This window comes from Lactobacillus hamsteri DSM 5661 = JCM 6256, assembly GCF_000615445.1.
Lineage (GTDB): Bacteria > Bacillota > Bacilli > Lactobacillales > Lactobacillaceae > Lactobacillus > Lactobacillus hamsteri.
Genome location: NZ_BALY01000006.1, coordinates 1 through 57,671, shown reverse-complemented (window position 1 = coordinate 57,671; position 57,671 = coordinate 1). Strand labels below are relative to the sequence as shown.

The following is a 57,671-nucleotide window of genomic DNA, read 5'->3' as shown; positions in this document are numbered from 1 at the left end:
TCTTTGTTCATCATAAAGTGAACGACCACCAAGAAGGTCAAGAATGTAATAAGCGATAAAAGTCGTTAGAATCATTGGTAATACTTGCTCAACGGTTCCCACCATTTCTGTTAACAGAATAACAGCTGTGAATGGAGCTTTAGCGATAGCCCCAAAATAAGCAGCCATTGAAATGATAATAATGTGGGGATAGTAAGTTGTGCTGATAACATCGTTGTGAACTAACACGTTAGCAAAAATTACGCCAAGTAAAGCTCCCAAAACCAAGATTGGCATGAATGTACCACCGGGTACGGATGCTCCGTATGAAAGCATTGAATAAATAAAGCGAATGAAAAATATGCCGATCGCAATTAATATTAAAGTAGTCGAACCTTTAGACAGATCAGTAAGAACTTCGTGCTTAAATAAACTTGAAATTAAGAGATGAGAACCGCCTAATAATTTCGCATTCCAAAGACCAACCGGGATAATTAATATCAATGGAATAATACTATGATATTGTCTTGGAATAATTGTAATTTTGCTAAAAATTGGTCGTAAGCTTAATAAGCAATATTGATAAATATAAGCAAAAATTCCTAAAATAATGCCGATTAAAGGTAGTGCCCAGTAAGCATGTAAGGGTAGATCATTTTTAACTGGTAAATATAAACAAGGCTTAGTACCAAAGAAAATTACAGTTATTAAGTCAGCTGAGAAGCTGGCAACTAATGCGGAAAGAGCATCAATTGGCTTTAATTCGTGGGTGATTACTTCTATTAAGAAAAATACACTGGCCATTGGTGCACTAAAGGCGGCGGAAAGACCTGCGGCAATTCCACTTTGTTGCAAACGTCGTAATTCTTTTTTATCAGATTTATACAAATCTTCAGCTAAACCTTGTCCAACCATTGTTCCCATTTGAATACATGGACCTTCTCGTGCAAGCATTAATCCAGGCGCGCTGGCTAGGATTCCGCCAACAAATTTGCGCCAAAGGATTTCCCACCAAGGCATATAATTTTCTCCCTCAAATATAGCCTCAACTTGAGAGATGCCAGATCCGGCCAAATTTTTGATATAAGGACTAATGATTTTACCTAGGAGAATACAAATAAGTATCATTAAAATAATGTAGGGAATTAATAAAACATGATGAGTCGCCATTTGCGGATAAATGTGATAAACGCATTTCATTGCTTGATCAAGTATCCAACGAAAGACACTCACAATTAAGCCAGTTATTATTCCAACAGAGATTCCGCGTCCTAAAACAAATGTAACTCTAGGAATAAAAGGACGATTCAAAATTTGATTTGGTTTTTTGATCATAAGTTAATGCTTCCTAAAATTCAATATATTCATATCCTATCATCTTTTAATAAAAAAAAGATGATGGAAGGTATGGTATGTTGACAAAATTTAAAATCAAAACTATAGTTTAAGCAAATAATAGCTCTTTTAAATTAGTCCTGTGAGGCTAGTAAAGTAACTCAATTAAAGTTAGAATAACTTTTTTAGATTGCTCCTGGTCTAGTCAGATCTAGGAGCTTTTTCATGGATAAAATGATGGAGGTACACATAGTGGTAAAGCAAATTTGGGATGAACTCGCAATGAAGCGAGCATTGACCAGAATTACTTATGAAATTATTGAAAGAAATAAGGGGACAGAAAATTTAGTCTTGGTAGGAATTAAGACACGTGGCGTTTATCTTGCTCAAAGAATTCATGATCGAATTAAAGAAATTGAAGGTGTCGATGTTCCCCTTGGTCAGCTGGATATTACTCTTTATCGTGATGATCGCCATGATGCATCTTTAAAGCAAGATCCAGTTGTTAACTCAGAACAAGTAGGCGCTGATATTAGTGATAAACATGTTGTGTTGGTTGATGATGTTATTTACACTGGGAGAACAATTCGTGCAGCAATGGATGCTTTGATGGATCAAGGTCGTCCCAGTTCAATTGCCGTGGCAGTTTTAGTTGATCGTGGTCATCGTGAGCTTCCAATTCGCGCAGATTTTGTTGGCAAGAATATTCCAACATCAAGTGATGAACAAGTATCTGTCAATGTTAAAGAAGTTGATGCTAAGGACGAAGTAAATCTGGAAGCTTTAGTAAAATAGCGAAAAATAGTGTTAGTTGCGACTAACACTATTTTTTTGCATAATCTATACTTGTATGAAAACGTATTCCATTGGTAAAATCTTTAACTATACGATTCATATAGGGAGAGAAACGATGAAATATATATTTCTGTTTATTCCGGCAATCGGTTGGGGATTAATGCCGTTATTTGTTGCTGGCGTAAAAAAGAGTTCGATTTACAATCAAATTGTAGGTTCAGTACTCGGAGCATTTATTTTTGGCGCAATTGTTACTGCAATTTTGCGTCCTGCATTTGATGCAACTACATTTTTGTTTGCAATGCTTGCAGGGGCGCTTTGGACAGTTGGTCAAGTTGGACAATATGTTGGTTATGCTAATATTGGTGTTTCTGAAACAATGCCTATTTCAACTGGGTTGCAGTTAATAGGTGTTCCATTAGTTGGGGTTTTGATTTTTGGCGAATGGTCAAGTAGTCAAGCTAAACTATTTGGCTTCTTGGGAATTATTGCTTTGATTATAGGGGTTGTTTTCACTTCACTTACTGATGAAGGAACAGAAGAAGGCAATAAGAAAAATCAAGTTTCTACATTAATTATTTTGGTTTTCACTACTTTAGGCTACATTTCTTCTAGTTCAATTCCTAAGGCACTTAAGTTCCGGCGTAACAATTTTCTTAGGCGAAACAGTCGGAATGATTATTGCTGTTTTGATTTACCTTATTTGTACCAAGCAAATTAAAGTTTTAAAAGAAAAGCAAAGCTATCAAGTTATTCCGGCAGGATTGGTTTATGCAGTTGCGGCACTTAGTTACATTCTTTCTGTACAAGAAAATGGTGTTAACTTGGCATTTGTTATGTCTCAACTTTGTGTAGTTATTTCAACTATCGGAGGAATGATTTTCTTAGGTGAAAGAAAGACTAAGAAGGGTTATGTTTATACCGCAATTGGTTTAATTTTAATCGTTGCAGGTGCAATTCTTACTTCAATTTTTTAATTAAACTAAAAATACGACAGATGAAATATCTGCCGTATTTTTGTATATTAAATGAAATTATTTTTGATAGAATTTAATTTCAGTATTTGCTAAATCCACTGTGTAAGTTTCATCTTCAAGAGGACGTTTAGTCATGCCTTGATCAGTTGAGTAAATAATCAAAGCAAGCTTAGCACCAATTGGAAGGCGATAGTAGGTTGGTTGAAGTTTAAAGTCGAGATCAACAAATTCTCCAGCTTCGATCTTGCTTGGCTTCATCATATCTTCATAGTTTTGCAAGTTCATGTGGCCCTTAGTAATAAGCTTAGCATGAGTCAATTTGTCTGGAACGAATTCTTGCAAAGTATCAGTACCGAAACGATAGCCAAGTTCTTGACCACCACGCATTAAGAATTTTGGTGTAGCAGTCAAACGTTTTCTATTACCGAGTTCAACTAATGCTACAGAAATCTGGCCTTTTGGAAGAGAGCCACTAACTCTAACTTTTACTTCTGGACGACCAACAATGGTTAGGGGATGAATGAATTCATCAGTGGTAAAGCGAAGACTAGGTTTAGCCCATTTTTCGTCACCACAAATAAATTTGTATTGCCAATCTTCTTCAGAAATTTTGGCTTCTTTAAATTCCTTGCCGCCTACATCGGTAAAACTTTGTTTGTCCTTACCATTGCCATCTTTTTGAAGATCACCATCATTAGTTGGATAGTAAGTAACTTCTTGGCCAATTTCGTTTGACCAATCATCTTCTTTATGCCATTTATCAGCATGAAGATTGTCTTGAATCATAACAGTTGGCCATTGGTCATAAGCGTTGTTTTCAATATCGAGAAGTTCATGTACAAACCAAAGGTTCATCAAATCAGTAAAATCAATAGAAACCAAATTGTTCATATTGTAGTGAGGACCTTGGTGCAAGAATAAGTGGTGTTTAATAGGCAAATTCTTAACTTTTTGCCATACTTTGTAAACATTCTTAGGTTTAACATTCCAATCATTTAAACCGTGGACACTAATCCATGAGCACTTAATACCGTCTGTATGATGACGATAATTTCTTGCTTCCCAGAAATCTGAATATTGACCAGTAGTTCGATCTTCATGAGATAACAAGTGTTTTTGCATTTCATTGTATTTAGGTTTGATCTTAAGGTAAGAGCCGGCATCCCATAAGTTTGATTGACAAGTTTCAGCCAAAAGATCTAAGTCTTCACCTTGGCAAGCTTCAGGGGCAATGACTAAACCGTGTTCACGATAGTAGTCATACCAAGAAGAAATTGCGGCTTCAGAGACAACGGTTTTAAGTCCTTTAACGCCTGTAGTTGCAACTGCAATTTGTAAAGTTCCAAGATAAGAACGACCAGTCATACCGATGTTGCCATTGCACCATGAAGCTTTAGTTTCATGCTTTTTACTTCTATCTGTATAAGCAATGCGATCACCATGAAGCCACTCAATAACTTCTTTTGCTGATTCGGTTTCTTCGGGAGCACCTGTGATTCTTAAGCCATCGCTTCCGCGTGTACCAATACCACCAGCAAAGACACTAGCAAATCCGCGTGCTAAGAGATATTCATTTAATGGGTAAGAAGATTTGTGAACAGCTTCTTCAGTAGCAGGGCGGTTTTCAGTACCGGGCTTTTGAGCCTTTACTTCAGGACTTGCTTCATACTTTGGATCATCCCATTCGGTAGCATCTGAAAGATTTTCGTCAACATTGTGATTGCGTTTTTCATTAGCAATGATTCCGCCAAAGTATGGACTAGCAGTGTATAAAGCTGGAACTTTTAAGTTGTTGTTGGATTCAGCAGGGCGGAATACAGTAACCTGGATTAAATCGCTCTTGCCATCTTTATCAGTGTCTAAATCAGTTTCTACGTAAACAACTTCACGGATAACTTTATCAGTATTGAAAACTGGTAAGGACTTGCCGTTAAAGTATTTAAATTCGTTTTGGCCCCAGAATTGGGTGAAGTAGCCTTTCCCAGCCATTACATCAATTAAAAGTTGACCATTTTTGGCGCGGGTATTAAGTAAACGATAGAAAGCAGAAACTAATTTTTCAATACTATCAATATCTTTTACAACTGGCAAAGCTTGTTTTTGCATAAAGCCTGTAGGGTCATCTAATTGATAATCGTAATGAACATGGTAGCCAAGAAGTTGTAAAGCAACATTATAGAATTGATTAGTGCCGATTTTTTCTGGCTTTTCGGCTATAAATTCAGCTAAAGTTTGCGTATCAGAAACTGCAAATTCAGCTAATTTAGCAGTTTTTGCTTCATCGCTTTTAGCTTCAGCAATTGTCATTTTAACTAATTTGGCTAAAAGGTCACTGAAACTCCAGTCTTTAAAATTTTGTGGCAAAAAGTTGATGTCGCGAAGTTCTTTAACTTGCTTGTCGTAATCCGTGTCGACATAAGCATATTGATTATATTTCATGGAATGCGCTCCTTTATTAATAAAATTTTAATTACATATAGTTTACTAGTTTTTATGATTATAAGAAACAATAATCAACTAGAATAACTAATGAATATTTAAAAAAATGATAACAATGGATAAAATAATGAAAAAGGGAGGGATAAGACATGAAGAAAAGAATCATATTTTCATTTTCACTTATTGTAATTTTATTATTAACAGGATGTTCACGTTTAAATAATGATAAAAATAAGACAATTATTTCTTCAGAAAAAGTAGTTCGTCAAACTAAAATCACTTCAACACCAACTTTGTTTTTTCATGGTGGCGGAAGCTCTTATCATGCTGAGGAACATATGGTACAAGCTGCTGAGAGAGCTGGCGTAACTCATTCGGTTATTCGTGCTGAAGTTGCACCATCTGGGAACGTAACTTTAGTTGGTCGTTGGAAGAAAAATGCCAAAAATCCAATTGTAGAGGTTAATTATCAAAACAATCGTCAGTTAAACTTCCGTGAGCATGGTGTTTATGCGACTAATGTGGTTAGGGCTTTGCAAAGACAATATGGGATTACAAAAATTAATATGGTGGGACATTCTTTAGGAAATATTTCGATTATTTATTACATGCTTTTAAATGGTAGGAATAAGAAAATGCCACAACTTCAAAAGCAGGTAGATATGGCAGGGCATTTTGCTGGGCTTAATTTCGATGTTCCAGCTGATATTCGTCAACCAGATGGACTGAAACTTAATAAAGATGGTAAGCCAAATAAAATTAATGCCACATATCGTCAAATGATGGGTGTGAGAAAAACGTATCCTAAAAATAAAGTCCGTGTTTTGAATATTATTGGTGATATTGGCGGCCACACTGATGGTACAGTTCCTAATGTTTCTTCACTTTCTCTTAAATATTTGGTTGCTAAGCGTGCGAAGTCCTATCGTGTTGTTACTTTCCATGGAAAGCTTGCTCGTCATTCAAAATTGCATAGTAATCCGGCGGTTGATAAAACCTTGATTAAGTTTCTTTGGAATAAATAGTTTATTATATAGAAGAAAAACTCCAGATAATTCTGGAGTTTTTCTATAGCCAAGTTTCTTCATAAATATTTTCTTTAAAGCCGCAAGTAAGTTTGTCACCATCAACAACTAAAGGACGTTTAATGAGTTTACCATCTTTAGACATCATTTCTGCAGCTTCTTCAATTGTCATAGTTGGGACCTTTTCTTTAAGATTTTGTTGACGATAATGTTGTCCGCTAGTATTAAAAAAGTATCTAATTTTGCGATCTTGGTGAGCAGTCATCCAGTTGATTAGATCACTCATAGCTGGAGGTTCTTCAACTAAATCTTGAAATTCATATTTGATGCCATGATCATCTAACCATTTTTGTGCTTTCTTTGAAGTAGAACAACGCTTGTAACCATAAAATTTAATCATGATAAAAATCCTTTCTGTATTCATTCATATTTTAACTGTAAAAAAGAATAAATGATAAAAAATAAATTTTTCCTTGATTTTTTTAAATAAATTCCCTATAATAATTATTGTTCTGTTGAGGACAACAAACATACATGGTCTGGTAGCTCAGCTGGATAGAGCAACAGTCTTCTAAACTGTGGGTCGTGGGTTCGAATCTCACCCGGATCATTAGTAAAGCAACGCCTGAGGGTGTTGCTTTTTTTGTTATATAAATGAAAATTTAGAGGTAGAACATATGCATTACTTTATTACTACTCGTGAAGATTACAATACTTCCGCAATTGAATTAGCTCAAGTTAAAAGAATGCAAATTTTTGATGCATTAAATGTTCCGTGTAAGATTATCGAATTAGAGAAAAACGACTTTAATGTAGAAAGTCAGGATAAACTTGGTACTGCGGGAAGAGTAATTAATATTTTTCGTTATTTTCAAAATCTTCCTAACAAAATAGAAGTTAATACTGTTTCGGCATTAAATCATATTTTAAATAAGGAAGGCTTAATTCGAAAAGAAAATAATGCTTATTATAATGACAGAGCCGTAATCCAAGCACATTTGTATAATAATCGCCTATATTATGTTGATTTTCTTGATCAATATGGATTTACGGTTAAGCGGCAATTTTTCTTTAATAATCATGTTGATTACACTGAATATTTTGATGATCAAGCTCATTTGATGATTCGTGAATTTGCTGATAATGAAAATAATCCAGTTATTCGACAATATTTTTGTCAAAGCAATCAGAAAAAGCCAATGCTCACTTTGACTGAATTAAGAGTCGGTAATGATACACTGCGCTTTAATAAAATATCTGAATTTCAAGGCTATTTCTTGGATGAAATTGCAGAAAATGATCAAGCTGCAGTATTTTACTGTGATCGCTGCACGCAAGTTTTGCCAGCTTTTGAACAAATGAAAAAAATTGTTCCTAGTTATGTGATTTTCCATTCAGCATTGACACCATCGGGATATCTTGATGATCAAGTTTATACAGTATATCAACCTGTTACTCAACTAACTGAAAAGGGCAAACTTCAAGGAGTTATTTCTTCGACTACACGTGAAGCACAAGATGCAAAACAAGCTTTGAATGTGAAAAATTCTTATGCGATTCCAGTTACTTTTATTGATAAGAACATACAAGTAGATTTTGACAGTAGAATTCCTGGCAAGATTATTGCTGTGGCGAGGGTTGATGTGATAAAGCAACTAAGTCATCTTATTCAGGCAATTATTGATTTGCATGATGAACATCCCGAATTAGATTTATCAATTTATGGTAACAATACGGATGAAGCGGAAAATCAAAGATTACAAAAATTGGTTGCAGATAATCAGGCTGAAAATTATATTCATTTTTGCGGTTTTGCGCAAGACTTAGATGAAGTCTATAATTCCGCTCAATTAGAAGTTTTAACTAGTAAGAATGAAGGCTTTGCTATGGCGCTTCTTGAAGCACAGGCACATGGCTGTCCAGCTATCAGTTATGATATAAATTATGGCCCTGCGGATATTATTGCTGATGGAGTAAGCGGAAAATTAATTAAAGCGAATGACCAATCTGCTTTAAGAAATTCAATTGAAGAGTTAATCACCAATTCTAATTTGATGGCAGAATATTCTCAAGGTGCATATCAAAATTCAAAAAAGTTTGATTTTGATCATTTGAAAAGTACCTGGAATAATTTCTTAATAGAAGAAAGACTTGTTTAATTTGAAGTTTTTAGATAAGATTTTACTATCTTTTAATAAGGAATAGGGAGTTATGAGAAAAAAAGAAACTACAAGATTAACGATTACGGCAATCTTTGCAGCAATTTTGATTTTGCAAACTTTTGTCCCCAATATTGGTTATGTCAGAATTTTGCCAACTTTGCCGGCAATTACTACAATCCCCTTAACAATTGCAATCTATGGTTCATTAATGGGACCAAAATCTGGTCTGTTATTTGGACTCTTTTGGGGAATAACGCGATTAATTGTTGCCTATACTCAGCCTGGCGACATGGTTAGTTTAATGCTTTTTCAAAATCCAATAATTTCTTTAGTTCCTAGCATCGTGGCAGGGTGGCTTCCTGGACTAATTGGTAAATATATGCACCAAGAAGAAATTGGCTATATTTTAAGTGGTGCTGTAACGTCTCTTGCCAATACGTTTTTAGTAATTGGCCTGACTAGCTTATTATTTATGAATAATGCAGCAAGTTTAATAAAGTATCTTGGCAATACTACTGGCAGCAATTCATTATTTATCGTTTTAATTGTGGCTTTAGGAATAAATGGTGTTGTTGAGTCCGTTTTTACAGCAGTTTTAACGCCAATTATTGTTTTGCCACTTAAAAAGGTTTTAAAGCGTATAATGATTTAAAAAGGTATTTTGTTTTACTTAAAGGAGAAAAATTATGCCATTTGTACATATTGAATTAATTAAGGGCAGAACCGATGAACAATTAACTAAGTTAATGAAGGATGTTACCGACGCAGTTCATAACGATACTGGTGCTCCTAAGGAACATATCCACGTTATTATTAATGAATTAGGCAAGCATTCATACGGCAATAACGGTGAATGGAGAGCTTAATTAAAAATTCCAAAAGATCTTCAACGATTGATACATTCCCTGTCAAGTAGACAGTAGAATTACATAAAATTTTTAGTCCTCAGTTGATTATTAATCAGCTGAGGATTTTTTTAGCTTCTTTAATTTTCTTTTCGTGTATCTTTTGCCAGTATCTTTCAATTCGATGATTTGGTGCAATAGGACAACTCTTGATATTGTCTTTAAGTGCTTCTCTTCGCATTTCACCAGCTGTTAGCCCATTAAAACGTTTCTGTGGATCCTCATTAATGTAATAGTCAATAGTCTTGCAGATAGAAGCATTAAGCTCATCATAGCTCGCTGGTTGAGAATGAAGAACAACCCGCATTTCTTTAATGATGCCTTGCCAGCCCTCCATTGGACCGTTGTCAATACAGCAGCCAACACGCGACATAGATTGGATCATGCCTTGCTTTTCTAACTGATTTTGGAAAGGCGCACGAGTGAATTGAAAGCCGCGATCGCTATGAAAGAGCGGGTGGGCATTCGGATAAGCTTTAATGGCTTGCTTATAAGCTGATTGAACCAAGGCAGTATCGTTGCGCTTACTGATTGCATAACCTACAGGGTATCGATCATAAAGATCAAAGATCGTGCAAAGATATGCCTTAGGCAAGTTAGGAGCAGTGATCTCGGTGATATCCGTACACCATTTTTCGTTAGGCTTAGAAGCATTAAAGTTTCTCTTTAGTTTGTTTTCGGCTGTCTTCTCAGGCGTTGTATGCTTGAATTTAGGCTTCTGATATCTGGGCTTTTGGGAGCTGATGCCGTTAATGCGCATCAAGCGGTAAACAGTTTTATGATAAACTGGCTTTTCATCAGGCATTTGGCGATTAACAGCCATAGTCATTTTTTCCGTCCCGAACAGACTGTTGTTAGACTGAGCTATTTCGATAATTTTAGCTTCAATCCTTTTATCTCGCTCATCACGCTGACTAGATTGACGTTGAGGATCAAAATATTTGTAATAGGCTGAGCGGGCTATTTTAGCCCACCGGCACATTAGATCAATCTTCCAATTGTATTTTTGATGGCAATCATGAATTAGTTGATATGTTTCTATTTTCCAGCGTTTCTTTATTGCGGCTTGTCTATATTTTGGCTGTCCGGCAAGCACATCCTTTCTAGTTGATCTAATTTTTTTAGGAATTCATTCTTGGCTTGTTCCTCTTTCAGCCTTCGTTCCAGCTCTTTGATTCTGCGGTTGGCTAAATCTAGCTCACTAAGTTCTTCTGGCTGCTTGCGTTTGCCTCGTTTATCTGCTAAGCCAGCCTCACCGTCAGCTAGATATTTTTGTGTCCAGCTATAAACTTGTTGATAAGAGCATTTGAATTTAGCCGCGGTTTGTGAATAGTTCTTGTCGTGATCAAGACAGCACTGAACAATTTTGATTCTTTCTGGCTGGGAAGTTTTTCTTCTTGCTTTAGTCATATGGGCCTCCGGATGGGGATCATAGTCCCGATTTTCTATATGACTATTATACTTGGAAACCCATTTTCTTACTGTTTCTTGACTTCTAATCCCATACTTGTTGGCTAAAGAAAGCAGCGATCCATTGCCGTTTAAGTATTCCTGCACAACTTTTTCTTTGAATTCTTTAGAGTAATGCGCATTATATTTGGCATTGCTTAAGAAAGCATCCTGGCTGCTTTGATATCGGTGAGCCCATGTGGTTACTTGATCTTTTCCGTATTTTCCTGGCATCTTAAGTTGTCTGGATATTTCAACAGCACTCATCTTTCCATTCAAGTACTGTTCAACGGCCCATTTCTTTTGTTTAAATGAATACTTGCTTTTTCTAGACATAAAAAATCCCACCTTCGTGAATAATTGAATACTTTATGTATTTCAATTGTCCACTTTAGTGGGATTGTATCAGATGTTGAAGGTCTTTTTCATTTGGACAACTTATCTGCTTTAATAATGAATCGATATTTTTAATTATTAAAAGTAAGTATATAATAGTGCTATTAAGAACGATTTTTTAAAAAGCTGGTGAAATGATGTTTGATTATAGAAATAATATTAAAAGAATTTTATTAAAAACAGATAGTGATGATAAGAGTTTAGAAAATAGTTTGGCAGCCATTAAGACTATTGTCGCAATGGCAGATAATGATAAAACTGCTACAAGTACTAAGAAGACGAAAAAGCCGGCGAATACGGCAAGTATTGCACAAAATAATGCATATAATAAGGAAATAAAACAATTTTTGCGGGGATTAACTAAATTAATTGAAACTCCCGGTGACCCGGCTGCAAAAAATACATCTTTGTCAGCTCTTCATAAATTAACTTTTATTCCGGGAGTCGGCAAAAAGTTTGGTACTGAGTTGGGGCAGCTTGATCAAGCTATTCAAAAATCAATTGAAACAAAAGATGCAGTGAATTCTAAGATTTTCAAAGAAGCAATGAAATCAGCTCCCAAGCCCAAACGCGATTATCGTAAGGGTGAACGTTATACAATTATTCGATTGGTTTCAGGTGCAGATTTAATTAATGATAATGGTGAGACGGTATATACAGTTAAAGAATCACAAATTCATTCATTAAATTTAAAGAGTGGCGATATTGTTGAAGCGTTGGAAGATAATACTAATCAAAATTATGAAGCCGAAATCTTACGAGTTGTCGGTTTTAGAAAATTGAGAACTCGTGATTATGATCAGATTGAAGACTTTAAATATGCTGTTGTCCAAGGTAAGCAGGGACAATTGGCAATTACTCGCAATATTCGCGGCGAAAAATTACGAATTCGTGGCAAAGCAGTAACTATTCCTGTCGATTCAAGTTATTATCAGGGAGAAAATATTCATTTGGAGGATGGATCAATCGTTGATTTAGCTTGGTATACAGGGGATGTCCGCTTGAAAAAGAACCCTGCTGATGCTGTACAAATTCGTTGGATTTATCAAGTTGATCCGCCTAAGCATAGTAATGCTGCAAAGAAGAAAAAGGATAAAGATAAATCAGAAAATAATGAAGAATTAAGCAAGCTAGATATGGATCTTCATTATCAAAGAGTCGGAATTGCGATTGGCGATAATCAAAATGAAGCTATGCTAGAAGGAATTGTAACTCGCTATAATGGGATTCCAATTCCAATTGATGCTTTTGAAGGCAAAAAGAAGGTTATGGAAAATCAAATTAAAGATTTGGATATCGTAATTTTAGTTACCGCCTTTGCCGCTCATGATTCAACTTGGAACATTCGTGAATTTGCCAGCAAATACGGTGCGAAATTTGCAGTAAGTTCTAGCAAGGGATATCAATCATTTGAAAGAGCACTTTATCGTGCGGAAATGGGACTTCCGGCATATGAAGGCAATCAATCTATTGATTACAAAATACAAAAATAAATAATTTCTTATGTTTCTGTAATTCAGTTGCCATGGATAGCTAAAAATAGTTAGAATATAATTACTAACTAAAAGAAAGGACGCTCATATGACAGAAAACATTAAAAAACGTTCTTGGCTTAGATGGCTAATTTTTTTAATCGCACTTGAAATTGTAGCTATCTCAATTAACTTCTTCTACGGTCCAATTAATATTGCCGCTGGGGGTACAACAGGAATTTCAATTCTAGTTGATGCTGTTTGGGGCATTGACCGACCAATTACGGTATTTGTAGTAAACGTATTGATGCTGATAATTGCATGGATTTTCTTGGGAAAAACTACAACGCGAAATATTGCATTAGGTAGTTTGATTTTGCCATTTTTAATGGAAATTACGCCAAGTTTTAAAGTTGTAGAAAGTGACTTGCTTGCCGTTATTTATGGTGGAGCATTAATGGGATTAGGAGTTTCGCTTCTTTATCGAGTGAATGCTTCAAGTGGTGGTACGACAGTATTTCCAATGATTTTCAAAAAATACTTTTATATCGATCCTGCAATCGGCTTGCTTGGAATTGATATGATTGTTATTTTCTTGAACATTTTTGTTGATGGCTGGAACGCATTCTTCTTAGCTGCTTTTTCACAATTAGTGACTGCAATTACCATGAACTATATTGAAACTGGCTTTGACAAGAAATATCAAGTTAGAATCATGAGTAATGAAAAACTGGAAGAAATTCGTAAAAAGCTTCAAAAAGACTACCAAGGCCTCACAATTTATGACGTAGTTGGTGGTTATAGTGATGACAAGAAACAGCAATTATTAATTGTTGTTGATCGCAATGAATATGGCTTTTTAATTAGTAAAATTCATGAAATCGATCCGGATGCCTTTATTATTTCTTCCAATGTTTCCAAAGTTCACGGCGGACGTTGGGGAATCTAACTTTTTTCGTTGAAAAATTGTAATTATGGTAGTAAACTATAAGAGTTGTATTTGTGGAGACCTCCACATCTGCAACCGCACATTTCGAGGCAAGAAGTTCTTTTAGGAAAAAGACGCCCCGATTGGCGAGTCTAAGTATTTTTTTCGGAGGTGTACAAATGTACGCAATTATTAAGACCGGTGGTAAGCAATACAAAGTTGCCGAAGGCGACAGCGTATTTGTAGAAAAGCTTGATGTAGAAGAAGGTAAGGAAGTTACCTTTGACCAAGTTATTCTTGTTTCAGATGGCAAGGATGTTAAAGTTGGTGCTCCTTTAGTAGATGGCGCTAAGGTTACTGCTAAAGTTGAAAAGCAAGGCAAGGAAAAGAAGGTTGTAACTTTCAAGTACAAGCCAAAGAAGCACTCACACAGTAAGTATGGTCACCGTCAACCTTACACTAAGGTTACAGTTGAAAAGATTGAAGCTTAATTCAGAGGTGAAATGATAATGAATATTTTAGGTTTGAAGTTATTTGCCCACCACAAGGGTGGCGGTTCTACTGCCAACGGTCGTAACTCAGCTGGTCGTCGTTTAGGCGCTAAAGTTGGTGACGGTCAAGAAATCCACGCAGGTTCAATTATCTACCGTCAACGTGGTACTAAGATTCACCCAGGCCAAAACGTAGGTCAAGGTGGAGATGACACTTTGTTTGCATTGGTAAACGGTGTTGTTAAGTTTGAACGTCTTGGTAAGTTCAGAAAGCAAGTTTCTGTTATCCCAGCTGACGAAGCTAAGTAAGACGCAAATTAGGAGACAAGAAGCCACGTGCTTCTTGTCTTTTTTTGTATAATGATATAAAAGCAGAAAGAAGGGATCATAATGGAAAAGGCACAAGAATTATTAGCGCTCCTTAATAATCGCATCAAGAGAGTTGATGATTTGATTAAAAAGCAAAATGCGGATGCAATGATTATTATTAATCAGGCTAATTATCGCTATTTAACCAACTTTACCGGTGAAGAAGCAGAGTTGATTTTAGGCAAAGATGGCGAACGAATTTTGCTTTCAGATTCACGTTTTGCAGATCAAATTAAAGCTCAGGCTCCTGGTGAATTGACAGTTATCATGCAACAGAGTAGTGATGTTGCTGGCGAATTAACAAAGGCTTTGAAAAAGACAAATTATAAAAAGGTGTTAGTTGAAGCCGATGTCATGACTGCAGCTGTTTTTGCTCAACTTAAGAAGGATAATCCAGGTATTGAATTTATTTTTTCTGAACAATTAGTTGAACAAGTTAGAAACGTTAAAGATGAACTTGAAATTTTAGCTTTACGTAAAGCAATTGAGATTTCTATGGAAAGCTTTAAAGCAATTCTGCCAATGATTAAGCCTGGCGTTAGAGAAAGGACAGTTGGTGCGAAACTTGATTATTTATTTAAAGTTAATGGCGGAGATGGCCAGATTTTGATACAATTATAGCATCGGGCGTTAGAAGTGCTTGGGCACATGGAGTTGCCAGTGACAAGAAAATTGAAGATGGCGACATGATTGTGATCGACTTTGGAAGCTTTTATAATGGCTACGCTGCTGATATTACTAGAACAGTAGCTTTGGGTAATGTTGATGCAGAAATGCATAAAATTTATGATATTGTTCATGAAGCTCAACGCCGTGGAATCGAAGCGGCCGTTATCGGTAATACAGGAAAAGATGTAGATAAAGCGGCTCGTGATTATATTACTGAGCAAGGCTATGGTGAATATTTTGGTCATGGCATAGGTCATGGAATTGGACTTGAAATTCATGAATTATGTCAACCTGCTTTGCCTTTTGGAAAAGAAAAATTGGTTAATAATATGGTCCATACGGTTGAACCAGGAATTTATTTACCGAACAAAGGCGGAGTTAGAATTGAAGATGATATTTTGATTCATGATCAAACACCAGAAACTTTATCGAATTTACCAAAAGATGAACTTCTTTCTCTGTAAAAATATAGCCAAATGGCGCTCAAATTGGTAACATATATTATATAGAAATGAGGGACTTATATTATGACAATGATTTCAGTTAACGAATTCAAGAACGGTTTAACCATTCAATACAATAATGACTTGTGGAGAATCGTTGAATTCCAACACGTAAAACCAGGTAAAGGTAGTGCTTTCGTACGTTCAAAGCTTAAGAGTTTGAGAACTGGTGCAGTTCAAGAAAATACTTTCCGTTCAACTGCTAAGGTTGAAACTGCAGATATTCAAACTAAATCAATGCAATACTTGTACAATGATGGTTCAAGTTACGTATTTATGGATACTAACACTTACGATCAATTATCTATTCCTAACGAACAAGTTAAGGAAGAAAGTAAGTACTTGCTTGAAAACATGGAAGTTAACGTAATTATGCACGAAGGTGAAACTTTAGGTATTCAATTGCCTAACACTGTTGACCTTAAGGTTGCTAAGACTGAACCTAACATCAAGGGTGACACTTCTTCAGGTGGTGGTAAGCCAGCTACTATGGAAACCGGCTTAGTAGTTAACGTACCATTCTTCATTAACGAAGGTGACGTATTAACTATTAACACTGCTGACGGTACTTACGTATCACGTGCAAATAAGTAATTTTTTGAGGTACAAAAATGGCAGATAGTTCAAAGATTCTCCTTAGTGGTGAAGAAAACGGCGAACAAATTAAGATTGATCCAAGTGTCCTTGAAGTCATTTTGGGAATTGCTGCCGAAAAAGTTGACGGCGTGGTCAGCATGCGCGGTAATTTAACCTCCGGCATCAAGAGAGTATTAGGACATAGCGACCATGGCAAAGGCGTTAATGTTGCTGTTGACGAAGATGGTCAATTAGTTGCTGATATTTATGTATATGTTGAATCTGGCGTCAATGTTCCGACTATAGCATGGGATTGCAAAAGGTTTTGAAAGCTCAATTGGTTCAAATGACAGATTTGACACTTAAAGCAATCAATATTCACGTTGTTGGCTTAGTATTTCCAGAAGATGAAGATACTGAAGAAAATGAAACAACTGAACTGTTTCCAAAGGACGATCAGGAGTAATTAATGAATCAACACGAAAGTCGTAAAGTTGCTATGCAAGCAATCTTTCTGGCTAATCAAGATCCAGAATTGACTGCCGCAGAGGTTGAAGTTAAGATCGTTGAAACGCTTAATCTTAAGCAGCTTTCTGCCTATTCAAAAACTTTAATTGAAGGCGTAATGTTTAAGCGCGAAGAACTCGATTCTGATCTTTCTGCTCACCTTAAAAAAGGTTGGACATTAGATCGTGTTAGTGCTATTACAGTAGCAATTTTAGAAGTTGCTTTGTATGAAATTAAAAATAGTGCTGAAATTGAGCCAAAAGCAGCGGTAAACGAAGCTTTGAACTTATGCGATGAATTTGCTGATCCAAAGGCAAAACCATTTATTAATGGTGTATTAGCAAACTTTGTTGAACAATAACTAATAGCCGGCAGCATGTTGCCGGCTATTTTTTGATAGTAAAGGAAATGATTTAATGGGAAAAATTCTTGATGGTAAAGCTTTCGCAAATTTAAGAGCAGAAAAACTTAAAGAAAAGGTTAAGGATTTAAAAGCGCAGGGGATAACACCTCTTTTTTGCGTAATTAATGTAGGGGACAATAAAGCCAGCAAAATTTACGTACGTACAAAAAAGCGCCGTGCAGAAAGCGTAGGAATAATTCAAAAAATTTACCAGTTGCCAGAAGATGAAAAAGAAGAAGATTTATTGGCCTTAATTGATAAATTGAATGCTGATCCAAAAGTATATGGCGTAATGGTACAATTACCAGCCCCTAAGCAAATTAATGTTGATCGCGTACTTGAAAGAATTGATCCCGAAAAAGATGTTGATGGTTTAACTCCAAGCAACATTGGTCGTTTGTGGCAAGGAAATCATTTTGTTGAACCAGCAACTGCTGACGGCATTCTTGCTCTTTTAGATCATTATAATATTGATTTAAAGGGTAAAGATGTTGTAGTCATCGGACGTAGCAACATTGTAGGCAAGCCAGTTGCTGCGCTTATGCTTGAAAGAGATGCTACAGTTTCGATTTTGCATTTAGAAACTAAGAACTTATCTCAATATACTAAAAATGCGGATGTCGTTGTTTCAGCTGCTGGACAAGCCGGTTTGGTAACAGCTGATATGGTTAAAGACGGTGTTATTGTCATTGATGTTGGTATTAATCATGTTAATGGACATTTAGTTGGGGATGTTGATTTTGATAGCGTTGCACCTAAAGCTAGCTATATTACCCCTGTTCCAGGTGGCGTGGGTCCATTAACAGTTGAATTCTTGATGGAACAAGTTATAAAACTAACAAGGAGAGCTAATGGCATCAGAGAATAAGTATCTGACAGTTACGGATTTGAATTATTATATTACGCAAAAATTTAAAAACGATCCGTATTTGCATAAAGTTTTTCTTCAAGGTGAATTATCAAATTTTCGCTATAGAAGAAATTCTCATCAGTATTTTTCACTAAAAGATGACAAGTCAAAAATTAATGTGGTAATGTTTCGTTCGTATTTTGATAAGGTGAAATTTAAACCTGAAGAAGGTATGAAAGTTTATGTTACAGGATATGTTAGTGTTTATGGCCCACAGGGCTCGTATCAATTCTATGCAGAAAATATGGAGCCTGCAGGATTAGGTGCTTTGTATGAACAATTAAAACAACTTCAGGCTAAGCTCGCTAAAGAAGGTTTATTTAATCCAGAACATAAAAAGCCTTTGCCACGTTTTCCAGATAAAATTGCTGTTGTAACTAGTGCTTCAGGAGCCGTTATTCACGATATTATGGTAACAGCCAATCGTCGTTTCCCTCATGCGGAGATTGATTTGTTTCCAGCCAAGGTTCAGGGAGATACAGCTGCTGACAGTTTAGTTGCGTCTATGCAGCAAATTGCTGCTCGAGGCGATGAGTACGACGTAATGATCATTGGACGTGGTGGTGGTTCCCTAGAAGATTTATGGCCATTTAATGAAGAAAAAGTTGTGCGTCAAGTTTACGATATGCAAATGCCGGTTATTTCTTCTGTTGGACACGAAACGGATACCACCTTATGTGATTTAGTTGCGGATGCTCGTGCTGCTACTCCAACAGCGGCTGCTGAATATGCTACACCGAATTTAGCTGATGAGCTTGTGACTATTAATCAATTGCGCAGTCGTTTAATTAGTAGTATGCAGGCTAATATTCGTGAAAAACGTGATCGTCTAAATCGTGTCAATAATTCAGTTATTATGCGGGAACCAATGAGACTATACGATCAACAGATTCAAATGGTTGATATGCTGAAAAATCGTCTATTCAGTGTAATGCAAAATATTACTAATAATTCTCGCCAAAATTATAATCTTTTGAATCAAAAGTTAGTGGCTTCTAGTCCTCAAAAGATGATTTCACAAATGCAACAACAAAATTCGTTTGCAACTAAAAGATTGCTTGATAATATGAAGCATTATTTAGTTGGAAAAAGAAATACCTTTAGTAAGACTGTTCAACAGTTAGATGACTACAGTCCACTTAAAACTCTAGAGCGTGGTTTTATTTATACAACTGATGAAAAAGGCAAAACAATAAGCTCTATCAATCAGGTTGCTAAGAATAGTGAAATTAATTTGCATTTTAAAGATGGGCAAGCTAAAGCTATTGTGACAGAAACGAGGAAAAATTAATGCCAGCTAAGAAAAATAACTTTGAAGAACAATTAAATGATTTAGAAAAAATCGTTACTAATTTAGAAAATGGTAATGTTCCATTAGAAGATGCCTTAAAGGAATTTCAAGAAGGGGTTAAAATTAGTCGTGATTTAGATAAAAAATTAACCCAAGCAGAAGAAACCGTAGCTAAATTAATTGATAGTGACGGTACTGAACACAAACTTGATCCAAATAATGCATCTGCACCAGAGGAATAATTATGTCAGCATTTGAATATTTTCAAGAAAACTGGACGCCAGTTATTAATGACTTTTTAGAAAAGCTTTTAAAAGATGAAGTTGATGATCATAAAATCAGTCAGATTATGGCTTATTCGGTAATGGCAGGTGGCAAGCGCTCCGTCCGTTGCTCTTTTTGTCAACTTTAAATACTTTAGGTAAAAAGATAGACGAATCAGAAATTAGAATTGCTTGTGGAATTGAACTAATCCATACTTATTCATTAATTCATGATGATTTGCCTGCCATGGACAATGATGATTATCGTCGTGGCAAGTTAACTAGCCATAAAAAATGGGGCGAAGCTGAAGCTATTTTGGCTGGAGATGCTCTTTTGCCAATGGGAATCCAATGGATAGCTGAAGGAAGTCAATCTGCAGAATTAGTTTCAATTATTACAAGAGCTGTAGGCCCAAACGGGATGGTAGGCGGTCAATACTTAGATATTGATTCAACCAATAACTCTAGCGTGTCTAATGATGACAAGTTTATTAATCGTATGGAATGGCTTAAAACAGGCTGCTTAATTGAAGCAAGTGTTGAAATGGCAGCAGTTTATGCTAAGGCTAGCGATATTGAAAAGGTTAAGCTTGTTGATTTTTCACGAGTATTTGGCCGTGCTTATCAAATTTATGATGATTTAGTTGATATTGTTGAAACTAGCGAAGAAGCCGGCAAGGCAACTCATAAAGATGAAGAAGAAGGCAAAAATAATACTTTGACTCTTCTTGGAATTGATAAGAGTCGTCAAAAGTTGAAAGAATTAATTAACGAAGCCAAGGATGATCTTAAGGATCTTAATAGTGAAGTTTTGCTTGGTTTCTTGGATCTTTATAAAAAGGTGCTATAAATGGCAAAAAAGAGAGCAGATGTTTTATTAACTGAACAAGGTTTGTTTCATTCACGTTCGCAAGCTCAACGTGCAATAATGGCTGGCTTGGTTCAAGATCATAATCATCAAAGAATTGATAAAAGTGGAACACAATTTCCAGTTGATGAAAAATTTATCATTAAAGATGATGGTAAAAAATACGTTTCGCGTGGTGGCTTTAAATTAGAAAAGGCCTTAAAAGTATTTGATATTAATTTAAACGATAAGATTTGTTTGGATATTGGTGCTTCAACAGGCGGTTTTACTGATGTTGCGCTTCAAAATGGCGCTAAGATGGTTTATGCCCTTGATGTTGGCTACAATCAATTAGCTTGGCAGTTGCGTGATGATCCGCGTGTTATTGTGATGGAAAAGCAGAACTTCCGTTACAGCAAGCCTGCTGATTTTGATCAAGGATTGCCAGATTTTGCCATGACAGATGTTTCTTTTATTTCGCTTGATTTAATCATGCCACCAATGTATGACATTTTGAAAGATCAATGTGATGCCGTTTGCTTGATTAAGCCACAATTTGAGGCAGGACCGGAAAATGTTGGTAAGCATGGTATTGTTCATGATCATGAAGTTCATCGTGCTGTAATTGAACATACAATGAATGAAGCAATGAAAATTGGCTTTGATGTTTTAGGAATTGATTATTCACCAATTAAAGGTGGCAAGGGAAATATTGAATTTTTAATTCACCTTAAAAAAGATGAAGCAAATCCTGGTCAAAATCTTTGGAATGGTTCACCGGCAGAAGTTGTTGAGCGGGCTGTGAACGGTCTTTAGGAGAGAAAAACTATGTTAGTTGAACTGGATATTAAAAATTTTGCCATTATTAAGACTTTGAAGGTTCGCTTTCAGGAAAAAATGACTGTTTTAATCGGTGAAACAGGTGCTGGTAAGTCTATTCTTATCGATGCAGTTTCACTTTTAATGGGTGGACGTGGTCAAAAGGAAATGATCCGTTCAGGTGAAAAAAAGGCAGTCGTAACGGGACTTTTTGAACTTGAAGATCAAAAAAAGCAGATTGCGGAATTATGTGAAGAGTATGGCCTGCCACACGATGACGATCAGTTGGTTATTAGTAGAGAATTGGCTAATAAGGGGCGCAATGTTGTTCGTATTAATGGGCAGCTTACTACAATTAATGTTTTGCGAAAAATTGGCAATTATTTAGTTGATATTCACGGACAAAATGATCAGCAAATCTTAATGGATCAAGATCGTCAGATTGATTTAGTTGATAATTATGCTCCTAAGTCTTTTAAAGAGAAATTAGCAGATTATCAAACAGATTTTTATAAGTGGCAAAAATTAACAGCACAGCTTAATCACTTAAAAAAGGATGCGCAAGAGCTAGCTCAAAAGCAAGACATTTTGCAATTTCAGAATAATGAACTTGAATCAGCTGACTTAGAAGATCCAGATGAAGACGAAAAGCTGGAAGATGAATTTAATGAATTAAATAATTATCAAAAGATTGCTGATACGGCCAATTATTTTATGCAGCTTTATGACGATGATGAGCATGGGATTGCTACATTATTGGGGGATGCCCAAAATGCTGCAACGGATTTAACTGAATTTGGCAATAAATTTAAAGATTTTGCCAAAACAGTTGATGATGGAGTTTATGCCTTAAATGATGCACGGAGTGAACTGTCGTCATTAATGGATCAAATGGATTTTGATGAAGAAAGATTCCAATATGTTACTAATCGTTTGGATACTTTGAATTCGTTAAAGAAAAAATATGGTCCGACTCTAGCAGATGTTTTTAAATTTTATGAGAAGGTTCAAAAAGAATTAAATAGCTTTGAAACAGGCGGATTAGATGAAGAAAAACTACAAAGTGAAATTTCTGCATTAGAAGAAAAATTAACTAAGAAATCTAGAGAGCTTCATTTAATTCGTGAAAAAGTTGCCCAAAATCTGGAAGAACAGATTAAGCATGAATTAACCGACCTTTACATGGAAAAGGCACGTTTTTCAATCAATTTTGAAGAAACAAAATCTTTTGCCGAAAAAGGAACGGATTCAATCGTCTTTTTGATTGCACCTAATCCGGGTGAAGATTTAATGCCATTAGTTAAAATTGTTTCTGGTGGGGAACAATCACGTCTTATTTTAGCCTTAAAGTCAATCTTTAGCCGTGTAGAACCAGTTGGGACGATGATTTTTGACGAAATTGATACGGGGGTTTCAGGTCGAGTTTCAGCCGCGATTGGTAGGAAGATGCATTCAATTGGCGAGCATAAGCAAGTTATTACCATTACTCACTCACCGCAAGTTGCTGCTGCAGGTGATCAAAGATATTTGGTAGCAAAGCAAGTTAAAGATGGCGCAACTTTCACACAAGTCGGCCCTCTTTCTAAGGAAGAAACAATTACAGCTATTGCCCAAATGATGGCGGGAAGCGATGTTACAGCGGCTGCAAAGCAAAATGCGGTTGATTTGATGAAGAGCTTTAAAGAAGATGAATAATTTTTAAGATGGAAATATTATCAACCGGCAATACTTGAAAATATGTCGTTTTTAGTGCAAACTATTTATATTAGTATTTGTAGGAGAGTTCGGCATGGCACATAAAGGTTTATTACTTGTGCTTTCAGGTCCTTCAGGTGTTGGTAAAGGAACTGTTAAAAGCGCAATTGTTGAAAACAAGGTATTTCCATTTGAATATTCAGTTTCAATGACAACTCGCAAGCCTCGTCCAGGTGAAGTTGATGGTCAAGACTATTACTTCGTAAGTGAAGATCGTTTTCAAGAAGCTATTAAACAAGGCGAGCTTTTGGAATATAATGAATATGTTGGCCATCATTATGGTACGCCGCTAGCACCTGTTAAGAAGATGCTTGATGAAGGTAAAGATGTTTTGCTTGAAATTGACGTTAATGGTGCGCAAAAGGTACGTGAAAAAATGCCAGATGGAGTATTCATTTTCTTGACTCCACCTGATTTGCATACTTTGCATTTACGTTTGGAACGTCGCGGTACTGAATCTGAAGATGTTATTCGAGGTCGTATCAAGCAAGCACGTAAAGAAATTTTAGTTATGCAGGATTATGATTACGCTGTAGTAAACGATACTGTTGCTAATGCAGTTGATCATATTAAAGCAATTGTTGATGCTGAACATGTTAGCGTTAAACGTGTGATTGATGATTACCGCAAAATGGTCGAGGAGGACTAATTATGAGAATTACATACCCATCTATTGATAAATTGCTTTCACGTGTTGATTCACGTTACTCATTATCAGTTTTAGCTGCTAAGAGAGCACATGAACTTGAAGCTGGTGACCCACCAACAATGAAGAATTTTAAGTGTGATAAATACGTTGGCAAGGCACTTGAAGAAATTGCTGCTGGTAAGGTTACAGTTGACCCAGCTCACGCTGAAGTTAATCTTGAAGATTAGTAATAATGATTTTAATGACCTCCATCGCTGGATGGAGGTCATTTTTTGCAAGGTGATTAAATGATTGCTCAGGTAATTGTAGATGTTGCTGCCAAACAGACTGATCGCATTTTTGAATATCATGTTCCTGATAAGTTAAAAGATGTAGAAATAGGCTCAAGAGTTTTTGTGCCATTTGGGCCAAGAAAAGTGCAGGGATTTGTAGTTGGCTTAACCCAAAACAGTGAATATAAAGGCAAATTAAAAGATTTGCTGCTGGTTGTAGATGAAATGCCACCGTTAACGCCTGAATTAATAAAATTGTCAGCTGATTTAGCACAAAAAATTTTTGCCTATCGAATTACTATTTTAAAGGCAATGTTACCACGATTAATGCGTGCAAATTATCGTAAAATCTTGACGCCTATTACGGCAGAAGCAAAAGAATTACCTTTGTTTCAAGGTGATCCGGTTGATTTAAATAAATTGACTGATGTCGATCAAATTGCTCTTGCACGCAAATTATTAAGAAATGATCAGGCTAAAATCGAATACTTGGTTGAAAATAAAGCTAAAAAGAAAACTGAAAATGAATATTCATTGGCCTTAGATAAAGATGAATATCAAAAGATTTTAAATAGTTTGCGCCAAAATGCGTTAAAGCAAAGAGAACTGTTAACGGATATTATTGATAACTTTAATGAATATCCAAAAAAGCAATCAAATATAGAATCAGAATTAAAAATTAAAACTTCTGTGCTGACAAGTGCGGTGAAAAAAGGTTGGCTTACTAAAGATGCTGTTGAAGTATACCGCAATCCTTTAAGTGGCTTTGATGATGAAGTAAAAGACAAGAAAGTAATTTTAAATGATGAGCAGCAATATGCTCTTGATCAAGTTGCCGAATCTATAAAAAATAAGCAAGCAAAAACATATTTATTAGAAGGAATAACCGGTAGCGGAAAAACGGAAGTTTATTTACATGCGATTAGCAAGACTCTTTCTGATGGGCGTAATGCTTTAATGCTTGTGCCGGAAATTTCTCTTACTCCGCAAATGGTTAGACAAGTGAAAGCACGTTTCGGTGAAAATGTTGCTGTTCTTCATAGTGGACTCTCTGATGGTGAATTATATGATGAATGGCGCAGAATTCGTCGTGGTGAGGTTAGAGTAGTGGTTGGCGCGCGTAGCGCCGTTTTTGCACCTTTAAATAATGTGGGATTAATAATTATCGATGAGGAACATGAATCTTCATATAAACAAGAAGACAATCCTCGTTATCATGCTCGTGACGTAGCTATTTGGCGCAGCAATTATAATCATTGTCCGTTAGTTTTGGGAAGCGCAACACCATCTTTAGGAAGCAGGGCCCGTGCACAAAAAGGCGTATACCAACTTTTACGTTTAACTAAACGTGCCAATAATAAAAATTTGCCAGAAGTTCATTTGCTTGATTTAAAACATGTTCAATTTGCGGGCGGACAATTTGATTTATCTGTTGAACTTGTCGAAGCAATTAAAGATCGCTTGGAGAAAAAGGAACAAGTGATTTTAATGCTCAATAGGCGCGGATTTGCTAACTTTATGCTTTGTAGAGAATGTGGCTATGTCATGAAATGTCCAAATTGTGACTTGTCGCTCACCATGCATAAGGATACAGGCATGATGCAGTGCCATTATTGTGGCTATAAAGAAGCAATTCCAACACGCTGCCCAAATTGTCAAAGCGCGAAAATTCGCTTTTTAGGTTCAGGTACGCAGAAAGTTCAAGAAGAACTTGAAGAATTGATGCCTGGAGTTAGAATTTTGCGGATGGACGTGGATACTACGCGTCGAAAAGGAAGTTATAAAAAAATCTTAGATGCATTTGGTGATCATGAAGCTGATATTTTATTAGGAACGCAAATGATTGCAAAGGGCTTGGATTTTCCAAACGTAACTTTAGTAGGCGTAATTAACGCGGATACGGGATTATGGCTTCCGGATTATAATGCTTCAGAAAGAACATTTGAATTGTTAACGCAGGTTGCGGGAAGAGCAGGCCGTGCTGAAAAAACGGGTGAAGTTATTATTCAAACTTATAATCCTGATCACTACGCGATTCAATTATCACAAACACAAGATTATGAACGTTTTTATGGTTATGAAATGCGAGTTCGTCATGAAGGAAATTATCCACCATATTTTTATACCGTATTAATTTCGATTGCATCAAAAAAAGAACAGAATGCGGCGAAAGAAGCATTTAATATTAAACGTAAGTTGGAACGCAATTTACATCCTGATACAATTATTTTAGGTCCAACGCCAAGTGCAATTTCTCGCTTAAAGAATCAATATTATTATCAAATACTGGTAAAATATAAAAAAGAAATGAATTTGAATACCTTATTGCATCAAATTCAAGATTCAGCGCAAGAAATTAAAAAATACGGATTAAACGTTTATATCGACAATGAACCAGAACGAATTATTTAAGGAGGAATCTTAATGAATTCAATTATTTTTATGGGAACCCCAGATTTTTCTGTTCCAGTATTAAAAGGATTAGTTGAAGAAGGCTACGATATTAAGGCTGTTGTTACTCAACCTGATAAAAAAGTGGGACGTAAGCAAAAGATAACTAAAACTCCTGCAAAAGTAGCAGCAGAAGAACTTAATTTACCTGTTTATCAGCCAGTTAAATTATCTGGCTCAGAAGAACTTAATGAATTAATTGATATGCATGCTGACTTTATTGTTACAGCGGCATACGGCCAATTTTTACCAACTAAATTCTTAAATTCAGTAAAAATTGCTGCTGTGAATGTTCATGGTTCTCTTCTTCCTAAATATCGTGGTGGTGCACCAATTCAATATTCATTAATTAATGGTGATAAGCAAACTGGTGTAACTATTATGGAAATGGTTAAAAAGATGGATGCCGGCGATATGTATGCCCAAAAGGCAATTGATATCGAACCTGAAGATACTGCTGGCAGCATTTTTGAAAAATTGTCATACATTGGCCGTGATCTTTTACTTGAAACTTTGCCAAAAATTGTAGATGGTACAGCAACTAAGACACCACAAGATGAAAGCAAGGTTGTATTTTCACCTAATATTACCAAGGCACAAGAAAGAATTACCACAGAAATGACTGCTGAAGAAGCAAATAATTTACTCCGTGGTTTAAATCCAGATCCAGGTGCCTACATGATGGTTAATGGTAAGCGACTTAAGGTTTGGAAAGCCGAAGTTGCTGATGACTCAACTGATTTAGAAGCTGGTTGTGTAGTTGATAACAAAAAACGTTTTGCAATTAGCTTTGCTAACGGTACAGTCTTAAACTTGCTTGAATTGCAACCTTCAGGCAAAAAGAAGATGCCAGTCAAGAACTTTTTAAATGGCCAAGCAAGTAAGTTTACAGTAGGAGAAAAAATTGTCGAAGACTAAAACTGCCCGTTCTATTGCCTTAGAAACTTTAATTCGTGTTTTACAAGATGGATCATATTCAAATATTAGTTTGAATAATAATTTGCGCCATTCTAATTTATCTGTTGCTGATCAAAATCTTGCTACACGTTTGGTGTATGGTACGATCCAATATCGAATTTATTTGGATTATCAATTGCATGATTTAATAAAGACAAAGTTAAGTGAAAAATACTTAAAGCCACTTTTGTTAATGTCTGCTTATCAAATTTTATTTTTAGATAAAGTGCCAAATCGAGCAGTTCTTGATGAAGCCAATAAACTTGCTAAGCAATTTGGTAGACATCATTCTTCAGGATTTAGAATTGTAAATGGAATTTTACGTTCTTTAACAAGACGTGGCCCGATTTTGCCAGATAAAAGCAATCCAGTAAAATATTTAAGTATTAAGGAAAGTATTCCTGAATGGCTTGTTAAATACTTTATTGATAATTGGGGCGAAAAACGCACAGAAAATATTTTAAATAGTATTAATAAACCAGCAAAAAATAGTGTGCGTCTATCTAGTCTTTCCCGTTTTCAAGATACTTTATCGCAACTTAGAAAATTAGGGTATGATCCAAAAGAGTCGGGATTATCTAGCCATGATTCTATACTTGCTCATGGTGGAGTGGCTGAAACTTCGCTTTTTAAAGAAGGAAAATTAACAATTCAAGATGAAGCTGCTAGTTTAGTTGTTGATGCGTTTGATTTTTCTGGTGATGAACAAGTATTAGATGCATGTAGTGCACCTGGCGGAAAAACTGTTCAAATTGCGGAGCATTTAACTACAGGTGAAGTTACAGCCTTAGATATTCATGAAAAGAAATTACGTTTAGTTCGTCAAAATGCTAAAAGAATGGGCGTGGCTGACCATGTAAAAACAGTAGCTATTGATGCAAGAAAGGCGAATGAGTACTTTTCTGATAAACAATTTGCTAAAATACTGGTAGATGCGCCATGTTCTGGTTTAGGATTATTAAGAAGAAAACCAGAAATACGTTATACAAAAAATAAAAATGATTTATTGAGTTTGCAAAAAATTCAATTAGCTATCTTAGATAATGTTAGTCGAATTCTTGAGAAAAATGGTGAGTTAGTTTATTCAACATGCACAATTTCTCACGAAGAAGATGAAGATGTGGTTAAGCAATTTTTGAAGCATCATCCTGATTTTGAACTTGTGCCATTTCAATTGGAAAAAATTGGCACTAAGACTGGGATGCTGAAAATTTTGCCAGATAGCTATGGTAGTGATGGCTTCTTTATAGCCAAATTTAGATTACGAGGTTAAGCTTTTGATTGAAACAGCATATGCTTCTAGTATTGGTAGAATACGAAAAAGTAATCAAGATTTTGTAAGAGTTTTTAAAAATAAGAGTGATATTACTTTAGCCATTGTTTGTGATGGCATGGGTGGTCATCAAGGTGGTGACGTAGCTTCAACTATGGCTGTTAGTCACTTGGGACATAATTTTAAGACAACAGATTTTACAGATGCAAAAATTGCACAAAAATGGTTAAACGTCCAATTAAGTTCTGAAAATGAAACTATTTTAAAAACAGCAGATCGTTTTCAAGATTTGAACGGCATGGGTACGACAATTGTACTTGCTTTTGCCTTTAAAGATGCTGTACTTGTTGCTCATTTAGGTGATTCTCGTGCTTATAGCTATGCTGATGGTGAATTTGTCCAATTAACCGAAGATCATTCATTAGTTAATGAACTTGTGAAAATGGGTCAAATTACTAAAGAACAAGCTAAGCACCATCCTCAAAAGAATATCATTACGCAGGCATTAGGTGTTTCAAGTACGATAGATCCAGAATATAAAACTATTGCGCTTCATGATAATAATATGATTTTGCTCTGTACAGATGGTTTAACAAACTCGTTAAGTGATCCACAGATTCAGCAAATTTTGGCAACTAGAGATTTATCTTTGAAGGAACGTTGCAACAAATTGATCAATGAAGCTAATCGATTGGGCGGTGGTGATAATATTACCGTTTGCTTAGTTTGGAACAAGGAGGATGAAGCAAATGATCGATAAAGGTTATTTGCTCGGCGAACGTTACCGGATACTTGATACTTTGGGCGAAGGTGGGATGGCTAATGTTTATTTAGCTGAGGACATTATTCTCCAACGTAAAGTAGCGGTAAAAGTTTTACGCTTAGACTTGCAAAAAGATCCTCAAATTGAAGCTCGTTTTCAACGTGAAGCATTAGCGACTAGTGAGTTAAGTCATCCAAATATTATTTCTGTTCTTGATGTTGGTAACGATCAAGGTTTACCATACATGGTCATGGAATATGTGAATGGTCCAGACTTAAAAGATTATATTCGCGACAATTCTCCGCTTGATTTGCATGAAGTAATTAGAATTATGAATCAAATTTTAAGTGCTGTTGCTTTGGCTCATAAGCATAATGTGATTCATAGAGATTTAAAGCCTCAAAATATTTTGATGGATAAACGCGGGAATGTTAAAATTGCTGATTTTGGGATTGCCGTTGCTTTAAATCAAAGCTCTATTACTCAAACTAATTCTGTTATGGGTTCAGTTCATTATATGTCTCCTGAACAAACACGTGGCGGGTTGGTTACTAAACAATCAGATATTTATTCATTAGGAATTATTCTTTATGAATTGATTACAGGCAAAGTGCCTTTTAACGGGGATACTCCTGTTGCTATTGCACTTAAACATGCTCAAGAACCAATTCCTTCAATTAGAAAAAAGGATCCGGATGTACCGCAAGCTCTTGAAAATGTTGTGTTAAAAGCTACAGCTAAAGATCCTCGTGATCGTTATGCCTCTGCGCAAGAAATGAAGGCTGATCTTGATACAAGCTTGGATTTTAGCAGAAAAGATGAACCGCCTTTTGTTCCTAATCACGGTGTAAATAATGATGAAACAATTATTTTGCCAGGATTTAAACCTAAAGAAAGTGATTCTGAGGAAAAAGACGAAAAGAAGGATTTAGACTCAGAGGAAAATAATACTAAGAAAAATAAGGCATCAGAAAAGCCAAGTTTTTGGCAAACTGTGAAGAACCATAAATGGTGGTTTGTTTTTATTGGTATTGCTGCTTTTTTAATAGTATTTATTATGATTTTCGCTTTAAGTGGCAAAAATAATAATGAAAATAAAATTCGTGTCCCTGATGTTACTAATTTATCTGAAGGAACAGCTAAGGATAAACTCGAAAAGGCAGGACTGGAAATTGGTGAAGTTATTCGAAAGCATTCCGATAGTATTGATGCCGGAAAAGTAATTGAAACTAAGCCTTCTCCTGGAGATTCAGTTAAAAAAGGTCGTTCCGTTGACATAATTATTTCTAGTGGTGCCGGAATGACTAAAGTTCCTGATGTTGTTAGAGAAAATTATGAACTTGCTGCAGATAAATTAGAAAATTTGGGCTTTGATGTAATTCGTGAAAATCAGTATTCGATGGAAATTCCGGAAGGACAGGTAATTTCTCAAAGCATTGCTGCTGGAGTTGAAGTGAAACCTAAACAAACAACAATTACTTTAGTTGTTTCTCAAGGTAAACCACCGCGTCCTAAGAAGAGTCTGATTACTTTGAAAGATTTGAAGAATTATTCTTTGAAGAGTGCGCAAGATTATGCAAAAGAACATGGCCTAACTTTACAAATTAATCAGGAATATTCTGAAGACGTTGAAAAGGGCATGGTTATTTCTATGCAACCTAAAGTTGGAACACGCGTTGAACGTGGCTCAACAGTAACGATTGTAGTATCTAAGGGCCCTAAGGAAGAACAAAAGGTAACTAATATTACTAAGACTTTTACGGTTGATTATGTTGCACCAACTAAAGATGAAAATGATGATTCGGACAATAAAAAGATGGACGAAAAATCATCTGGTGAAGGTAATCACGTTCAAATTTATATCAAAGATGATGATCATTCTTTAGGCAATATTTATCGTGATTTGTATATTAAGCATGATATGAGTTTTTCAATTCCATTCTCACTTAAAGAAGGCGATGGACAATTACGTGTTGTCCGCGATGGACAAACAATTCTTAATGAAAAGGTGACTAAATGACAAGACAAGCTGAAGGTACAGTAGTTGGTTTGATCGCTGGTTTTTATGACGTTCAAACAAACGAAGGCGTTATAAGAACAAGAGCACGAGGAGTTTTTAGACAAAAAAAGCAAAAACCAACTGTAGGTGATCATGTCGAAATTCAAATTGATGATCAAGGTACTAGTTATTTAGTTAAAATTTTGCCTCGCCTTAATAGAATTGGACGTCCAGCTGTTGCTAATGTAAGTCATGTTTTGTTAGTGATTTCAGCGGTTCAGCCTGATTTTTCAGTTCAATTGCTAGATCGCTTTTTAACATTTTTTTCTTGGCAAAAAGTGGCAGTAACTATCTATCTTTCCAAGAGTGATTTATTAGAAAATAGTTCTAAATTGGCTCAAATTAAGCAAGATTTGTCATATTATGAAAAAATTGGCTATCCTGTTTTTTATGATGCAAAAGAATTAGTTGAGAAAGTTCCAAGCATGATTAAGGAAAATCAAATTTGGACTTTAGCTGGTCAGTCTGGTGCTGGGAAGTCGACTTTATTGAATCAAATAAAAACAGATGCTAACCAAGCAACAGGCAAGATTTCAATGGTTTTGAATCGTGGTAAGCACACAACTAGACAAGTACAATTGTTTAAAGTTGGAGAGGGCTTTTTGGCAGATACACCAGGTTTTTCTTCAATTGACTTAACTCCAATTAAGATTAACGAACTTTGCAATTACTTTATTGAATTTAGACGGGCTAGTAGCAATTGTAAATTTAGGGGCTGTCAGCATCTAAAAGAACCTGGTTGTGAAGTGAAAAAAGAGCTTGCAGATCAAAAAATTATTCAGAGTCGTTATGATGATTATTTAGCTATGAGAACTGAAATTACTGAAGGAAGAATCCCTGAATATTTAAAATAAGGAGGTAAAAGTATGTTAATAGCACCTTCAATTTTGAATGCTGATAATTTGAGTTTAGGAGAAAAAATAAAGAAAGCTACTGATGCAGGAATTACTAGATTTCATATTGATATTATGGATGGACATTTTGTTCCCAATCTTTCTTTCGGTCCTGAATTAGTTAGTGATTTTAAACGTGAATTTCCAATGATTGATGCGGAAATTCATTTGATGAGTGATAATCCTAAGCTTTTAGTTCCAGCTTTTGTAAAGGCTGGGGCAGATTTAGTTGAATTGCATTACGAGGCTATGGATGAAGGAAAACTCAATTATTGGCTTGATTATTTAAATTCAAATTCAGTTAAAGCAGTTCTTGTTTTGAATCCTGATACGCCGATATCTGTTCTTGAAAAATTTGCACCAAAAATTAATCAGGTTTTATTAATGACAGTTTATCCTGGATTTGGTGGACAAAAATTTTTGCAAGAATCGGTATCGAGAATTAAAGAAGCAAGACAATTACTCGATCAGATTAATCCTAAAATTCCAATTGAAGTTGATGGCGGAATTGATGGTGAAACTGCCAAAATTGCGAAAGATGCTGGTGCAGAAATATTTGTAGCCGGCTCATATATTTTTAGAAATGGCAGTATTTCTGAGCAAATTAACAAATTAAATGAAATAATCAAATGAAAGCATATGCACTTTTAGGCGGGCCACGACAATTATGGCCCAAAAATATAAAAGAAATTTTAACTGCTGCTCAAAAAAACGGTGATTTAATTATTGGCGTTGATCGCGGCAGTTTTTTGCTAGAAGAATTAAATATTATTCCAGATTTGGCAATTGGAGATTTTGATTCTTTAAAACCATCGGAATTGGCTAAAATTGAAGTTACGGTTAAAGATATTCGTTATTCTAATCCAATTAAAGATTTAACTGATTCAGAACTAATGATTCAAACGGCCTTTAAGGATTACCATGTTGCTGATTTAACTTTGCTAGGAGCAACTGGGGGCAGAATTGATCATTTTTTGGTTAACTTATTTATGATTTTAAATCCGGATATCCGCAAGTTTGCCGATCAAATTACTTTAATTGATTGCCAAAATAAAATTAAATTTTTTGGTGCAGGAGAATATAAAGTTCAAAAAGAAGAGGGCTATCCATATTTTGGAGTTGCAAGCTTAGAAGAAGTAAAAAATTTAAATATTTTAGGCTCTCGATATCTTCTTGAAAAATTTTCTAGCCTGTATCCGCGTATTTTTTCTTCTAATGAGTTTTTACCAAATACGCATAGTTTTGACTTGAAACTTGATTCAGGCCTTGTGGCCGTGATTTTTTCGAAAGATATTGATCGTTTTTACAACATTTAACAAAAATATGTGTAAAATATTAATAAGAAAGTATGAGGATGCAAATATGAAATATATAGATTTTGAAAAACAAGTTGCAGCATTTGAAAATGATCGTTATGAAGCTCGCTTGGATCGTGCTAAGAGAAATGTAGAAGATTATATGCATAAGAACAGAGTTCACGTTTTTGATAAAAAGAAGAAAAAAGAAGTAGCTGCTGTTCATGGTAGTGCAAGAAGCGTGGTATTCCAAGATTTAGGCTTGCCAACAAAATTAGGCGAAATGATTAATGCGTATGCCTATACTCCAATTCAAGAAAGAATGGCAGACGAAATTTCAGATAGTGATGAAAAGCATAATATTGAAAAGTAATTAAATAAATAAAAAGCTCTAAGAATGATACATTCCCTGTCAAGTAGACAGTAGGATGTATCAGAATCTTCTTAGAGCTTTTTTGAATATAAATTTTAAGCAAAAAAATAACCTCACTGAATAAAAATTCGGTGGGGCCTTTTTGGTCAAATTAGGCACGAGTTACTTTACCAGACTTCAAAGTCTTAGTTGATACCCAAACGCGCTTTGGCTTACCATCAACAAGAATGCGAACTCTTTGAAGGTTTGGCTTCCATGCACGACGAGCTGATCTCTTTGAGTGTGAACGCTTGTTACCAAAAGTAGTCTTCTTACCTGTTACAAAATCTTTTGCCATTTGCTAAACCTCCTTTAGTTGTGTTGTCATACTTAATTAAGATAGCATATGTTGGCTCGTAATTCAACCTGAAAAGTATTTTTTAATAAATTGGTTTTAATAAGCGTTTAGTGTTTTACTATGATAAAATAATACGTATATTGAGAACAATAAAGACGGAGGAGAAACATGGCTGTTAAAATCAAAACAAAAGATGGTTTGATCGATATTTCAAACGGAGTAATTGCAACTGTTGTTGGTAGTGCAGCTACGTCTAATTACGGCGTTGTAGGTATGGCATCAAAGAATGCTATCCGTGATGGCTTTGACGGTATTCTTAATCGGGCCAATTATAAGCGCGGTGTTGTTGTCAAGTCAGAAGATAATGAAATTACGGTTGATGTTTATATTATCGTTGGTTACGGTTTGAAGATTTCAGAAGTAAGCCGCAATGTACAAGATAGCGTTAAATATAATTTGAAGAATCAACTTGGTATTGATACTAAGGCCGTTAATGTTATCATTCAAAGCGTTAAGGTACTTGACGACTAACGCAAGCGGAGGTTATTAGATTTGGTTTTAAAAGAAGTAGATAGTAAGCAATTTAGAGATATGGTTCGCGTTGCGACTCATAGAATGGGCAAAAACGCAGAATTTGTTAATTCATTAAATGTTTTCCCAGTTCCTGATGGTGATACTGGTACTAACATGAATTTAACAATTGAAAGTGGAGCTAAGGCCGTTTCAGAAAATCCAAGCACAAGCGTAGGTGATTTAACTGAAAGTTTAGCTAAAGGAATGCTTATGGGTGCTCGTGGTAATAGTGGTGTTATTACTTCACAATTATTTAGAGGCTTTTATAAAGCAACTCAAGGCATGAAGACCCTTAATGCTCAAGAATTAGCTAATGCGTTTACTAATGGTGTAGCAACAGCTTACAAGGCTGTTATGAAACCTGTTGAAGGTACTATTTTAACTGTAGCTCGCGTAGCTGCACAAGAAGGTGCCGACAAGGCAAATGATACTGATGATGTCGAAGAAGTAATGAAAGCTGTTGTTGAAGGAGCTAAGAAGGCTCTTAAGACTACCCCTGATTTGCTTCCAGTATTAAAGCAAGTTGGCGTTGTCGACTCAGGTGGTCAAGGCTTGCTATTTATTTATGAAGGCTTCTTAGAAGGTATTCTTGGTGAAAACTTTGCTGATCAATATCAACCTGATGAAGGCGAAATGGATGAAATGATCAACGCAATGCACCATCAATCTGTTCAAGGTCAATTAGCAACTCAAGATATTACTAATGGTTACTGTACTGAAATTATGGTTGACCTAAATGCCGATGTTCCAGACAAGAAGCCATTTGATCTTGAAGAATTCAGAAAGCACTTGTCCGAAATTGGTGATTCACTTCTCGCTGTTTCTGATGGCGAAGTTGCTAAGGTTCACGTTCATACTGAACACCCAGGTGAAGTCTTCAAATATGGTAGCCAATTTGGTCAATTGGGCAAGATCAAGATCGATAACATGCGTATCCAACATGAAACCATTGTTAATGATGAAGAAGAAAAGCAAGAAGCAGTTGACTTTGCTGTTATTGCGGTTGCTTCAGGTAACGGAATTAGAAAGCTCTTCGAAAGCGAAGGCGTAAACCGTATCATCTCAGGTGGTCAAACTATGAACCCATCTACTGCTGATATTGTTGATGCAATTAAGAAGTCAGGAGCTAAGAAGGCAATTATTTTGCCAAACAACGGTAATATCGTTATGGCTGCTAAACAAGCTGCTGAAGTTAGTGATATTCCTGTGGGCATTGTTCCAACTAAGACTATTTCTCAAGGTTTAACTGCAATGCTTTCATTCGATCCAGATGCTTCAGTTGAAGATAATGTTGAAGCAATGACTGAAGATCTTGATACAGTTGTTTCTGGTGAAGTTACCCAAGCTAACCGTGATACTACAATCGATGATGTAGAAATTCATAAGAATGACTACTTAGGTATTGTAGACGGTAGCATCAAGGTTGATAATGTTGATCTTGTTAAGACTACTGTTGAAATGGTTGAAAAGATGCTTGATGAAGATTCAGAAATTGTGACTATTATGTATGGTCGTGATGCCAACAAGACTTTGGCTGATCAAGTAGTTGAACAATTGGAAGATAATCATGATGACCTTGAATTTGAAATTCATGATGGTGGCCAACCTGTTTACCATTTCTTAGTTTCAGTTGAATAAAAATGAATAATAATGCATTATTTGCTCCGGTCACTGATTTAAAAGGTGTAGGGACGAAGACTGCAGCTGATCTTGGAAGCCTAGGAATTTACAGTATTTACGATTTATTATTCTATTTTCCATTTCGGTATGATGAATTACAGACTTTGCCTCTTGATCAAATCATGGATGGTCAGAAGGTAATGTTAAAAGGAATTGTAGCTACTGAACCTTTTGTAAGCCGTTTTGGCTATAAAAAGAGTCGCTTAAGCTTTAAATTGAGAATTGACCATGATGTAATCATGGTCAATTTTTTTAATCAGCCTTGGCTTAAAAATCAAATTGAAATTGGTAAAGAAGTAGCAGTCTATGGCAAGTATAATGTTGCTAGACAAAGTTTATCTGCTTTTAAATTTGTGGCTGCAAAAGAAAATGATAGTGGGATGTCGCCAATTTATCCTGCTAATAAAAATGTTCACCAAAAGAAATTAATCAAGTTAATTAATTTAGCAATTGATTCATTTTTAGATCAAGTGACAGATATTGTTCCAGAAGAAATTAGGCAAAAATATCGTTTGTTGTCTGATCAAGAAATAATTGTTAAAATGCATCATCCTAAAAATGACAATGAAGCAAAATTGGCTAAAAGAAGTGCAATTTTTAGAGAATTCTTTATCTTTGAAATGCAGTTGGCTTTGCTTTCTGAACAAGAAAATAAAAATGTTCAGGGTAAGGAAAAGCACTATGATTTAAAAGAAATTGCTAAGTTAACAAAATCTTTGCCATTTGAATTATCTGACGATCAAAAACACGTAGTGAATGAAATTTTTGCTGATATTCATTCTGGCCGTCAAATGCGCCGTCTTCTTCAGGGAGATGTTGGTTCTGGTAAAACTATAGTAGCTGTATATGCAATTTTTGCGGCAATTACGGCAGGCTATCAAGCGGCCTTAATGGTACCAACTGAAATTTTAGCCACGCAACATTTTAAGAAGATTGATGATCTATTGCGCCCTTTAGGTGTACGTGTTGCTCTTTTGACAGGAAATACTAAAACTCTTGAAAGAAGAGAAATATATCGTGAGCTTACTGATGGAACGATAAATGTAGTCATTGGTACGCATGCCTTAATTCAAAAAAATGTCATTTTTAAAAATTTAGGTTTAGTAATTATTGATGAACAGCACCGTTTTGGGGTTGGTCAGCGTCAAGCATTAATTAATAAAGGTAATCGACCTGATATTTTAGCAATGACAGCGACTCCGATTCCGAGAACGCTGGCTTTAACAGTGTATGGTGACATGACTATTTCGGAAATTCATCATTTACCTTCAGGACGTAAGCCAATTATTTCGGCTTGGAAAACTAGTAGTCAAATGGATGAAGTGTATAAAAAAATGCATGACCAATTGGCACAAGGCTTCCAAATTTATGCAGTTACGCCTTTGATTACTGAATCTGAAACAATGGATTTAAAAAATGCAGAAGAATTGCATGAGAAGTTAGCACACGATTTTCCAAATCAAAAAGTTGTTTTGCTTCATGGGCAAATGCCAGGCACTAAAAAAGATCAAATTATGGATGAGTTTGCGGCCGGTGATATTGATATTTTAGTAACTACTAGCGTAATTGAAGTTGGGGTAGACGTGGCTAATGCAAATATGATGATTATTTATAATGCTGATAGATTTGGTCTAAGCCAGCTTCACCAACTCCGTGGACGTATTGGTCGTGGTCAGACGCAAAGTTATTGCGTATTTATCGCAGATCCAAAAACCGATTCTGGTAAAGCAAGAATGAAAATTATTGCTGGTACTACAAATGGCTTTAAGCTTGCTGAAGAAGACCTAAAGATGCGTGGTGAAGGTGATTTGTTTGGCAAAGCTCAATCTGGTTTGCCTGAATTTAGAGTCGGCAATGTAGTTAATGACTATAATACTTTGGTCGTTGCTCAAAAAGTTGCTAAGGCTATAGTACAAAAAGATCCGGAATTGAGTTCTACAAAAAATATTTCATTAAAACAAGTGTTAGAATATAAAAAGTTAGAACAAAATAGAGTTTAGAAAGAGTTGCGTATTTTATGAAAAGAATTGCAATTGATGCGATGGGCGGCGAAAATGCTCCTAAAGCGATTATTGATGGTATTTTAAGAGTTAAGGCTGAACTTCCTAACACTAAATTTATTTTGTTTGGTGACAAGGAAGAGATTCGCAAATATTTGCCAGCTGATCAAATCACTGATCAATTTGAAGTAGTGCCAACTACAGAAATTATTAACGATGAAGATGAACCTGTAAAAGCTATTCGAAGTAAAAAAGATTCTTCAATGGTAGTAGCAGCCAATTACGTTAAGCAAGGCAAGGCTGATGCTTTGTTCTCATTAGGAAATACAGGCGCTCTTTTAGCATGTGGTATTTTCATTATTGGACGTATTAAAGGAATTAGCCGTCCAGGTTTGATGCCAACCTTACCTGCACAAAATAATGATAATGGTTTTAATATCATTGATGTTGGTGCAAATGCCAAAAGTAAGCCGGAATATATTTTGCAATGGGCTCAAATGGCAACTTTTTATGCAGAAAAGATTAGAAATATCGAAAATCCTCGCGTAGCTCTTTTAAATAATGGTGCTGAAAGCGATAAAGGTGATGAAGTACATCAAGCTGCGTATAAATTGCTTGCAGACAGCGATTTGAACTTTATTGGTAATATTGAAGGTAATGAAATCATGACTGGTAAAGCCGATGTCGTAGCTACAGATGGCTTTTCAGGAAATATTGCTTTAAAGAGTGTTGAAGGTATGTCTAGCGTTTTGCTTCATTCATTAAAAGACAGCTTGCTTAATAATGGTCTCATGACCAAACTTGGTGCTTTAATGATTAAAAATGCTATTGGTGATTTACGTTCAAAATATGATACCGCTAAACATGGTGGTGCTGTTTTGCTTGGCGTAAATTCACCTGTTGTTAAGACCCATGGTCGTTCAAATGAAAGACCTGTTTATTACACTTTAAAGCAAATTGATAAAATGCTAGATGAAAATTTGGTTGATGAATTCAAAAAAGAATTTTCTAACAAATAATTCATAATTAAAATGTTTTTGAAAAGAGGAAAAATTATGTCAGAAGAAGAAATTTTTAACAAGATTAAAAGCTTGATTGCAGATAACTTTGAAATTGATGAAAATAAAATTACTAAGGATACTAGTTTTACCGATGATTTAGATGCAGATTCTATTGATTTGGTAGAATTTATCTTGCAATTGGAAGATGAATTCGGTGCCGAAATTCCAGATGATGATGCTGAAAAAATCAAGACTGTTGGCGATGCTGTCGCATACATCAAAGATCATCAATAAAATATTTTTTTAAAAAAAGCCGTTCTCAATTTGCAAGAGAGCGGCTTTGTGTTTATAATTAGAAAATAAATTAAAGAAAATTAAGCACCTTTTAATAAAAGGTGTATTGAGATGGAGGAATGACCTTTGGAGAAGCAGAGCGATCTATTATTAGATATACAGCACTTGCACACAGCTTACCGCTTGCAAGGCAAGTTCTATGATGCTGCAGATGATGTTAATCTAACTTTAAAACGCGATGAGATTTTGGCCATTGTTGGTGAATCTGGTTGTGGTAAGAGTACGATTGCATCAAGTATTATTGGCTTGTATGATCATAAAAACACCAAAGTAACTGGGGACATTCTTTATAATGAATTAAACCTAGTTGGTTTGAATGAATCTTTATTCAATAAGATTCGTGGAAATAAGATTGGAATGATCTTTCAGGACCCATTAGCAAGTTTGAACCCATTAATGCGTGTTGGTGATCAGGTTGCAGAAACTCTCTACTATCATACAGATATGGACGAAAAAGCTCGTCGTGCACGAGTTATTGATTTATTTACGCAAGTAGGTATGCCAAACCCAACAGAAATGTACGAAATGTACCCACACGAATTATCTGGTGGTTTGCGTCAGCGTGTCGTAATTGCTATGGCAATTGCATGTGATCCTGAAGTTATTATTGCTGATGAACCAACAACTGCTTTGGATGTAACTATTCAAGCGCAAATTTTGGACTTGCTTGAAAAAATTCAACAAAAATCTCACTCAGGTATTATTTTGATCACTCACGATTTAGGTGTTGTTGCAGAAACTGCTGATCAAGTTGCAGTTATGTACGCTGGTCAAATTGTTGAAAAATCTGATGTTAAGACAATTTTTGAACATCCGCTTCATCCATATACTCGTTCACTTTTGAACTCAATGCCACAAAGTGACGATGAAAACGAAGATTTACATGTTATTCATGGTACAGTTCCTTCATTGAAGAATATGCCACGTACAGGTGACCGTTTTGCAGCAAGAATTCCTTGGATTCCAGCTAGCGCTCATGAAGCAGAACCTAAGGTTCATGAAGTTGAACCTGGTCACTGGGTAAGATGTACTTGCTGGAAGACATTCCACTTTGAAGATGACAAAGATGTTAAGAAACAAGAAGTCAAGGCAGCAAGTGGGGAGTAAGCTTATATGTCAAAAGAAATTATTCAAATTAAAGATTTAAAAGTCCACTACCCAATTCGTTCAGGGTTTTGGAACAGAATTACTGATTATGTTCGTGCTGTAGATGGTGTTAACTTTTCAATTAATGAAGGTGAAACCTACGGATTAATTGGTGAATCTGGTTCAGGTAAATCAACAACCGGTAAAGCAATTGTTGGTGTAGAAAAAGTAACAAGTGGCCAAATTATTTATAAGGGCATGGATGTTACTAAAGCTTCTAATAGAAAGAAGTTAAACTACAATAAAGATGTTCAAATGATCTTCCAGGATTCAATGTCAAGTTTGAACCCAAGAAAGAGAATTGAAGATATTATTGCTGAACCAATCCGTAACTTTGAAAATTTAACTACTGATCAAGAACGTGATCGTGTTCAAGAGTTGCTTGATATCGTAGGGATGCCAAGCGATGCGATTTATAAGTATCCTCACGAATTCTCTGGTGGTCAGCGTCAAAGAATCGGTGTTGCCCGTGCGGTAGCTACAAATCCTAAGTTGATCGTTGCCGACGAACCAACTTCTGCTTTGGACTTGTCAGTTCAAGCTCAGGTTTTGAATTTCATGAAGCATATTCAACAACAATATAATATTGCTTACTTATTTATTTCTCACGATTTAGGTGTTGTTAAGCATATGTCAGAAAACTTGGCAATTATGCACCGTGGCCGTTTGGTAGAACTTGGTAGTCGTGAAGAAATTTATAAGCACCCAATTCATATTTATACTAAGCGTCTTCTTTCAGCTATTCCTCAAGTGGATGTTGAACATCGTGAAGAGCACAAAGAGCACCGTGAAGCTGTTGAACGTGAATTTGAAGAAAACCAAAGCAAATGGTACGACAAAAATGGTCGTGTCTTCCCATTGCAAAAGATTGCTGATAAGCACTGGGTAGCACTTCCAGAAGATGAAGTCGCAGAAGCTAAACTCGAAGAACAAGAAGAAAAGGAGAGTGATTAAGCATGTGGAAAACCGTTTTACGTCGTTTGTTAATCATGATCCCGCAATTGATTATCTTGAGTTTATTGGTCTTCCTCTTAGCTAAGATGATGCCGGGTGACCCATTTAGTGGTTCTATTAACCCTAACACTGACCCTAAACAACTTTATGCCTTAAAGAAGGCAGCTGGTTTATTTGATCCTTGGTATGTTCAATATGGTAGATGGGTAAGTAATTTATTCCATGGAGATTTAGGTACAAGTTATATTCAACACGTAGCTGTTTCTTCATTGATTGCCGATCGTGCTGTTAACACTTTCTGGCTTTCACTTTTAACTACTATTTTGACTTACGCAATTGCAATTCCTTTGGGAATTACTGCTGGTCGTCACCAAGATGAATGGCAAGATACTTCAGTTAAAATCTTTAACTACATTACTCTTGCTATTCCAGGGTTCGTATTCTATATCTTAGGTTTGTGGTTATTCGGATTTACTTTAGGTTGGTTCCCAATTTCAGGATCAGTTTCAGGTAACGCTACCGGATTCTGGGGCGTTTTAGGAAGCCGCTTCTACCACATGATTTTGCCAGCAATTCTTTACGCTTTGATTACTACTACAGGTACTGTTCAATACTTAAGAACAGGTATTGTAGATAACAAGGTTGAAGATTATGTAAGAACTGCTCGTAGTAAGGGTGTTCCAGAAAACGTTGTTTTCCATAAGCATATTTTAAGAAACTCTCTTCTTCCAATCGCTGCATTCTTAGGTAACACAATTACCGGTTTGCTTAGTGGTTCAATGATGATTGAAACTGTCTTCAGTTATCCTGGTATGGGTAAGTTGTTCCTTGATTCAATCGGACAACGTGACTATACTACTTTGACAGCCTTGATTCTTATCTTTGGTATCTTAACTTTAATTGGTAACTTGTTATCAGATATCATTATGAGTATCATCGACCCACGTATTAGAATTCAATAGGGAGGAGAGAAAAAATGGCTGATAAAAAAGAAAATACAAAGAAGAATACTGTTAAGAATGACAAGCCTAAGGCCTCTCTTCCACCATCTGGTTTTAAGATTGTTATGCGTGAAATCCTCAAGGATAAGGCTGCTGTATCTGCATTAGTAATTATTATTTTAATTTTGCTTTTCACTTTCGGTGGTTCATTATTCTTGAACAAGGCACAAGTTACAGAAATTAACATTGCCGATGCTTACTATGGCTGGGGTGAAGCTGGTCACTTGCTAGGTACTGACGATGGTGGTCGTGATATTCTTAAGTTATTGATCATGGGTGGTAGAAACTCCATCATGATTGGTATCTCTGTTACCTTAATCATCGAAATTGTTGGTTTGATTGTTGGTTTAGTAGCTGGTTACTACGGTGGCGTAATTGACTCAATTATCATGAGAGTAGTTGACTTCGTACAAATTTTGCCACAAATGCCAATTATCATTGTTTTGACACAAGTTTTGCCAAACTACAATGCTGTAACTTTGGTATGGTTGATTTCAATGTTTGGTTGGACAACCACGGCGCGTTACTATAGATCATTCGTCTTATCACAACGTGAACGTGATTATGTTTTGGCATCAAAGACTTCAGGATCAAATGATTTCCAAATTATGTTCCGTGAAGTTTTGCCTAACATTACTTCAATGATTATTATCGATGTCATTTTGTCAATTGCCGGAAACATTGGTATTGAAACTTCACTTTCATTCTTAGGTTATGGTTTACCAACAACAACTCCATCTCTTGGTACTTTAATCGGATTTGCCAATGACCCAGTAAACGTTATTAACCGTCCATGGTTATGGCTCCCAGCTACGCTTTTACTTTTGATTATTTCATTGAGTATTAGTTATGTTGGTCGTGCTTTGCAACGTGCGGGTGACGCAAGACAACGTGAGAACTAAAATATTAGTTTAATAAAATATTAAAAAGCCTTTATCGTTGAGATAAAGGCTTTTTTGTGCACTTTTGCATACACATATATGAAATTATAAGTTAAAAATATTGATACAAAAATTAAAATAATTCTCATAAAACTATTGCAATTTTAATTAATCATGGTATTATTTAATCATTAACTTGATTCAAAGATTAATAAAAATATATTCCAAAGACGGGGGAATGAAAATATGAAGACTTCCAAGCTCTTAGGCTCAATTGGTATTGTTACTGCAGCAGCTTTATCATTAGTTGCTTGTGGCAATAAGAGTAATAATAATTCAGGTGCAAGTGACGCAAAGAAATTTAAAGAAGCCACACCTACTAAAGCTGTTAAAAAAGGTGGCTCATTAAGTTACGCTATTGAAACTGATACTCCATTTACTGGTATTTTTAATAACGAACTTTCAACAACTGCTACTGACTCAGATGTAATGCAATTTGGTAACGAATCATTATTTGATACTGATGATAATTACAAGATCAATAATAAAGGTCCAGCAACTTTTAAGCTTGATAGAAAAGCAAAGACTGTTACCATCGAAGTTAAGAAGGGTGTTAAGTGGTCAGACGGTAAGCAAGTTAACGCTAAGGACCTTGAATATGAATACGAAATTATGGCTAACAAGGGTACAGCTTCCCAACGTTATACTGGCTCACTTCAAAATATTGTCGGTTTGAAAGAATACCACGATGGTAAGGCTAAAACTATTTCAGGTATTGAAATGCCAGATGGTGAAAATGGTCGTAAGATTGTAATTCACTTTAAGCAAATGAAGCCAGGTATGCTTCAATCAGGTAACGGTTACTTCCTTGAAAGTGCAAGTCCTTACCACTACTTGAAGGATGTTCCATTTAATAAACTTCAATCTTCAGACAAGATCCGTAAGAATCCTATGTTCTTTGGCCCATACAAGTTAAGTAAAATTGTTCGTGGTCAATCTACTACTTGGGTTCCTAATAAGTACTATTGGAGAGGTACTCCTAAGTTAAACAAGATTACTGCTTCAGTTGTTAACCCTAACTCAGCTTCTCAAGCTATCAAGAGTCATAAGTTTGATATTGCTGGTGTTATCAATAGTCAATGGGACCAAGTTAAGGGTACTAAGAATGTTAACTTTGTAGCTAAAGTTCCTTTGGAATACAGCTACATGGGCTTTAAGGTTGGTAAATGGAAGAACGGCGAAAACGTTGAAAATCCTAAGGCTAAGATGAACAATAAGTCATTGCGTCAAGCTATGGCATATGCAATGAACATTGATGCCGTAGCTAAGCGTTATACTCACGGTTTGTCATTCCGCATTCCGACTTTAATTCCTGAACAATTTAATAATTACTTTGATAAAGACGTTAAGGGTTACCCATACAACTTGAAGAAGGCTAACCAATTGCTTGATAAAGCCGGTTACAAGAAGAAGGGTAAGTGGCGTGTACAACCTAATGGTAAGCCATTAGTAATTCATTTGGCTGCTATGACTGGTGACTCAACTAAAGAACCAACTATTCAAAACTACATTCAACAATGGCACAAGATTGGTCTTAATGTTAAATTAACTGGCGGTCGTTTGATTGAATTTAACTCATTCTATGACAAGGTTCAAAATGATGATCCATCAGTTGACGTATTTATGGGTGCATGGTCACTTTCAAGTGAACCTTCACCACAAGATCTTTACTCAGCACATGCTCCATTTAACTTTAGTCGCTTCAATACTAAGGAAAATACTAAGTTGCTTGACGAAATTGATTCTGAAAAGTCATTCAATAATAGCTACAGAGTAGATGCATTCCACAAGTGGCAAAAATACATGGATGATCAAGCTTACGTTGTTCCAATGACTAATAGTTACTCAATTAGTGCTGTAAATAGCAAGATTAGTAACTTCTCACTTAAACCATCAGATGCTAACTCAGTATGGTACAAGGTTGGCTTTAACAAGTAATAAACTTTCCAACAATCACAAACACAAAATTAATCCTTTACTGAAACTTTCATAACAATATAAATTCCATTAACTAACAAGAAAACAGGCATTTCGAAATGAAGTGCCTGTTTTTGTTGATTGTAACTAATTTGTAATAGTGCTAACATTAAAGTATCAACTTGCTTCATTAATAGAGGAGAATTTAATAATGAAAAAAGCCAAGATTTTTGCTGGCATTACATTATTATCAGGAGTAGCACTTACTTTAGCTGCTTGTGGTAATTCAAATAGAGCAGGCGATGAATCAAAGACTGCTGCTAAGTTTAGTTCAGCAGTTCCAACTAAGCCTGCTAAGAACGGTGGTACAGTTAAGGTTGCCGTTGAAACAGATACTCCATTTACTGGTATTTTCAATGACGAACTTGCTACAAGTGCTACTGATACTGAAGTAGCTCAATATGGTGCAGAAAGCTTATTTGCTACTGACGATACTTACAAGTTCACTAACAAAGGTGCAGCTACTATTGATGTTGATCAAAAGGCCAAGACTGTTACTATCAATATTAAGAAGGGCGTTAAGTGGTCAGATGGCAAGCAAGTTAATGCTAAAGATTACGAATACGCATATGAAATTATTGCTAACAAGGCAACTAAGTCACAACGTTACACTTCAAGTTTAGCTGAATTGGTTGGTTTGAAAGAATACCATGAAGGTAAGTCAAACACTATTTCAGGTATTGAAATGCCAGATGGTGAAAATGGCCGCAAGATTGTTTTACACTTTAAGACTATGAAGCCAGGTATGAACCAATCAGGTAACGGTTATATTTGGGAAACCGCAGCTCCATATCATTACTTAAAGGATGTTAAGTTTGCTGATTTGATGTCAAGCGACAAGATCCGTAAGAAGCCTCTTTACTTTGGTGCTTACAAGTTAGCTAAAGTTGTTCGTGGTCAATCAGTAACTTGGGTTCCTAACAAGTACTACTGGAGAGGTACTCCAAAGATTAAGAAGATTGTTGCTTCAGTTATTTCACCAAACTCAGTTGCTCAATCAATTAAGTCTAAGAAGTTTGACGTAACTCAAGTTATCAACTCACAATGGCAAAACGTTAAGAACACCAAGGGTGTTAACTTTATCGCCACTATTCCATTATCATACTCCTACCTTGGTTTTAAGGTTGGTAAATGGGATGCTGCTAAGAACGAAAATGTCATGGATAAGAATGCTAAGATGAACAACAAGGCTTTGCGTCAAGCTATTGCTTATGGTATGAACGTAAACCAAGTTGCTAAGCGTTACAGCTTTGGTCTTTCATTCAGAGTTCCAACTTTGATCCCACAACAATTTGGTGACTACTTTGACAAGAATATTAAGGGTTACACTTATAACATTAAGAAGGGTAACGAAATCCTTGATAAAGCAGGCTTCAAGAAGAAGGGTACTTACCGTGTACAACCTAATGGCAAGCCATTGACTATTCGTCTTGCAGCTATGACTGGTAACTCAACTCAAGAACCAGTTGTTCAAAACTATATCCAACAATGGAAGAAGATGGGCCTTAACGTTAAGTTGACTGGTGGTCGCTTGATCGAATTCAACTCATTCTACGATAAGGTTCAACATGATGATCCATCAGTTGATATGTTTATGGGTGCATGGTCACTTTCAAGTGAACCTTCACCACAAGATTTGTATGGTAAGCATGCTCCAATGAACTACAGTCGTTTTGCAACTCCAGAAAACACCAAGTTGCTTGATGAAATTGATTCACAAAAGTCATTTAACAATAATTACAGAGTAAATGCATTCCATAAATGGCAAAAGTACATGTTTGATCAAGCTTATGTTGTTCCTGTATCAAACAGCTATCAAATTACTGCTGTTAATAAGAATCTTACTGGTTACTCACTTAAGCCATCCAAGTCAATGGGTAATGGCTTCCCTAACTGGTACTGGGTATCACTTGCTAAGTAATTTTAAAAATTATAAAAAAGGCTGCTTCTCTTTGCGAGTAGCCTTTTTTGTATGGCCTCAAAACTGGTATAATCATAGTAATAGTACGAAAGGCATGAAATATGGTTAGTGCAGAATTTTTAAATAGATTAAACGAAAAATACGGAATTAAGTTCCACAATATTAAATTGCTTGAAGAAGCATTTACACATTCTTCATATGCAAATGAACATCCAGAGGGTGTACGTGATTATGAAAAGTTGGAATTTTTAGGCGATGCTGTTCTAGAAATTGCTGTTTCAGATTATCTTTACCGTCATTATCCAGAATTAAATGAAGGTGAATTGACACGAATGAGATCTAACATCGTTCGTACAGAAGGATTCTCGGAATTCGCAATTGAATGCGGCTTCCAAGATGAAATTAATCTTGGTAATGGTGAAGAAAAGGTAGGAGCACGTCATAGAAAGACTTTGCTTGAAGATGTTTTTGAAGCATTCAATGGGGCGCTTTATCTTGATCAAGGGATGCCAGCTGTGCAACATTTCTTGCATTTAACGGTTTATCCATTGATTGCTAAAGGTGAATTTGATGATTCTCGTGATTACAAGACTGATTTGCAAGAATTATTGCAACAAGATGGTCCTGTTAATATTGAATATGAAACAATCAGTGAATCACAATTGCCATCTCACTTTGTGGTTGAATTAAAGATTAATGGTAAAGTTCAATCTCAAGGTGAAGGTCATAATAAAAAAGCGGCCGAACAACAGGCTGCTAAGGCTGCATTAGACGAACTTGAATAGGAGGTGGGTTTGTGCCATTAACTGAATTAATTATTGATGGTTTCAAATCTTTCGCTGAAAAAACAACTGTCCATTTTGGAAGTGGAATAACCGGTATTGTTGGTCCTAACGGAAGCGGTAAGAGTAATATTACAGAAGCTATCCGCTGGGCAATGGGTGAATCAAGAGCTAAAACTTTACGTGGAAATAACATGAAGGATATTATTTTTGCCGGAAGTGAGCTTCGGAAACCTCTTAATCGAGCAGAAGTAACTTTAGTTTTCGATAATAAAAAACGTGAACTAAATTTTGATCAAGATCAAGTATCAATAACAAGACGTTTGCTACGTTCAGGCGATAGTGAATATTTGATTAATAATCAAAATGTTCGATTAAAAGATGTGCGCGAGCTTTTCTTAGATTCAGGTATTTCCCAAAATAGTTTGGCAATTATTTCTCAAGGGCGAGTTGATCAAATCTTAAATTCTCGTCCTGAAGAAAGAAGAGAAATTTTTGAAGAAGCAGCTGGCGTACTGCATTTTAAACAACAAAAAGAAGTGGCGCAGTCGCAACTTAACAAAACTAATGATAATTTGATTCGTATCAATGATTTGGTTAAAGAACTTGAAAATAGAATTGAACCTTTACACGAGCAAAGTTCGTTAGCAAAGGAATATAAATTCCAAAAGGCTGGTTTGGATAAAAAATTAAAAACTTTGCTTGCTTTTGAGATTGAAGATTTAAATAATCAAAGATTAGCTCAACAAAAGAAAGCAGATAAGAATCAAGTTCTTTTGTCAAAATTAGATGAAGAAGTAAAGCAATCACAAGCAGCTGTTACTGAAAAGCGTAATGAATATCAAAAGTTACGTGAAGAACGTGAAGATATTCAAAATAAGTTGCTTAAATTAACGCAAGAAGTTTCTGAAATTAATACCAACTTGCAAGTTGCGGAACAATCAAAGCAATTTGATGAAGCAACCAAAGTTGAATATCAAAATCAGGTTAAGAATTTAAAGATCAAAATTGATAAATTAAATGAGGAATTTAATTTATATAAAGATCAAGAAGTTGAGTTAAAGAATGAAAAAGCTAAACTTCAAGAAAAACGTGACGAATTAACGGGTCAATTAAATGAAAATCCTGACGAATTGAATCAAAAGTTGGAGGATCAAAGAAATGAATATATCCAGCTTTTGCAGGATCAAACATCTAATAATAACCAATTAGTTTATTTACAAAATGAGTTAAAACGCACGTCAGAGGACACATCATATCAAAATAACAATGTGGCTGAGCAACTCAAGAAGGCTCAAGCTGAACTTGAAACTTTACGTGTTGAAGGCAAGGAATTAACTGCAAAGCGTGAAAAGAAAATTGCTAAGGAAAATGAACTTAGTGATCAAGAACATGATTTAAGTACAAAGCTTAATTCTTTACGCCAAACTGTAACTGAGCAAAGAAGCAAGTTGCAAAGAATTAGTGCTCGCCATGAAGCTTTAGTGAATATTCAAAAGCGTCATGAAGGTTATTACTCCGGCGTTAGAAATGTTTTGAATCACTTAAATGATTATCCGGGTGTTATCGGTGCTATTGGTGAATTAATTTCTTTCCCTGCTAAATTGGAGGCAGCGATCACCACTGCCTTAGGTGGTGGCGTTCAAAACTTAGTTACTGATTCAAGAAATAGTGCTCGGGATGCCATTAATACTTTGAAGCAAACTCACGCTGGACGAGCAACTTTCTTACCTTTAGATGGTTTGCGGCAATTTGGTATTCCAAGTTCAACAGTAACTACTTTGAAATCCTTTGATGGCTTTATTGGCGTTGCTAATGAACTTGTTGATAGTAAAGCTAAAACCGATATTTCTGCAGCAATTAATTATTTGCTAGGCAGTGTCATTATCGTTGACAAGATTGAAACAGCGATGGCGATTTCTCAAAAAGTTGGACATTATCGAGTTGTTACTCTTGATGGAGACGTTATTTCTCCTGGTGGTTCAATGACGGGAGGGATGCGTAATCAACGCAATAATTCACCATTGCAAACAACTGCCGAAATTAATAATTTAGAAACGCAAATTTCATCATTAAAGACACAATTTGAACAAGGACAAAAAGAATTAACCACTTTAAACGATAAAGTTGTCCAAGTTCGTGATAATTTGCAAAAATTGCATGATGAAATCACTTATTTAACGCAAAATGTCAATGAAACGGCAATTTCTTTCCAAAACCAAGAAAAAGAAGTTAAGCGCCTCTCTGATGCAAGCAAGCTTTTTGAAACGAGAGCCGAACAAAGAAAAGAACATATTGCATCCTTGAAGAGTCAAATCGCAGATACTGAAAAACAACGTGATGATCTAAATAAACAAGCTGATCTTGAAAAAGAAAAAATTGATCAAATTCAAGCAAGAATTAAGAATTTTGCTTCATTAAATCAAGAGATTCAAGATAAAGTTTCTGACTTAGATCCTAAGATTGCTGTGTACTCAAACAAATTAGAAAATTTGACCAGTCAACGTAAGGAAAAGCAAATTCAACTTCAAGATAGTAAGAATCAAGTAGAAACTTTAAATGAAAAGCTTCAATCTTTGATTCAAAATGGTAAACTTTCTGTTCAAAAGAAAGCAGATTTGCAAAAACAAAGTCAAGAAATTGGTAAGCAAAAAGAGAAGTTGCAAACTCAGCTTAATGAATTATCTTCTAAATTAGGCCAATTTGATGCGCAAATTAATCAATTAGATCAAGTTGCAAGTCGTAACTATGATTTGCGTAAAGATGCTGCTAATGAGCAAGAAGAATATTCTGTTCAAATTGCTAAATTTAACAGTTCAATTAATCAGAAGCTCGATACTTTAAGCGAGGATTATTCATTAACTTATGAGGCTGCCTTAGCTAACGCTGAAGGTGAAAATACTCCTGAAGAACGGGATAAGTTGAAGAAGGGTGTTAAGCTTCACAGAATGTCAATTGAAGATATTGGTCCAGTTAACTTAAAGTCCATAGAAGAATACGATGATGTAAAAGAACGCTATGATTTCCTTAATCAACAACAAAATGATTTGCTTAGTGCTCGAGAAAATCTTGAAAAATCAATGGTTGAATTGGATCAAGAAGTAAAGACACGTTTTGGTCAAACCTTTGATAAGATTGCTGCTAGTTTTGCGCAAATTTTCCCAGTTGTCTTTGGTGGCGGTAATGCCAAATTAGTATTAACCGAACCAGATAATATGTTGGAAACAGGAATTGAAATTATTGCTCAACCACCTGGCAAGAAGTTGCAACCTTTAACTTTGCTTTCCGGTGGGGAAAGAGCATTAACGGCGATTACTTTGCTTTTTGCTATGCTTCAAGTAAATCCTATCCCATTCTGTATTTTGGATGAAGTTGAAGCTGCTTTGGATGATGCGAATGTTGCGCGTTTTGCCCAATTTTTACAAAAGTATGATATGCATACACAATTTATCGTTATTACTCACAGACGTGGTACTATGCAACAAGCTGATCAATTATTTGGCGTTGTAATGCAAGAATCTGGTGTTTCGCAGGTTTTGTCAGTATCATTAAAAGATATGAAAAATGAGGTGAAGAAATAGTGGGTTTATTTGACCGAATTAAAAAATCTCTTTTTGGTAAAAAAGATGATGAAGAAGAAAAAAAGGAACAAGATCAGGTTGAACAAGAAGAAACTGATCAAGAAGTAGAAGAAAAATCTGATGAAGAGACTAATGTAGAGCCCGAAAATCAGGAAGAATCTGAGACTGAAGATAATAATACCGAAGAAGATACTACTGAAATTGAAGGGGCAGAAGAAACCGAAACAGTAGTAGAGGATTCTCATGAAGAAGCAGATGTAGAAGAAAAGGCTGATGAAGACACTTCAATAGATGCAACTGAAGAAGAGAATGTAGAATCTCAACCTGAAGAATCAACTGATGAAGAAGAAAATACCGAAGACGATGTAGAATCTAATGATGAAACTGCAGAATCTGATTCAGAAACAGAGGATGAAGAAAAAGAAGCTGATCAAACCAAACTTTATGAAAAAGGCCTTGAAAAGACCAATAAAGGTTTTGGTGCAAAATTAAATGCTTTCTTTGCAAAATTCAGATCTGTCGATGAGGACTTCTTTGATGATCTTGAAGATTTATTGATTGAATCAGATGTTGCTTTGAAACTGCCGAACAATTAACCGAGGAATTGCGTGACGAAGCTAAGCTTCAAAAGGCTAAGTCACATGATGATTTGAAACGAGTTATCGTTGAAAAGTTGGTTGATCTGTATGATCAAAACGGTAATCCTGACGATGAAAAATTGATTTATCATGAAGATCAAAAGCCTAATGTCTATTTGTTTGTTGGTGTAAATGGTGCGGGTAAAACCACGACAATTGGTAAATTAGCTAAAAGATTTAAGGATCAAGGCAAATCAGTTATCATGGCTGCTGCCGATACTTTTAGAGCCGGAGCTGTTGAACAATTAGTTGAATGGGGCAAGCGTGTAGATGTTCCCGTTGTTACTGGCAAGGAAAAAGCTGATCCAGCTTCAGTTGTCTATGATGCAACTCAACGTGCTATTGATGAAAAAGCAGATTACTTATTAGTTGATACGGCTGGTCGTCTTCAAAACAAAAAGAATTTAATGAGCGAATTGGAGAAAATCCAAAGAACTATTAAAAAATTGGCCCCAGAACAACCAACTGAAACTCTTTTAGTCTTGGATGGTTCAACGGGACAAAATGCCCTTCTTCAAGCTAAGGACTTTGACAAAACAACTAAATTAACAGGTTTGGTTTTGACTAAGCTTGATGGTTCATCTAAGGGTGGGGTTGTTTTGGCAATCAGAAACGAAATGAACTTGCCGGTTAAATTAGTTGGTCTTGGTGAAAAGCCTGAAGATTTGGCTGATTTTGATGCGGCAAACTATGCAATTGGTCTTTTCCATGGCCTAGTATAGTGTTAAAGTTAAGTTATTATCATATTTAGTTATATTAAATACGAGGAGAAAAATTATGAGAGAACCTAGCGCATGTACAACAATTCTTGTTGGTAAAAAGGCTTCTATTGATGGCACAACAATGATTGCTCGTAACGATGATACTTTTAGACCTATTACGCCACAAAAGTTCATTATTGAACCAGCAGCTCATGGTGAAAAGGGTCGTCACATTAAGTCATGGCTTAACAAATTTGAAATGGATCTTCCTGAAGACGCTCAACGTGTCCCAGCCGTACCAAACGTTGATTACAAGCACCGTGGCTACTACGATGAATCAGGTATTAATGAAGAAAACGTATGTATGTCATGTACTGAATCAACTTACGGTAACGAAAGAACTTTAGCTTTTGACCCACTTGTTAAAGATGGTCTTGATGAAGATTGTATGCAAACTGTTGTCTTGCCTTACATTCACTCAGCTAGAGACGGTGTTAAACGTTTAGGTGAATTGATTGCTAAATACGGTTCACCTGCAGGTAACTCAGTTTTATTCAGTGATAAAGATGAAATTTGGTACATGGAAATTGTTACTGGTCACCACTGGGTAGCTGAAAGAATTCCTGACGATTGCTATGCTGCAACTGGTAACCGTGTGGCTATCGAACAAGTTGATTTTGATAATCCTGATTACTTCATGTGGAGTGATGGTATTCGTGAATTTGTTGACGAACATCATTTGAACACCGACCATGAAGGTTGGAACTTCCGTCACATTTTCGGTACTTACACTGAACAAGACCGTCACTACAACACTAACCGTCAATGGTATATTCAAAAGTTGTTCAATCCAGAAATTGAACAAGACCCAGAAGATGGCGACATTCCATTTATCCGCAAGGCAACTAAGAAGATCACTAGAGAAGACATTCAAGTTGCTTTGGGTTCTCACTACCAAGACACTCCATATGATCCATTTGGCAAGGGTACTGAAGAAGAAAAGGTACGCTTCCGTCCAATTGGTTTGAACAGAACTCAAAACTCACACATTTTGCAAATTAGAAGCGATGTTCCTGCTGATCGTGCTGCTATTATGTGGTTATGTATTGGTGGTCCAACATTCACTCCATTTGTTCCATTCTTTGCTAATATGAGCGATACTGATCCTTCATACAACAACACTTCAATGGATTACAACATGAATGATGCTTGGTGGTACTACAAGTCATTGGCTGCTCTTGTTGAAAGCCATTACCCACAATTTGTTCAACTTGACACTGATTACTTAACTGAACTTAACCGTTACTACAGAGGTTGTGTTGAAGAAATTATTAAGGGTGCTGAAGGCAAGTCAGGCGAAGAATTGACTGAATACCTTACTAAGGCTAACCAAGAAACTGTTGCTCATACTAAGGAAGACAGTGAAAAGCTTTGGGGCAAGATGATGGTTGAATCAATCAACATGTCTAAGTTGACTTTCAACATGGATGCTAACCTTTAATATAAGTTAAAAGTATAAACGAAAGAGATCTGAATTAATTTTCAGATCTTTTTTTGATTTTGAAAGCACTTTAATTAAGGAAAATAAGAAAAAGTCTGTTATAACAGTATATGGGTCTACATGTATATACAACTTAAAAAGGAGATTTTGCTTATATGGCATTATTAATTGCTTTGATTAACATTGTCGGTTGGGGACTAATTCCTTTAACTGTTAAAGGTTCTCCTGCAAATCAAATTGCAGGGATGGGAATTGGTGCTTCCGTCACGGCATTAATTATTTATTTGTTTACGCGTCCGGCCTTTGATGCAAGTGTTTGGGCAATTGCTTTTATTGCTGGTGCGCTTTGGACGATTGGACAATTAGGTCAGTTCATTTCATATACAAGAATTGGCGTTAGTGGGACAATTCCGCTTTCTGCTGGTTTTCAATTAGTTGGTAATTCTTTAATTGGTGTATTGATTTTTGGTGAATGGCCAACATCAACTGCTAAGATTATTGGTTTTATTGCCTTAGCTTTAGTAGTTATCGGAATTGTTTTGAGTTCTAAGAGTGATGATAATGGTTCGGGCAATGCGACAATGAAGAATATCATGTTTCTTCTTGCAACAACGATCGGCTTTTGGATTTACTCAAGTTCTCCAAAATTAATTGGCAAAGCTATTAATCCAAGTGCAACTGGTTTAGATTATATTTTTCCGGAAATGCTTGGCGTATTAGTGGGAACGACCTTATACGTTTTGTTCTCACATAACACGCATATTTATCATGAAAAAGTAACTTTGCATAACTGTTTAGCAGGAATTGAATTTGGTGTTGGTACATTATTCTACTTATTCTCAGTTAAGCAAAATGGTGTAACTAATGCGTTCATTTACAGTCAACTTTGTTCTGTAATTTCTACTTTTGGTGGAATTTGGTTCTTGCATGAATCTAAGTCAAAGCGTGAAATGATTTACGTAACTGTAGGTTTGATTTTCATCATTGGCGGCAGTGTTTTAACTGGATTTGCTAAATAATGAAATTAAAAAAAGACCATTCATTTGCGATGTTTATCGCATTTGAATGGCCTTTTTTATTTGAATGTAAGTAGAACAATATATTTCATACTTTACTTCATATTTTGAATAGAGTTAAGTATATATAAGAATGTGGGCTGAGTAATTACAACTAAGCCTCCGCCGATGATAATATTTAAAATAAATTTTTCAAGAGCAAATTTCATAATGAGGAGCATCCTTTCCTAATGTTTTATCAAAGTAATAAATTTAATATCCAATTTAAAAAAATAAGAAGAAGCAAAGGAATAAGTATAGAAAAAGCCACTAATGGTATTACTTCAAAATCTCATTTAAGTAGTTGGGAAAATGGGAAAACTACGATGGATCTTGATATTTTCATAAAGTTATTAAATAGAATCAACGTTCAACCAAGTGATTTCTTTAAAGAATATGAATCATACGAATTGCGTATTTATACAGATGATGTAGTTAAAATGTATGCTAATAATGACGTAATTGAACTTCGAGAATTAATAAAAATATTGAAAAGTAATTATCAACTTAATCCTCAAAATAAAACTATTTTCTTTAGATTAGCGATTGCAGCAAATTTTTATTTGGACTTATCAGGTTATAATCTCTTTTCAGAAAAGGATACATCACTTTTATGGCTTCATTTTTCTGAGATAGAAAAATGGTATATCGAAGATATAATTTTATTTGGTAATACTCAATTATTATTAAATTCTGTGCAAGTTTATCAAGCTGCACGGTCATTAATTAGTCATAGTGTAGAGTGTAATCAAATAAACAATACTATGGTTCTTAATACAGTTATTAACGTCGTATTTGTATTATTAAAGAAAAAGAAAGTTAAATTAGCAACAAAAATATTAGAAATTATAAGTAAACAAAACATCACAGATGATCATGCATTCGAATTAATTAGAATGCAATTTATGCAAATGCTGATAGACTATATAAATAATAAAAATGAAAAGAATATGCAAATATTTTTTGAAGCTCTAAAAATACTGAAATTTAATAATGAGGTTGATAATTTTAATTTTGCTTTTTCTCAAATTAAGGATATTTATAAGTAATATAAAAAGTAAATTTAAATAAAAAATTCAAAATTAAGGAATTTTAATAACATATTAATGAATGCTGATTAAAATGGATTTTGTTTTGAGTATATGACTTAAAGCATTAATCTTAATAAATTTATTCAATAACATATATGTTTTTATGAATGAAAAAGCTTTTAATCATATTCAAATCTTGTTTAAAGTTAATGATGATTGTTTCATTCTGAATAATTTATTGGTGCCC

General features: G+C 35.5%; 49 protein-coding genes, 1 tRNA gene, 5 pseudogenes and 1 other annotated feature (1 of these 56 running past the window's edge). Of the genes and pseudogenes, 49 read left to right on the top strand and 6 right to left on the bottom strand.

The genetic code is table 11. From position 1 onward, the window contains the following. Positions 1-1,314 carry the 5' portion of a ClC family H(+)/Cl(-) exchange transporter gene (locus tag JCM6256_RS02825; protein ID WP_025080309.1) on the bottom strand. It extends 36 nt beyond the left edge of the window, so 1,314 of the gene's 1,350 nt are visible here — the first part of the coding sequence; its start codon is at positions 1,312-1,314; its stop codon lies beyond the left edge, outside the window. A 252-nt stretch (positions 1,315-1,566) separates the two neighbouring features. Between JCM6256_RS02825 and pyrR the strand changes: the two genes are divergently transcribed. Further along, entirely contained in the window at positions 1,567-2,109 is a 543-nt protein-coding gene (gene pyrR / locus JCM6256_RS02820; RefSeq protein ID WP_025080308.1) for a bifunctional pyr operon transcriptional regulator/uracil phosphoribosyltransferase PyrR, read from the top strand. A 115-nt stretch (positions 2,110-2,224) separates the two neighbouring features. Continuing rightward, positions 2,225-3,086, top strand: a pseudogene (locus JCM6256_RS09525) (GRP family sugar transporter). A gap of 57 nt (positions 3,087-3,143) precedes the next feature. On the opposite strand, the gene JCM6256_RS02810 reads toward JCM6256_RS09525, so the two are convergent. Next, positions 3,144-5,525 (bottom strand): Xaa-Pro dipeptidyl-peptidase, encoded by a 2,382-nt coding sequence (locus JCM6256_RS02810; RefSeq protein WP_025080307.1) that lies wholly within the window; start codon positions 5,523-5,525, stop codon positions 3,144-3,146. A gap of 149 nt (positions 5,526-5,674) precedes the next feature. Between JCM6256_RS02810 and JCM6256_RS02805 the strand changes: the two genes are divergently transcribed. Next, positions 5,675-6,550 carry an alpha/beta hydrolase gene (locus JCM6256_RS02805; protein WP_025080306.1) on the top strand — a complete coding sequence of 292 codons (876 nt, stop codon included), beginning with the start codon at positions 5,675-5,677 and terminating at the stop codon, positions 6,548-6,550. Positions 6,551-6,593: 43 nt separating this feature from the next. Here JCM6256_RS02805 and JCM6256_RS02800 read toward each other — a convergent pair whose 3' ends face one another. Beyond that, positions 6,594-6,950, bottom strand: a complete 357-nt coding sequence (locus JCM6256_RS02800; RefSeq protein ID WP_025080305.1) for an arsenate reductase family protein — start codon at positions 6,948-6,950, stop codon at positions 6,594-6,596. Between the two features lie 136 nt (positions 6,951-7,086). Between JCM6256_RS02800 and JCM6256_RS02795 the strand changes: the two genes are divergently transcribed. From JCM6256_RS02795 to thmT, 4 genes are all read left to right on the top strand, one after another. Then, positions 7,087-7,160, top strand: a tRNA-Arg gene (locus JCM6256_RS02795). 67 nt (positions 7,161-7,227) lie between these two features. Beyond that, positions 7,228-8,709 (top strand): glycosyltransferase, encoded by a 1,482-nt coding sequence (locus tag JCM6256_RS02790; RefSeq protein WP_025080304.1) that lies wholly within the window; start codon positions 7,228-7,230, stop codon positions 8,707-8,709. 52 nt (positions 8,710-8,761) lie between these two features. After that, positions 8,762-9,364 (top strand): ECF transporter S component, encoded by a 603-nt coding sequence (locus JCM6256_RS02785; protein ID WP_025080303.1) that lies wholly within the window; start codon positions 8,762-8,764, stop codon positions 9,362-9,364. 34 nt (positions 9,365-9,398) lie between these two features. After that, positions 9,399-9,578 carry a 2-hydroxymuconate tautomerase gene (thmT, locus tag JCM6256_RS02780; protein WP_025080302.1) on the top strand — a complete coding sequence of 60 codons (180 nt, stop codon included), beginning with the start codon at positions 9,399-9,401 and terminating at the stop codon, positions 9,576-9,578. Between the two features lie 94 nt (positions 9,579-9,672). Here thmT and JCM6256_RS02775 read toward each other — a convergent pair whose 3' ends face one another. Beyond that, positions 9,673-10,713: an IS3 family transposase gene (locus JCM6256_RS02775; protein WP_155833146.1), complete on the bottom strand. Its 1,041-nt coding sequence runs from the start codon at positions 10,711-10,713 to the stop codon at positions 9,673-9,675. Continuing rightward, positions 10,674-11,402 (bottom strand): helix-turn-helix domain-containing protein, encoded by a 729-nt coding sequence (locus JCM6256_RS02770; protein WP_025080300.1) that lies wholly within the window; start codon positions 11,400-11,402, stop codon positions 10,674-10,676. Before JCM6256_RS02770 ends, JCM6256_RS02775 begins: the two co-directional genes overlap by 40 nt. Positions 11,403-11,599: 197 nt before the next feature. On the opposite strand from JCM6256_RS02770, the gene JCM6256_RS02765 reads away from it, so the two are divergent. From JCM6256_RS02765 to JCM6256_RS02645, 25 genes and pseudogenes are all read left to right on the top strand, one after another. Further along, positions 11,600-12,955, top strand: a complete 1,356-nt coding sequence (locus JCM6256_RS02765; protein ID WP_025080299.1) for a DUF2325 domain-containing protein — start codon at positions 11,600-11,602, stop codon at positions 12,953-12,955. Between the two features lie 88 nt (positions 12,956-13,043). Further along, the gene (locus JCM6256_RS02760) at positions 13,044-13,883 is read left to right on the top strand and encodes a YitT family protein (protein WP_025080298.1); all 840 of its coding nucleotides are present in this window, start codon (positions 13,044-13,046) and stop codon (positions 13,881-13,883) included. Positions 13,884-13,946: 63 nt separating this feature from the next. After that, positions 13,947-14,026 (top strand) — a sequence feature (ribosomal protein L21 leader region). A 15-nt stretch (positions 14,027-14,041) separates the two neighbouring features. Beyond that, positions 14,042-14,353, top strand: a complete 312-nt coding sequence (rplU, locus tag JCM6256_RS02755; RefSeq protein ID WP_025080297.1) for a 50S ribosomal protein L21 — start codon at positions 14,042-14,044, stop codon at positions 14,351-14,353. An 18-nt stretch (positions 14,354-14,371) separates the two neighbouring features. Next, positions 14,372-14,662 (top strand): 50S ribosomal protein L27, encoded by a 291-nt coding sequence (rpmA, locus tag JCM6256_RS02750; protein ID WP_035438206.1) that lies wholly within the window; start codon positions 14,372-14,374, stop codon positions 14,660-14,662. Between the two features lie 81 nt (positions 14,663-14,743). Next, a pseudogene (locus JCM6256_RS09520) lies at positions 14,744-15,855 on the top strand (M24 family metallopeptidase). 63 nt (positions 15,856-15,918) lie between these two features. Continuing rightward, positions 15,919-16,488, top strand: coding sequence for an elongation factor P (efp, locus tag JCM6256_RS02740; protein ID WP_025080295.1), 570 nt, complete (start codon positions 15,919-15,921; stop codon positions 16,486-16,488). A gap of 17 nt (positions 16,489-16,505) precedes the next feature. Beyond that, a pseudogene (locus JCM6256_RS09515) lies at positions 16,506-16,936 on the top strand (Asp23/Gls24 family envelope stress response protein). 3 nt (positions 16,937-16,939) lie between these two features. Continuing rightward, entirely contained in the window at positions 16,940-17,338 is a 399-nt protein-coding gene (gene nusB / locus JCM6256_RS02730) for a transcription antitermination factor NusB (protein WP_025080294.1), read from the top strand. A 55-nt stretch (positions 17,339-17,393) separates the two neighbouring features. Continuing rightward, a complete protein-coding gene (locus JCM6256_RS02725) occupies positions 17,394-18,248 on the top strand; it encodes a bifunctional methylenetetrahydrofolate dehydrogenase/methenyltetrahydrofolate cyclohydrolase (RefSeq protein WP_025080293.1) in 855 nt (284 codons plus the stop codon). After that, positions 18,232-19,581: an exodeoxyribonuclease VII large subunit gene (gene xseA, locus JCM6256_RS02720; RefSeq protein ID WP_025080292.1), complete on the top strand. Its 1,350-nt coding sequence runs from the start codon at positions 18,232-18,234 to the stop codon at positions 19,579-19,581. The genes JCM6256_RS02725 and xseA overlap by 17 nt, the downstream gene beginning before the upstream one ends. Further along, positions 19,581-19,823, top strand: coding sequence for an exodeoxyribonuclease VII small subunit (locus JCM6256_RS02715; protein ID WP_025080291.1), 243 nt, complete (start codon positions 19,581-19,583; stop codon positions 19,821-19,823). The genes xseA and JCM6256_RS02715 overlap by 1 nt, the downstream gene beginning before the upstream one ends. Before the next feature lie 2 nt (positions 19,824-19,825). Further along, positions 19,826-20,694: pseudogene (locus JCM6256_RS09510) on the top strand (polyprenyl synthetase family protein). Next, positions 20,695-21,507: a TlyA family RNA methyltransferase gene (locus JCM6256_RS02705; protein ID WP_025080290.1), complete on the top strand. Its 813-nt coding sequence runs from the start codon at positions 20,695-20,697 to the stop codon at positions 21,505-21,507. Positions 21,508-21,519: 12 nt separating this feature from the next. After that, positions 21,520-23,205: a DNA repair protein RecN gene (gene recN, locus JCM6256_RS02700; RefSeq protein ID WP_025080289.1), complete on the top strand. Its 1,686-nt coding sequence runs from the start codon at positions 21,520-21,522 to the stop codon at positions 23,203-23,205. A gap of 94 nt (positions 23,206-23,299) precedes the next feature. Next, entirely contained in the window at positions 23,300-23,914 is a 615-nt protein-coding gene (gene gmk, locus JCM6256_RS02695; protein ID WP_025080288.1) for a guanylate kinase, read from the top strand. A gap of 2 nt (positions 23,915-23,916) precedes the next feature. Then, positions 23,917-24,141, top strand: a complete 225-nt coding sequence (gene rpoZ / locus JCM6256_RS02690; RefSeq protein WP_025080287.1) for a DNA-directed RNA polymerase subunit omega — start codon at positions 23,917-23,919, stop codon at positions 24,139-24,141. 60 nt (positions 24,142-24,201) lie between these two features. Then, entirely contained in the window at positions 24,202-26,598 is a 2,397-nt protein-coding gene (gene priA / locus JCM6256_RS02685; RefSeq protein ID WP_025080286.1) for a primosomal protein N', read from the top strand. 12 nt (positions 26,599-26,610) lie between these two features. Then, on the top strand, positions 26,611-27,555 hold the full coding sequence (fmt, locus tag JCM6256_RS02680) for a methionyl-tRNA formyltransferase (protein WP_025080285.1): 945 nt from the start codon (positions 26,611-26,613) through the stop codon (positions 27,553-27,555). After that, positions 27,542-28,867, top strand: a complete 1,326-nt coding sequence (gene rsmB / locus JCM6256_RS02675) for a 16S rRNA (cytosine(967)-C(5))-methyltransferase RsmB (RefSeq protein WP_025080284.1) — start codon at positions 27,542-27,544, stop codon at positions 28,865-28,867. The genes fmt and rsmB overlap by 14 nt, the downstream gene beginning before the upstream one ends. Positions 28,868-28,871: 4 nt before the next feature. Beyond that, positions 28,872-29,627 (top strand): Stp1/IreP family PP2C-type Ser/Thr phosphatase, encoded by a 756-nt coding sequence (locus tag JCM6256_RS02670; protein WP_025080283.1) that lies wholly within the window; start codon positions 28,872-28,874, stop codon positions 29,625-29,627. After that, positions 29,617-31,650 carry a Stk1 family PASTA domain-containing Ser/Thr kinase gene (pknB, locus tag JCM6256_RS02665; RefSeq protein WP_025080282.1) on the top strand — a complete coding sequence of 678 codons (2,034 nt, stop codon included), beginning with the start codon at positions 29,617-29,619 and terminating at the stop codon, positions 31,648-31,650. The genes JCM6256_RS02670 and pknB overlap by 11 nt, the downstream gene beginning before the upstream one ends. Continuing rightward, positions 31,647-32,543, top strand: coding sequence for a ribosome small subunit-dependent GTPase A (gene rsgA / locus JCM6256_RS02660; protein WP_025080281.1), 897 nt, complete (start codon positions 31,647-31,649; stop codon positions 32,541-32,543). Before pknB ends, rsgA begins: the two co-directional genes overlap by 4 nt. Positions 32,544-32,555: 12 nt before the next feature. Beyond that, positions 32,556-33,215, top strand: a complete 660-nt coding sequence (gene rpe / locus JCM6256_RS02655; protein WP_025080280.1) for a ribulose-phosphate 3-epimerase — start codon at positions 32,556-32,558, stop codon at positions 33,213-33,215. Further along, the gene (locus JCM6256_RS02650) at positions 33,212-33,898 is read left to right on the top strand and encodes a thiamine diphosphokinase (protein WP_025080279.1); all 687 of its coding nucleotides are present in this window, start codon (positions 33,212-33,214) and stop codon (positions 33,896-33,898) included. The genes rpe and JCM6256_RS02650 overlap by 4 nt, the downstream gene beginning before the upstream one ends. Positions 33,899-33,944: 46 nt before the next feature. Continuing rightward, positions 33,945-34,250, top strand: coding sequence for a hypothetical protein (locus tag JCM6256_RS02645; protein WP_025080278.1), 306 nt, complete (start codon positions 33,945-33,947; stop codon positions 34,248-34,250). A gap of 151 nt (positions 34,251-34,401) precedes the next feature. Here the strand turns inward: JCM6256_RS02645 and rpmB are convergent, their stop codons facing one another. After that, entirely contained in the window at positions 34,402-34,587 is a 186-nt protein-coding gene (gene rpmB, locus JCM6256_RS02640; protein ID WP_006351512.1) for a 50S ribosomal protein L28, read from the bottom strand. 168 nt (positions 34,588-34,755) lie between these two features. On the opposite strand from rpmB, the gene JCM6256_RS02635 reads away from it, so the two are divergent. From JCM6256_RS02635 to JCM6256_RS02545, 17 genes and pseudogenes are all read left to right on the top strand, one after another. Beyond that, complete coding sequence (locus JCM6256_RS02635) at positions 34,756-35,118, top strand: Asp23/Gls24 family envelope stress response protein (protein ID WP_025080277.1); 363 nt, start codon at positions 34,756-34,758, stop codon at positions 35,116-35,118. A 21-nt stretch (positions 35,119-35,139) separates the two neighbouring features. Then, positions 35,140-36,798, top strand: a complete 1,659-nt coding sequence (locus tag JCM6256_RS02630; protein ID WP_025080276.1) for a DAK2 domain-containing protein — start codon at positions 35,140-35,142, stop codon at positions 36,796-36,798. Between the two features lie 2 nt (positions 36,799-36,800). Then, the gene (gene recG / locus JCM6256_RS02625; protein WP_025080275.1) at positions 36,801-38,840 is read left to right on the top strand and encodes an ATP-dependent DNA helicase RecG; all 2,040 of its coding nucleotides are present in this window, start codon (positions 36,801-36,803) and stop codon (positions 38,838-38,840) included. Positions 38,841-38,857: 17 nt separating this feature from the next. Continuing rightward, positions 38,858-39,859, top strand: a complete 1,002-nt coding sequence (plsX, locus tag JCM6256_RS02620; RefSeq protein WP_025080274.1) for a phosphate acyltransferase PlsX — start codon at positions 38,858-38,860, stop codon at positions 39,857-39,859. A gap of 36 nt (positions 39,860-39,895) precedes the next feature. Next, entirely contained in the window at positions 39,896-40,135 is a 240-nt protein-coding gene (gene acpP / locus JCM6256_RS02615) for an acyl carrier protein (protein ID WP_025080273.1), read from the top strand. Between the two features lie 126 nt (positions 40,136-40,261). Beyond that, a complete protein-coding gene (locus JCM6256_RS02610; RefSeq protein WP_025080272.1) occupies positions 40,262-41,302 on the top strand; it encodes an ABC transporter ATP-binding protein in 1,041 nt (346 codons plus the stop codon). Positions 41,303-41,308: 6 nt separating this feature from the next. Then, on the top strand, positions 41,309-42,295 hold the full coding sequence (locus tag JCM6256_RS02605; protein ID WP_025080271.1) for an ATP-binding cassette domain-containing protein: 987 nt from the start codon (positions 41,309-41,311) through the stop codon (positions 42,293-42,295). Between the two features lie 2 nt (positions 42,296-42,297). Beyond that, positions 42,298-43,257: an oligopeptide ABC transporter permease gene (gene opp4B, locus JCM6256_RS02600; RefSeq protein WP_025080270.1), complete on the top strand. Its 960-nt coding sequence runs from the start codon at positions 42,298-42,300 to the stop codon at positions 43,255-43,257. 14 nt (positions 43,258-43,271) lie between these two features. Further along, on the top strand, positions 43,272-44,198 hold the full coding sequence (locus JCM6256_RS02595; protein ID WP_025080269.1) for an ABC transporter permease: 927 nt from the start codon (positions 43,272-43,274) through the stop codon (positions 44,196-44,198). Between the two features lie 225 nt (positions 44,199-44,423). Then, positions 44,424-46,175: an oligopeptide ABC transporter substrate-binding protein gene (locus tag JCM6256_RS02590; protein WP_025080268.1), complete on the top strand. Its 1,752-nt coding sequence runs from the start codon at positions 44,424-44,426 to the stop codon at positions 46,173-46,175. A 190-nt stretch (positions 46,176-46,365) separates the two neighbouring features. Then, complete coding sequence (locus JCM6256_RS02580) at positions 46,366-48,135, top strand: oligopeptide ABC transporter substrate-binding protein (protein ID WP_025080267.1); 1,770 nt, start codon at positions 46,366-46,368, stop codon at positions 48,133-48,135. Positions 48,136-48,236: 101 nt separating this feature from the next. After that, positions 48,237-48,920, top strand: coding sequence for a ribonuclease III (gene rnc / locus JCM6256_RS02575; RefSeq protein WP_025080266.1), 684 nt, complete (start codon positions 48,237-48,239; stop codon positions 48,918-48,920). An 11-nt stretch (positions 48,921-48,931) separates the two neighbouring features. Further along, positions 48,932-52,498, top strand: a complete 3,567-nt coding sequence (gene smc / locus JCM6256_RS02570; protein WP_025080265.1) for a chromosome segregation protein SMC — start codon at positions 48,932-48,934, stop codon at positions 52,496-52,498. Then, positions 52,498-53,858 (top strand): annotated as a pseudogene (gene ftsY / locus JCM6256_RS09505) (signal recognition particle-docking protein FtsY). The gene smc and the pseudogene ftsY overlap by 1 nt, the downstream one beginning before the upstream one ends. Before the next feature lie 55 nt (positions 53,859-53,913). Beyond that, positions 53,914-55,338 (top strand): C69 family dipeptidase, encoded by a 1,425-nt coding sequence (locus tag JCM6256_RS02560; RefSeq protein WP_025080264.1) that lies wholly within the window; start codon positions 53,914-53,916, stop codon positions 55,336-55,338. A 155-nt stretch (positions 55,339-55,493) separates the two neighbouring features. Continuing rightward, a complete protein-coding gene (locus JCM6256_RS02555) occupies positions 55,494-56,357 on the top strand; it encodes a GRP family sugar transporter (RefSeq protein WP_025080263.1) in 864 nt (287 codons plus the stop codon). Positions 56,358-56,584: 227 nt separating this feature from the next. After that, positions 56,585-57,442, top strand: coding sequence for a helix-turn-helix domain-containing protein (locus JCM6256_RS02545; RefSeq protein WP_025080262.1), 858 nt, complete (start codon positions 56,585-56,587; stop codon positions 57,440-57,442). Positions 57,443-57,671: the final 229 nt, after the last annotated feature.

What these genes read in the sequence shown, in the direction of transcription:
- JCM6256_RS02790 (WP_025080304.1), top strand. Translation starts at nt 7,228, where the DNA reads ATGCATTACTTTATTACTACTCGTGAAGATTACAATACTTCCGCAATT.
- JCM6256_RS02785 (WP_025080303.1), top strand. Translation starts at nt 8,762, where the DNA reads ATGAGAAAAAAAGAAACTACAAGATTAACGATTACGGCAATCTTTGCA.
- JCM6256_RS02590 (WP_025080268.1), top strand. Translation starts at nt 44,424, where the DNA reads ATGAAGACTTCCAAGCTCTTAGGCTCAATTGGTATTGTTACTGCAGCA.
- priA (WP_025080286.1), top strand. Translation starts at nt 24,202, where the DNA reads ATGATTGCTCAGGTAATTGTAGATGTTGCTGCCAAACAGACTGATCGC.
- JCM6256_RS02725 (WP_025080293.1), top strand. Translation starts at nt 17,394, where the DNA reads ATGGGAAAAATTCTTGATGGTAAAGCTTTCGCAAATTTAAGAGCAGAA.
- thmT (WP_025080302.1), top strand. Translation starts at nt 9,399, where the DNA reads ATGCCATTTGTACATATTGAATTAATTAAGGGCAGAACCGATGAACAA.
- JCM6256_RS02770 (WP_025080300.1), bottom strand. Translation starts at nt 11,402, where the DNA reads ATGTCTAGAAAAAGCAAGTATTCATTTAAACAAAAGAAATGGGCCGTT.
- rplU (WP_025080297.1), top strand. Translation starts at nt 14,042, where the DNA reads ATGTACGCAATTATTAAGACCGGTGGTAAGCAATACAAAGTTGCCGAA.
- JCM6256_RS02580 (WP_025080267.1), top strand. Translation starts at nt 46,366, where the DNA reads ATGAAAAAAGCCAAGATTTTTGCTGGCATTACATTATTATCAGGAGTA.
- JCM6256_RS02705 (WP_025080290.1), top strand. Translation starts at nt 20,695, where the DNA reads ATGGCAAAAAAGAGAGCAGATGTTTTATTAACTGAACAAGGTTTGTTT.
- JCM6256_RS02760 (WP_025080298.1), top strand. Translation starts at nt 13,044, where the DNA reads ATGACAGAAAACATTAAAAAACGTTCTTGGCTTAGATGGCTAATTTTT.
- rpoZ (WP_025080287.1), top strand. Translation starts at nt 23,917, where the DNA reads ATGAGAATTACATACCCATCTATTGATAAATTGCTTTCACGTGTTGAT.
- nusB (WP_025080294.1), top strand. Translation starts at nt 16,940, where the DNA reads ATGAATCAACACGAAAGTCGTAAAGTTGCTATGCAAGCAATCTTTCTG.
- JCM6256_RS02605 (WP_025080271.1), top strand. Translation starts at nt 41,309, where the DNA reads ATGTCAAAAGAAATTATTCAAATTAAAGATTTAAAAGTCCACTACCCA.
- rpmB (WP_006351512.1), bottom strand. Translation starts at nt 34,587, where the DNA reads ATGGCAAAAGATTTTGTAACAGGTAAGAAGACTACTTTTGGTAACAAG.
- xseA (WP_025080292.1), top strand. Translation starts at nt 18,232, where the DNA reads ATGGCATCAGAGAATAAGTATCTGACAGTTACGGATTTGAATTATTAT.
- rpe (WP_025080280.1), top strand. Translation starts at nt 32,556, where the DNA reads ATGTTAATAGCACCTTCAATTTTGAATGCTGATAATTTGAGTTTAGGA.
- gmk (WP_025080288.1), top strand. Translation starts at nt 23,300, where the DNA reads ATGGCACATAAAGGTTTATTACTTGTGCTTTCAGGTCCTTCAGGTGTT.
- recG (WP_025080275.1), top strand. Translation starts at nt 36,801, where the DNA reads ATGAATAATAATGCATTATTTGCTCCGGTCACTGATTTAAAAGGTGTA.
- JCM6256_RS02560 (WP_025080264.1), top strand. Translation starts at nt 53,914, where the DNA reads ATGAGAGAACCTAGCGCATGTACAACAATTCTTGTTGGTAAAAAGGCT.
- JCM6256_RS02645 (WP_025080278.1), top strand. Translation starts at nt 33,945, where the DNA reads ATGAAATATATAGATTTTGAAAAACAAGTTGCAGCATTTGAAAATGAT.
- pknB (WP_025080282.1), top strand. Translation starts at nt 29,617, where the DNA reads ATGATCGATAAAGGTTATTTGCTCGGCGAACGTTACCGGATACTTGAT.
- rpmA (WP_035438206.1), top strand. Translation starts at nt 14,372, where the DNA reads ATGAATATTTTAGGTTTGAAGTTATTTGCCCACCACAAGGGTGGCGGT.
- recN (WP_025080289.1), top strand. Translation starts at nt 21,520, where the DNA reads ATGTTAGTTGAACTGGATATTAAAAATTTTGCCATTATTAAGACTTTG.
- JCM6256_RS02810 (WP_025080307.1), bottom strand. Translation starts at nt 5,525, where the DNA reads ATGAAATATAATCAATATGCTTATGTCGACACGGATTACGACAAGCAA.
- JCM6256_RS02805 (WP_025080306.1), top strand. Translation starts at nt 5,675, where the DNA reads ATGAAGAAAAGAATCATATTTTCATTTTCACTTATTGTAATTTTATTA.
- JCM6256_RS02650 (WP_025080279.1), top strand. Translation starts at nt 33,212, where the DNA reads ATGAAAGCATATGCACTTTTAGGCGGGCCACGACAATTATGGCCCAAA.
- fmt (WP_025080285.1), top strand. Translation starts at nt 26,611, where the DNA reads ATGAATTCAATTATTTTTATGGGAACCCCAGATTTTTCTGTTCCAGTA.
- acpP (WP_025080273.1), top strand. Translation starts at nt 39,896, where the DNA reads ATGTCAGAAGAAGAAATTTTTAACAAGATTAAAAGCTTGATTGCAGAT.
- JCM6256_RS02715 (WP_025080291.1), top strand. Translation starts at nt 19,581, where the DNA reads ATGCCAGCTAAGAAAAATAACTTTGAAGAACAATTAAATGATTTAGAA.
- rsgA (WP_025080281.1), top strand. Translation starts at nt 31,647, where the DNA reads ATGACAAGACAAGCTGAAGGTACAGTAGTTGGTTTGATCGCTGGTTTT.
- JCM6256_RS02545 (WP_025080262.1), top strand. Translation starts at nt 56,585, where the DNA reads ATGTTTTATCAAAGTAATAAATTTAATATCCAATTTAAAAAAATAAGA.
- JCM6256_RS02635 (WP_025080277.1), top strand. Translation starts at nt 34,756, where the DNA reads ATGGCTGTTAAAATCAAAACAAAAGATGGTTTGATCGATATTTCAAAC.
- rnc (WP_025080266.1), top strand. Translation starts at nt 48,237, where the DNA reads ATGGTTAGTGCAGAATTTTTAAATAGATTAAACGAAAAATACGGAATT.
- JCM6256_RS02800 (WP_025080305.1), bottom strand. Translation starts at nt 6,950, where the DNA reads ATGATTAAATTTTATGGTTACAAGCGTTGTTCTACTTCAAAGAAAGCA.
- JCM6256_RS02595 (WP_025080269.1), top strand. Translation starts at nt 43,272, where the DNA reads ATGGCTGATAAAAAAGAAAATACAAAGAAGAATACTGTTAAGAATGAC.
- JCM6256_RS02555 (WP_025080263.1), top strand. Translation starts at nt 55,494, where the DNA reads ATGGCATTATTAATTGCTTTGATTAACATTGTCGGTTGGGGACTAATT.
- opp4B (WP_025080270.1), top strand. Translation starts at nt 42,298, where the DNA reads ATGTGGAAAACCGTTTTACGTCGTTTGTTAATCATGATCCCGCAATTG.
- plsX (WP_025080274.1), top strand. Translation starts at nt 38,858, where the DNA reads ATGAAAAGAATTGCAATTGATGCGATGGGCGGCGAAAATGCTCCTAAA.
- JCM6256_RS02765 (WP_025080299.1), top strand. Translation starts at nt 11,600, where the DNA reads ATGTTTGATTATAGAAATAATATTAAAAGAATTTTATTAAAAACAGAT.
- efp (WP_025080295.1), top strand. Translation starts at nt 15,919, where the DNA reads ATGACAATGATTTCAGTTAACGAATTCAAGAACGGTTTAACCATTCAA.